Annotated in this window: 43 protein-coding genes, 4 tRNA genes and 1 pseudogene (2 of these 48 cut by a window edge); 43 read left to right on the forward strand and 5 right to left on the reverse strand. The window is 35.8% G+C overall.

Annotation, left to right across the window (positions count from 1 at the left end):
- From EKM01_RS03395 to EKM01_RS03475, 17 genes and pseudogenes are all read left to right on the forward strand, one after another.
- Window positions 1–988, forward strand: partial view of a hypothetical protein gene (locus EKM01_RS03395; RefSeq protein WP_126563328.1) — the 3' portion only. The gene continues 416 nt to the left of window position 1, outside the view; only the last 988 of its 1,404 coding nucleotides appear in the window; its start codon lies beyond the left edge, outside the window; it ends in the stop codon at window positions 986–988.
- On the forward strand, window positions 975–2,066 hold the full coding sequence (locus EKM01_RS03400) for a glycosyltransferase family 4 protein (protein WP_233589288.1): 1,092 nt from the start codon (window positions 975–977) through the stop codon (window positions 2,064–2,066). The genes EKM01_RS03395 and EKM01_RS03400 overlap by 14 nt, the downstream gene beginning before the upstream one ends.
- A 30-nt stretch (window positions 2,067–2,096) precedes the next feature.
- The gene (locus EKM01_RS03405) at window positions 2,097–3,530 is read left to right on the forward strand and encodes an MBOAT family protein (RefSeq protein WP_126766821.1); all 1,434 of its coding nucleotides are present in this window, start codon (window positions 2,097–2,099) and stop codon (window positions 3,528–3,530) included.
- A gap of 223 nt (window positions 3,531–3,753) precedes the next feature.
- Window positions 3,754–4,113 (forward strand): annotated as a pseudogene (locus EKM01_RS14720) (endonuclease domain-containing protein).
- Between the two features lie 191 nt (window positions 4,114–4,304).
- Window positions 4,305–5,144 carry a hypothetical protein gene (locus tag EKM01_RS03415; RefSeq protein WP_370274162.1) on the forward strand — a complete coding sequence of 280 codons (840 nt, stop codon included), beginning with the start codon at window positions 4,305–4,307 and terminating at the stop codon, window positions 5,142–5,144.
- A gap of 1 nt (window position 5,145) precedes the next feature.
- Window positions 5,146–6,363, forward strand: a complete 1,218-nt coding sequence (locus EKM01_RS03420; protein WP_126766825.1) for a glycosyltransferase family 4 protein — start codon at window positions 5,146–5,148, stop codon at window positions 6,361–6,363.
- Window positions 6,364–6,555: 192 nt separating this feature from the next.
- A complete protein-coding gene (locus tag EKM01_RS03425; RefSeq protein WP_197037220.1) occupies window positions 6,556–8,103 on the forward strand; it encodes a glycosyltransferase family 2 protein in 1,548 nt (515 codons plus the stop codon).
- A 2-nt stretch (window positions 8,104–8,105) separates the two neighbouring features.
- The gene (locus tag EKM01_RS03430) at window positions 8,106–9,098 is read left to right on the forward strand and encodes a glycosyltransferase family 2 protein (RefSeq protein ID WP_126766827.1); all 993 of its coding nucleotides are present in this window, start codon (window positions 8,106–8,108) and stop codon (window positions 9,096–9,098) included.
- A gap of 21 nt (window positions 9,099–9,119) precedes the next feature.
- Window positions 9,120–10,238 (forward strand): glycosyltransferase, encoded by a 1,119-nt coding sequence (locus EKM01_RS03435; protein ID WP_126766829.1) that lies wholly within the window; start codon window positions 9,120–9,122, stop codon window positions 10,236–10,238.
- An 81-nt stretch (window positions 10,239–10,319) separates the two neighbouring features.
- Window positions 10,320–11,405, forward strand: coding sequence for a glycosyltransferase (locus EKM01_RS03440; RefSeq protein ID WP_126766831.1), 1,086 nt, complete (start codon window positions 10,320–10,322; stop codon window positions 11,403–11,405).
- Between the two features lie 6 nt (window positions 11,406–11,411).
- Window positions 11,412–12,764 (forward strand): O-antigen ligase, encoded by a 1,353-nt coding sequence (locus EKM01_RS03445; protein ID WP_126463112.1) that lies wholly within the window; start codon window positions 11,412–11,414, stop codon window positions 12,762–12,764.
- Window positions 12,765–12,948: 184 nt separating this feature from the next.
- Complete coding sequence (locus EKM01_RS03450; protein WP_126766834.1) at window positions 12,949–14,343, forward strand: exopolysaccharide biosynthesis polyprenyl glycosylphosphotransferase; 1,395 nt, start codon at window positions 12,949–12,951, stop codon at window positions 14,341–14,343.
- Between the two features lie 258 nt (window positions 14,344–14,601).
- Window positions 14,602–16,560, forward strand: a complete 1,959-nt coding sequence (locus EKM01_RS03455; RefSeq protein ID WP_126766836.1) for a putative porin — start codon at window positions 14,602–14,604, stop codon at window positions 16,558–16,560.
- Between the two features lie 208 nt (window positions 16,561–16,768).
- Window positions 16,769–18,130, forward strand: coding sequence for a pyridoxal-phosphate dependent enzyme (locus EKM01_RS03460; RefSeq protein WP_126451890.1), 1,362 nt, complete (start codon window positions 16,769–16,771; stop codon window positions 18,128–18,130).
- Between the two features lie 218 nt (window positions 18,131–18,348).
- Complete coding sequence (locus tag EKM01_RS03465; protein WP_126451891.1) at window positions 18,349–18,831, forward strand: 3'-5' exonuclease; 483 nt, start codon at window positions 18,349–18,351, stop codon at window positions 18,829–18,831.
- Between the two features lie 118 nt (window positions 18,832–18,949).
- Window positions 18,950–20,221: a DUF2851 family protein gene (locus EKM01_RS03470; protein WP_126766838.1), complete on the forward strand. Its 1,272-nt coding sequence runs from the start codon at window positions 18,950–18,952 to the stop codon at window positions 20,219–20,221.
- An 89-nt stretch (window positions 20,222–20,310) separates the two neighbouring features.
- Window positions 20,311–20,538 carry a PspC domain-containing protein gene (locus EKM01_RS03475; protein WP_126451893.1) on the forward strand — a complete coding sequence of 76 codons (228 nt, stop codon included), beginning with the start codon at window positions 20,311–20,313 and terminating at the stop codon, window positions 20,536–20,538.
- 73 nt (window positions 20,539–20,611) lie between these two features.
- Here EKM01_RS03475 and EKM01_RS03480 read toward each other — a convergent pair whose 3' ends face one another.
- Window positions 20,612–22,090, reverse strand: a complete 1,479-nt coding sequence (locus EKM01_RS03480; RefSeq protein WP_126451894.1) for an amino acid permease — start codon at window positions 22,088–22,090, stop codon at window positions 20,612–20,614.
- Window positions 22,091–22,349: 259 nt separating this feature from the next.
- On the opposite strand from EKM01_RS03480, the gene EKM01_RS03485 reads away from it, so the two are divergent.
- The 20 genes from EKM01_RS03485 to EKM01_RS03580 all read left to right on the forward strand — a co-directional run bounded on the left by EKM01_RS03485 (window position 22,350) and on the right by EKM01_RS03580 (window position 40,848).
- Window positions 22,350–23,246: a helix-hairpin-helix domain-containing protein gene (locus EKM01_RS03485; protein WP_126767055.1), complete on the forward strand. Its 897-nt coding sequence runs from the start codon at window positions 22,350–22,352 to the stop codon at window positions 23,244–23,246.
- Window positions 23,247–23,411: 165 nt separating this feature from the next.
- Window positions 23,412–24,581 (forward strand): acyl-CoA dehydrogenase family protein, encoded by a 1,170-nt coding sequence (locus tag EKM01_RS03490; RefSeq protein ID WP_126463122.1) that lies wholly within the window; start codon window positions 23,412–23,414, stop codon window positions 24,579–24,581.
- 322 nt (window positions 24,582–24,903) lie between these two features.
- Window positions 24,904–25,098 (forward strand): 30S ribosomal protein S21, encoded by a 195-nt coding sequence (rpsU, locus tag EKM01_RS03495; RefSeq protein ID WP_035670421.1) that lies wholly within the window; start codon window positions 24,904–24,906, stop codon window positions 25,096–25,098.
- A gap of 68 nt (window positions 25,099–25,166) precedes the next feature.
- A complete protein-coding gene (locus tag EKM01_RS03500; protein ID WP_126568618.1) occupies window positions 25,167–26,063 on the forward strand; it encodes a tyrosine-type recombinase/integrase in 897 nt (298 codons plus the stop codon).
- Between the two features lie 31 nt (window positions 26,064–26,094).
- Window positions 26,095–26,397, forward strand: a complete 303-nt coding sequence (gene hpf, locus EKM01_RS03505) for a ribosome hibernation-promoting factor, HPF/YfiA family (RefSeq protein WP_126455885.1) — start codon at window positions 26,095–26,097, stop codon at window positions 26,395–26,397.
- Window positions 26,398–26,487: 90 nt separating this feature from the next.
- Window positions 26,488–26,561, forward strand: a tRNA-Thr gene (locus tag EKM01_RS03510).
- A 33-nt stretch (window positions 26,562–26,594) separates the two neighbouring features.
- Window positions 26,595–26,675 (forward strand) — tRNA-Tyr (locus tag EKM01_RS03515).
- Between the two features lie 51 nt (window positions 26,676–26,726).
- A tRNA-Thr gene (locus EKM01_RS03520) sits at window positions 26,727–26,798 on the forward strand.
- Between the two features lie 53 nt (window positions 26,799–26,851).
- A complete protein-coding gene (gene tuf / locus EKM01_RS03525) occupies window positions 26,852–28,039 on the forward strand; it encodes an elongation factor Tu (protein WP_126455883.1) in 1,188 nt (395 codons plus the stop codon).
- A gap of 66 nt (window positions 28,040–28,105) precedes the next feature.
- A tRNA-Trp gene (locus EKM01_RS03530) sits at window positions 28,106–28,176 on the forward strand.
- A gap of 17 nt (window positions 28,177–28,193) precedes the next feature.
- On the forward strand, window positions 28,194–28,391 hold the full coding sequence (secE, locus tag EKM01_RS03535; RefSeq protein ID WP_126455881.1) for a preprotein translocase subunit SecE: 198 nt from the start codon (window positions 28,194–28,196) through the stop codon (window positions 28,389–28,391).
- A gap of 10 nt (window positions 28,392–28,401) precedes the next feature.
- The gene (nusG, locus tag EKM01_RS03540) at window positions 28,402–28,953 is read left to right on the forward strand and encodes a transcription termination/antitermination protein NusG (protein WP_126455879.1); all 552 of its coding nucleotides are present in this window, start codon (window positions 28,402–28,404) and stop codon (window positions 28,951–28,953) included.
- Between the two features lie 65 nt (window positions 28,954–29,018).
- Complete coding sequence (rplK, locus tag EKM01_RS03545) at window positions 29,019–29,465, forward strand: 50S ribosomal protein L11 (protein ID WP_126455877.1); 447 nt, start codon at window positions 29,019–29,021, stop codon at window positions 29,463–29,465.
- Between the two features lie 3 nt (window positions 29,466–29,468).
- Complete coding sequence (gene rplA / locus EKM01_RS03550; RefSeq protein WP_126455876.1) at window positions 29,469–30,158, forward strand: 50S ribosomal protein L1; 690 nt, start codon at window positions 29,469–29,471, stop codon at window positions 30,156–30,158.
- Between the two features lie 22 nt (window positions 30,159–30,180).
- On the forward strand, window positions 30,181–30,693 hold the full coding sequence (rplJ, locus tag EKM01_RS03555; RefSeq protein WP_126455874.1) for a 50S ribosomal protein L10: 513 nt from the start codon (window positions 30,181–30,183) through the stop codon (window positions 30,691–30,693).
- 92 nt (window positions 30,694–30,785) lie between these two features.
- Window positions 30,786–31,154, forward strand: coding sequence for a 50S ribosomal protein L7/L12 (rplL, locus tag EKM01_RS03560; protein ID WP_126455872.1), 369 nt, complete (start codon window positions 30,786–30,788; stop codon window positions 31,152–31,154).
- 271 nt (window positions 31,155–31,425) lie between these two features.
- Window positions 31,426–35,238: a DNA-directed RNA polymerase subunit beta gene (rpoB, locus tag EKM01_RS03565; RefSeq protein ID WP_126455870.1), complete on the forward strand. Its 3,813-nt coding sequence runs from the start codon at window positions 31,426–31,428 to the stop codon at window positions 35,236–35,238.
- A gap of 325 nt (window positions 35,239–35,563) precedes the next feature.
- Window positions 35,564–39,877 carry a DNA-directed RNA polymerase subunit beta' gene (gene rpoC / locus EKM01_RS03570; RefSeq protein WP_126561660.1) on the forward strand — a complete coding sequence of 1,438 codons (4,314 nt, stop codon included), beginning with the start codon at window positions 35,564–35,566 and terminating at the stop codon, window positions 39,875–39,877.
- A 2-nt stretch (window positions 39,878–39,879) separates the two neighbouring features.
- Complete coding sequence (locus EKM01_RS03575; RefSeq protein ID WP_126455867.1) at window positions 39,880–40,191, forward strand: DUF3467 domain-containing protein; 312 nt, start codon at window positions 39,880–39,882, stop codon at window positions 40,189–40,191.
- A 291-nt stretch (window positions 40,192–40,482) separates the two neighbouring features.
- Window positions 40,483–40,848 (forward strand): hypothetical protein, encoded by a 366-nt coding sequence (locus EKM01_RS03580; protein ID WP_126766840.1) that lies wholly within the window; start codon window positions 40,483–40,485, stop codon window positions 40,846–40,848.
- Between the two features lie 134 nt (window positions 40,849–40,982).
- On the opposite strand, the gene EKM01_RS03585 is transcribed toward EKM01_RS03580, so the two are convergent.
- Window positions 40,983–42,572: a peptide chain release factor 3 gene (locus EKM01_RS03585; protein WP_126766842.1), complete on the reverse strand. Its 1,590-nt coding sequence runs from the start codon at window positions 42,570–42,572 to the stop codon at window positions 40,983–40,985.
- 186 nt (window positions 42,573–42,758) lie between these two features.
- Window positions 42,759–44,201 carry an alpha-amylase gene (locus EKM01_RS03590; protein WP_126766844.1) on the reverse strand — a complete coding sequence of 481 codons (1,443 nt, stop codon included), beginning with the start codon at window positions 44,199–44,201 and terminating at the stop codon, window positions 42,759–42,761.
- A gap of 772 nt (window positions 44,202–44,973) precedes the next feature.
- Here EKM01_RS03590 and EKM01_RS03595 point away from each other — a divergent pair.
- The 5 genes from EKM01_RS03595 to EKM01_RS03615 all read left to right on the forward strand — a co-directional run bounded on the left by EKM01_RS03595 (window position 44,974) and on the right by EKM01_RS03615 (window position 55,224).
- Complete coding sequence (locus tag EKM01_RS03595; protein ID WP_126463134.1) at window positions 44,974–46,401, forward strand: peptidylprolyl isomerase; 1,428 nt, start codon at window positions 44,974–44,976, stop codon at window positions 46,399–46,401.
- 250 nt (window positions 46,402–46,651) lie between these two features.
- The gene (locus EKM01_RS03600) at window positions 46,652–47,605 is read left to right on the forward strand and encodes a MoxR family ATPase (protein ID WP_126463136.1); all 954 of its coding nucleotides are present in this window, start codon (window positions 46,652–46,654) and stop codon (window positions 47,603–47,605) included.
- Between the two features lie 328 nt (window positions 47,606–47,933).
- Window positions 47,934–50,705, forward strand: a complete 2,772-nt coding sequence (locus EKM01_RS03605; RefSeq protein WP_126555933.1) for a bifunctional aconitate hydratase 2/2-methylisocitrate dehydratase — start codon at window positions 47,934–47,936, stop codon at window positions 50,703–50,705.
- Window positions 50,706–50,835: 130 nt separating this feature from the next.
- Window positions 50,836–53,103: an aconitate hydratase gene (locus EKM01_RS03610; protein WP_126555930.1), complete on the forward strand. Its 2,268-nt coding sequence runs from the start codon at window positions 50,836–50,838 to the stop codon at window positions 53,101–53,103.
- A gap of 660 nt (window positions 53,104–53,763) precedes the next feature.
- A complete protein-coding gene (locus EKM01_RS03615; protein WP_126766847.1) occupies window positions 53,764–55,224 on the forward strand; it encodes a peptidoglycan endopeptidase in 1,461 nt (486 codons plus the stop codon).
- A 78-nt stretch (window positions 55,225–55,302) separates the two neighbouring features.
- Here the strand turns inward: EKM01_RS03615 and EKM01_RS03620 are convergent, their stop codons facing one another.
- Both EKM01_RS03620 and EKM01_RS03625 read right to left on the reverse strand, forming a co-directional pair.
- Complete coding sequence (locus EKM01_RS03620) at window positions 55,303–55,770, reverse strand: VOC family protein (protein WP_126766849.1); 468 nt, start codon at window positions 55,768–55,770, stop codon at window positions 55,303–55,305.
- 135 nt (window positions 55,771–55,905) lie between these two features.
- On the reverse strand, window positions 55,906–56,982 hold the full coding sequence (locus EKM01_RS03625) for a glycosyltransferase family 9 protein (RefSeq protein ID WP_126766851.1): 1,077 nt from the start codon (window positions 56,980–56,982) through the stop codon (window positions 55,906–55,908).
- A gap of 686 nt (window positions 56,983–57,668) precedes the next feature.
- Between EKM01_RS03625 and EKM01_RS03630 the strand changes: the two genes are divergently transcribed.
- Window positions 57,669–57,671 carry the start of a carbon starvation protein A gene (locus EKM01_RS03630; protein ID WP_126563313.1) on the forward strand. 1,410 nt of this gene lie beyond the right edge of the window, so only the first 3 of its 1,413 coding nucleotides appear in the window; its start codon is at window positions 57,669–57,671; its stop codon lies off the right edge, out of view.

The following is a 57,671-nucleotide window of genomic DNA, read 5'->3' on the forward strand; positions in this document are numbered from 1 at the left end:
AAAAGGGTATCTTCGATTATTGCAAGAAGACCAACCGACTCATGTTTTTTTCACCCATCAAAGACCCTCGTATTTAGCCCCTTTTTTATATGCAGCTATCCAATCTCAAATACCAGTCAGCAGTTTTATTTTCAGTTGGGATAATTTAGCCTCCAAAGGAAGAATGTTAGGGACTTTTGATTATTTTTTGGTTTGGAGTGATTTAATGAAAAAGGAACTGTTGTATTTTTATCCGAATGTAAAAGAGGAACAGGTAAGAGTGGTGGGAACACCTCAATTTGAGCCTTATGTGATGGACAAATACAAAACAGAAAAACAAGATTTTTATGCTAAATTTAATTTAAAGGAGAGTCAGAAAATAATTTGTTTCAGTTGTGCTGATGCCAGTATCGGAGCGAATGATCCTGTTGTGATTCGGACTATTGCCAATGCCATGCGAGAAAATAAAATAGGAATTCCATGTCAACTTGTTGTACGGACTTCTCCAGCAGAAGAACCAGAGCGTTTTGCTGCGATACAAAAAGAGTTTCCTGAAATTATCTGGAATACGCCCAAATGGATTTTGACTCGGGAGAATCATGCTGAAAGCTGGTCGCAACGCATTCCTAGTGAGGAGGATATCATGGATTTACGTTCTTTGTTGGAATATGTTGATTTGAATATTAACATGTGCTCTACAATGAGTTTAGATTTTATGTTATTTGACAAAGCGGTAATTAATACTGTTTTTGGAAATCCTGAAAATGGTTTGTATGATGACCAACGTTTTTTAGGATATGATCATTTCAAAAAAGTAGTCGAGAGCCAATCCGTGACCATCGCCCAAAATCCAACCGAATTAATTGACCAAATCAAGGAGGCTTTAATCAATCCTTTGGCACGAACTAAAGAAAGAAAGGCTATGATTGACTTACAAATAAGCAAAAAATTAAACGGAACCAGTCAGCGTATTGCTACAACTTTATCACAATGGAATGACCGAAAATAAAAAAATAGCAGTGCTTTGTAATTATGAACTATTACCCGAAAGAGTAGGCGGAATGGATTACTTTTTTTGGGCGTTTGACAAGAAATGTGCAGCAAATAATATTCAGGTGGATTGGTTTTTTCCGAATCAGTCCGATCATGGCGAATATGTTACTTTAACGATTTTTGAGAGTGGGTTTCAATCCGTAGAAAATCATTTTCTTAGTTTTTGTACCACCAATGCAACAGCGTACACGCATATCATTACCCATTTTGTCGAATTATGTACTCCTTTTTTTTATAAAATAAAGCAGTTCAGCGGCGCTAAAATAATTGCCGTGGATCATAATCCAAGACCTCTTTCCGGCTATCCTTTAAAAAAGAGAATCGAGAAAAAAATCAAAGGAATTTTATTTTCCAGATATATTGCTGTTTTTGTAGGGGTTTCTGATTATACCGTCAAAGAAATTATTCATGATTTTGGTTCTCATTTGAAAAAGAAGACATTGACTATTTATAACGGGGTTGTGCTAGAAAATATTTTACAAAGAATGAATCGAAACACATTGCATCCGATCTTTTTGACAGCATCTCACCTACGTGAATCTAAAGGGATTCAGGATTTAATTGCTGCTGTCGCACTGCTTCCTACATCGATACAGAAGGAAATTAAAATTGATCTTTACGGAGATGGGCCTTATAAAAGTATTTTGGTTGAAAAGATGAAATACTATGATGTAGCCCATTGTTTTGCTTTTATGGGCAGCATTTCTAACCTGAAAGCGTTATTTTCGGAATATGATTATATGCTGCAACCTACCCACATGGAGTGTTTCAGTTTATCGATATTAGAGAGTTTAGCTGCCAATGTTCCTGTAATCACAACAAATGTTGGTGGTAATGAGGAGGTTATTGTTTCCGGGGAAAATGGGTTTATTTATAAAGCAAAAGATGTTATGGCTCTAAAGAATATTCTTGAAGCCGTTTATTTGGGTCATAAAAGAATTGAAACGAATACCAGAACCCTCATTGAAAACCGTTTTTCACTGGCAAGAATGGTCGAGTACCATTTAGCATTGGTATTAGAGAATAAATCTTAATTTTACACCGTCAAATCCGTTCCCGTACGTATGTTTTTTAATTCCTTATCCTTTGCCGTTTTCCTGCCAATCGTATTTGTGTTGTATTGGTTTGTTTGTAATAAAACCAAAAGCACTCAAAATGCAGTGCTCATTATAGCCAGCTATTATTTTTACTCCTGTTGGGATTGGCGTTTTCTGTTCCTGTTGGTGTTCTCGACGTTTTTAGATTATTATACCGGTATTCGGATAGAAAAGGCCAAGACGGTACGGAGTCGAAAATTTTGGTTTTGGCTGAGTATCAGTGTAAATCTGGGCTTCCTGGGAATTTTTAAATACTATAATTTTTTTGCAGATTCTTTCTCGGAGTTGTTGAATGGGTTTGGGTTACAAACGAGTCCTTTACTACTCAACGTGATCTTGCCGGTGGGTATTTCCTTCTATACGTTTCACGGATTATCATACGTCATTGATATTTATTTAAAAAGAATTAAGGCAGAATATAATTTTGTCGATTACTCGTTGTTTGTCAGTTATTTTCCATTGCTTGTGGCGGGACCCATTGAAAGAGCCACACATTTATTACCACAAGTGAAAGTGAAACGCAGTTTTGACTATCAAAAAGCCAAAGAAGGAATCTTTCAGTTTGCCTGGGGATTGGTCAAAAAAGTGGTAATTGCGGATACCTGCGCTACATACGCCAATGCGATTTTTGATAATTATGAATCCATGAATTCTTTGTCGTTGGTTCTTGGTGCCGTTTATTTTGCTTTCCAGATTTATGGGGATTTTTCGGGTTATTCCGACATGGCGTTGGGAATGTCAAAATTGTTTGGAATCGATTTGCTGCGCAATTTTAACTACCCCTATTTTTCTCGTGATATCGCCGAGTTCTGGCGGCGCTGGCACATTTCTCTTTCGTCGTGGTTTCGGGATTACGTATATATTCCTTTGGGAGGCAGCAGTGGAGGTATGGGAATGAAAATCCGCAATACCTTTATTATTTTTTTAATCAGTGGTTTTTGGCATGGTGCCAATTGGACTTTTATTGCCTGGGGTTTTATTAATGCCCTGTATTTTTTGCCATTGTTGCTCTTGAAGCGGAATCGATCTAATATTGAAACAGTGTCCTTGCATCGGGATTTTGCCTCCGTCACAGTTTTCTTTAGCATTATCAGTACATTCGCATTAACTTGCCTGGCATGGATTTTCTTCCGGGTAAAATCGATAGGAGATGCTTTTGAATATATTGGGCGTATTTTTACCAATGGAAATTTTGCATCACAGTATTTGGATAACGAGCGATACAATTATGAAATCATCATTTTAATACTTGCTTTTATTGTTGTGGAATGGAATAGCCGAACGCAAGTGGAACCTATTTCTGGGCGCTACAGTTATTTAAAGTTGGGATTATGCCTTGCAGCAATTGTGGCATTAGGAACGTATTCCGATTATAAAGAATTTATTTATTTTCAGTTTTAGTGTGGTATTTCCGTTTTACCCCAACCCTAAAGGGAGCCGAAAATTTAGGACGTTCTTGATTAGTAGGTCGTAGTCTTTCTTTTTCCCACCCTTTAGGGATGGGGAAGGAAAAAGGAATAGGAGAGGTTGATTTTCGTTTTACCCCAACCCTAAAGGAATCTTGAGTTTTTGAAATAAAAATATAGTTTGAGTTATGGATAAAAAAACGCTTCAGTCTGAGAATATGTGGAAAGGTGCATCTCCGAAAATTTTTTCAAATGCAAAGAAATTAAGAGATAATGCAACAGAAGCGGAAGAAAAACTTTGGTTAGCAGTTAAAAACTATCAAATAGAGGGATTTAAATTTAGGAGGCAGCATCCTCTTAGTTTTTACGTTGCCGATTTTTATTGTCATGCCTTAAAGTTAGTAATTGAAATTGATGGAGGATATCATCTGACTGAAGAATAACAGCTATTAGATGAAGAAAGAACAAAGCATATTGAATTTCAAGGATTAAAAGTAATCCGATTTACAAATGAGGAAGTACTAGCGCAGTTGCCGGAAGTTATAGATAAAATAAAAGCGTTTATTGCTGCGGGATAAATTTCCGGTTTACCGTGACCCTAAAGGGAACCGGAAATTTAGAATGCTCTTGATTAGTAGGTCGTAGTCTTTCTTTTTCCCACCCTTTAGGGATGGGGACGGAAAAAGAAATTATTTAGAATAAAACTATAAATACAATACAGAACAAAACAACAATGAAGCAGTTTTTAATTTTTACAGTCAAAACCCTCGTGCTACTATTTTTACTGTTAGTAGTATTGGATTTTCTATACACAACAGTTTATGTACAGTCGTCGAATAGAGGGAAAATTGATTATGTTTACAATTCAGCAGCGCGCGAGTATGATGTGGTAATTTTAGGATCTTCCAGAGCCAACAATCATTTTGTGGCTCCCATGTTTGAAGAAAAAGGATTGAAAACATTTAATTTTGGGATGAGCGGAGGACATTTGTTTGAAGCATCCCTACTGTTAAAATTAATGGTGGAACGAAAGTATACTATAAAAAATGTGATACTCGAGGCCGATTTGAATTTATCAAATGAAAAGCGAGATGAGGGTGTTTCTTCTCGTTTTCTTCCCTTTATCCATGATTCTAAAACAATCAGAAATCATTTTTTAAAAGAGGCCGATTTTAAAGAATTGTATTACATTCCTTTTTACAGGTATGTTGCATTTGATTCCAAGATTGGGTTTAGAGAACTCTATAAAACGGTATCGAAAGAGCCTACTACAAATTTGGCTCATTTAGGATATTATCCGTTAGTCAAAAAAAAGGGTAACATGAAAAACAATCTGACTAATTTAAAACCGTTACGGAACAAATATTATGAAGAAATTAAACAGCTTTGCAAGGACAACAACATCAATTTGATAGCTGTCATGACCCCGATGTGCACCAATACTAAAGGATTAAATTATTTTGAAAAAGTGCAACAATGCTATCCTGAAATTTACAATTATGAAAAAGCGGTAGAAGGAGATCAGTATTTTTCGTCTTGCGGGCATCTGAATGATACCGGAGCACGACGGTTTACCAGTGTAATTATAAAAGATTTTTTTAATAGATAAGATGGGAAACGAATATTCAGCAGTGGCTCCCTTTATTTTGGAGAAGGTTGAGGTGAGGAAAATAGCTTTTTTAAGCCCGGAATATCCACACCCAAAAACAGGAAGCTCCGGCGGGATAGGTACCAGTATTAAAAATCTGGCAATGGGACTTTTGGCAGAAGGCTGTTCCGTACGCGTTTTAGTGTATGCCCAAAAAGAAGAAGCTGTTTTTTATGACAATGGTATTTGTATTCAGCAAATCAGGAATGTCAAATTTAAGGGATTGTCGTGGTATTTGACCCGGAAAAAACTGCAGAATATTATTGATACTTTATACGAGGATAAAAAAATTGATGTGCTAGAAGCTCCGGATTGGACGGGAATCACCTCTTTTATCTCTCCTAAAAAATGTCCGGTTGTGATTCGGTTGCATGGCTCGGATACTTATTTTTGTCACTTGGATCAGCGGCCTGTAAAGTGGATTAATAAATTTCATGAAAAAAGAGCATTGAAAAAGGCAGATGGCTTGCTTTCCGTAAGTCAGTTTACGGCCGATACTACGAATGCGGTCTTTGGTTTAAACAAGCAATTTACGATTATTCCGAATGGTATTGATCTTGATGCGTTTAGTCCGGATGATAAAAACAAAGAAAATACGAACACGATTCTATATTTTGGTAGTTTAATTCGTAAAAAAGGATTGTTAGAGTTGCCGTTTATTTTTAATGCAGTGGTCGCTAAAAATCCAAATGCTAAATTGATTTTATTAGGGAAAGATGTTCCCGATATTATTTCAGGCGATTCTTCCACTTGGCAGATGATGCAAGGAATATTTTCTCCGGCTGCGCTGCTCAATGTGACTTATTATGGGGCTGTGCCATATCAGGACATGAAGCAGCATATTAGTACGGCAACAATTTGCGTGTTTCCTGCTTTTGCAGAGGCTTTGCCCGTGTCTTGGATTGAGGCCATGGCGCTGCAAAAACCTATTGTAGCCTCAAATATTGGCTGGGCACAAGAAGTGATTGATGCCGGTGTCAATGGGTTTTTAGTACATCCCAAAAATCATTTGGAATACGCAACAAAAATTACTCAACTGTTAGATGATGCTGTTTTGCAAAAAGCGTTTGGTTTAGCGGCAGAAAAGAAAGTGAAAGAAAAATTTAGTAAGGAGAAAGTGGCGCAACAGAGTGTAGTGTTTTATAAAAAAGTTTGTGTTAGGTTAGAATCAGACAGTTAAGTTAAAAAAGCATGACTTCGACTACAATTCGTCTACGCTCAATATGTACTTCCGACCTGATAGAAAGGATTATTAAAACGTAGGATGCTAACAGAGATTAACGGGTGAAAGTGTGGTTCAATTTTTTTATTTAAGATTAATTGAAATTTTTATTAATTACACCCAACGGGTAGATTTAAGTTTAAACGATAAATGGGAAGAATACAATTAAAAGAATATACAACGACGTCAGGTGAAGTACTATTGTATGCCGGTACTCCTGATTTTTCACAATTGGAGCTATTGTCTACTGGAGCAGGCGATATTTGGCATAGTTCTTTTGAGCAGGGCTATAAAAATGCTTTCCCTGAATTGGTCTATCAGACTGCTGTATTCTTTTGGTATTTGAATGATTTTGATGGATTAGATCAATGTGTCAGTTGGAGGATTAATCCCAATGCTTTTGCAGTTCGTAAATCAGTTTGGGACCTCACAAAAGGTTTTGATACCGATTTTGAAAATATTCAAATGCAGGCTTTAGATTTTGGATTTCGATGCAACCGTTTTTTGGGAGGAGTTCCATTATATGTAAAAAATTTATTTACAAATGCGGCTATAGAAAAGGTGATAGTTTCAAGAAGAGATCGTCATCTTTTTTTTAGGAAAAATTATAAAATAAGCCATGCCATTTTTATGATTTACAGATTAGGTTTCTTGAAAATTTCAGAATGGATTACTTTGTTCAGAGTCAAGAATACCTATAAAAAAAGGGACATAACGGCTAGAATTCCTTCTCGGGTGCTTCTTGCTATTCAAGGTAATCCTACAGTAAGTTATATTATACCTACGATGTTCCGTCAAGAATACACTTTACAACTGTTAGATGATTTGTCTAATCAAAACTATAAACCGACCCAGGTTATTGTTGTAGATGCCACTCCCTTGAGCGACAGAGATGAAACGGCCTACGAACAAAAGCAGTATCCCTTTGAATTAAAAGTGATTTGGCAACAGACAAAGGGTAGTTGTAGGGCCAGAAATGAGGGGATTGCTCTATGCACGGGGGATTATATTGTTTTTGGGGATGATGATATTCGGATCCCTGCGGATTTCATCGAAAACCACATTCGGTTCTTACAAACCTATTCGGTTGGAGCCTGCAACGGACTGGATATCCGTGCGGATCACCACCAACAGAATTTAGAGGATTTGGCTCTTAAGTTGGAACAATTGAGTCGACCCCCATTTATTGCGGGCTGTACTCAAATGTTTAGCAATGCGAATTCTTGTGTCAAACGGGAGTTTGTAAATCAGTTGGTCGGTAATGATGTCAATTTTGATGGCGGTTATGGCGAAGACAGTGATTTTGGAATGTCGTTAAGTAAAATCGGAGTAACTGTTTTAGCTAATCCATTTGCTGCTAATTTACATTTAAAACCACCCAGCGGAGGCTATCGTTTTTGGGGAACTCAAGCTAAGATTGTTGGAAAAAAAAGGAAAGCACAGCCCTGGGAACTGGATGCTCCTGTGAAAAACATAAAACCGGTTCCTAGTCCAACAATTATGTATGGGATAATGAAGCATTACAGTCCTAAACAATTGAGAGAGTATAAGTATAAACATTTTACCTATTATCTATTTACGGGTTCTAAAGTTGCTTTTTTGTATCGTTTATTTCGATTTCCTTACAAGAATATTCAATTTAAGAAGTCGGTTTTTTATGCACAAAAATTGCAGAATTTAGGAATTAGACACCAATAACAATGAAATTTTCATTACTAATTTGTACGTACATGCGTGCCGAAGCTTTATTACAGCTATTAGAGTCTGTGAAAGAGCAAACAAAGTATCCAGATGAAATTATGATCATCGATGGGTCAACTAATCAGGATACATCGGTAATGATAGAGAATAATCGATTTGATAATTTAAAATATTTCGTCGTTCCACCACAACATCGTGGTCTGACTAAGCAACGCAACTACGGAATTGAAAGAGTAGCAGTTGATATAGAAATAATCTGTTTTTTAGACGATGACATTGTTTTGACGGCTACCTATTTTGAAGAACTGTTACAAACGTATAAGGTTTATCCGCAGGCTTTAGGTGTTGGCGGGTACATTATTGATGAAACTAAAACGGAATTTGTTGGTGAAAAGTATCACTCCAAAAGTGATGAATTTTATTTTGATGGATGGAAAAGAAAAGATGGCAGCCGATTCGTGTTAAGAAAAAAATTAGGATTAGACAGTGATTGTCCACCGGGTTATTCTTCCTTATATTCACACGGTCGTAGTGTGGGATTTTTGCCTCCGAGTGGTAAAACGTATGAAGTTGAAATGTTGATGGGAGGTGTTTCCTCTTTCAGAAAAAAGGTGTTTGATACGTTGCGGTTTTCTACTTATTTTGAAGGTTATGGCTTGTATGAGGATGCCGATTTTTCTTTACGAGTGTCTAAGATAGGGGCATTGTACTTGAACACTGCTGCAAGATTGTATCATTATCACGATACCGCAGGAAGACCCAATCAATATCAATATGGTAAAATGGTCGTGCGAAATGGTTGGTATGTCTGGAGAACGAAAAATCCTAAGCCAACATTAGAACATCAATTAAAATGGCACACAATTACATTACTTTTGACTGGTATTCGGTTTAGCAATACCTTTACCAGCAGTAGTAAAAAAGAAGCTTTTACAGAGGCAGTAGGCAGAACCGTTGGTTGGTGGAGTTTGTGGATAAGAAAACCAAAATAAGATATAAACAGTATTTTAAATATGAAGTTCGTAATCATTACCCACGTGCCGCATTCGAAAGTGAATAATTTATATTATGCGTACGCTCCATACGTAAGAGAAATGAATGTTTGGGGCAACCATGTAACACAAGTAGTGATTGTGGCTCCTTTTTTTTTAGGTAAGGCGACAGCCATTGACAGTTCTTACCAGCATCAAAACATACACTTTATTCCTGTTCCAAGTTTTGATTTATTATCGATACAAGCTATTTTATTTACTTTATTTAAACTTCCCGGATTGCTTTGGGTTTTATTTAAAGCCATGAAATCTGCTGATCACATTCATTTACGGTGTCCCGGAAATATTGGATTATTGGGTTGTTTTGTTCAAATTTTATTTCCGAATACTCCAAAAACAGCTAAATATGCCGGAAATTGGGATCCTGAATCCAAGCACCCTTGGACCTACGAACTGCAACGATGGATTTTAAGCAACACTTTTTTGACCCGAAACATGCAGGTTTTAGTGTATGGCGAGTGGAAGGGCAGTTCTGGAAATATTAAACCTTTTTTTACGGCTACCTATTCTGAAAAAGATAAATTGGCAGTGGTTCCAAAAGTGTTACAGGGTGTGGTCGATTTTGTTTTTGCAGGTACATTAGTCCATGGGAAGCATCCGCTGTATGCTGTTCAATTGATCGAAAATTTGCATCAAAAAGGGTATTTAGTGCGTTTGCGGCTGTATGGAGAAGGAGTACAACGTAAAGTCTTAGAGGAGTATGTTGTAGGGCATCAGCTCGAGTCCATTGTTTTTTTGAAAGGAAATCAATCCAAAGAAACCCTGCAAAAAGCCTATCAGGGCAGTCATTTTATAGTGTTGCCTTCAGAGAGTGAAGGGTGGCCAAAAGTGATTGCCGAGGGTCTGTTTTGGGGTTGTGTTCCTCTGGCAACAGCTGTTTCATGTGTGCCTTTTATGCTGGATTATGGGGACAGAGGGATTTTGCTGGAAATGGATCTTGAAAAAGATATTTTGCAAATCGAATCGGTTTTGAGTAACCAAAGCCTTTTTGATTACAAACAAACCAGAGGAGCAGAATGGTCCAGGGGCTATACGATGGATTTTTTCGAAGCGGAAATCAAAAAATTACTGGCACGTTGATGCTGAGTTTAACTCGTCTCTTTGAGTGGGTTTGCTACTATTGGGCGTAGATTAATATGTAACATAAGTGATAACAACAACATGAGAATCATTCAAATTATAGATTCACTCGAGGCAGGTGGAGCGGAGCGTATGGCGATCAGTTATGCCAATGCGCTAGCGAAAAAAATTGAATTTGCAGGTTTGATCGTCACCCGAAATGAAGGGTCACTGCTCCATCAAATTGATGCGGATGTTTCTTATTTGTATTTAAATAAAAAACACACTTTCGACTTAAGGTCAGTTTTAAAGTTGAAATCATTTGTAAAACAGAATAAAATTACAATCGCACATGCACACGGGACATCATTTTTTACTGCGGTATTACTTAAATTGACGTATCCTAAGATTAAGTTAATTTGGCACGATCATTATGGAGCAAGGGCAAATGAATCAATATGGAATAATTTGATATTATCTTTTTGTTCCTGTTTTTTCTCTTGCACATTTGTAGTAAATCATCAATTAGAAGTTTGGGCTAATAAAAATCTATTAACTAAAAAAAAATATTTTTTACCAAATTTCGCTACGTTTGATGACAACGTTTTAAAAGAAACTATTCTGAAAAGTGAAGAAGGAAAGCGAATAGTATGTATCGCAAATTTAAAACAACCTAAAAATCACATAACAATATTGCGTGCTTTTGCGGAAATGAATTTAATGGAATTGGGTTGGAGTTTGCATTTAATCGGAAAAGATTACAAGGACGACTATTCAGCTATTTTAAAGGAATTTATAAGTAAAAATAATTTAGAAAATTATGTTTTTATTTATGGTTCTAAGACTGACATCAAATACATACTATCTCAAGCAACAATTGGTGTTTTAGCCTCTACAGCAGAGGGGTTTCCTGTAACATTATTAGAATATGGTTTGGCAAAATTATCAGTAATATCAACAAATACCGGGCATTGTCCAATGATTATCCAAGATAATTTTAGCGGTTTGTTGTTTACTCCACTAGATAGTTTTCAGCTTCAAGTTCAATTAGACAAAATGATTTCTAAGGAATCTTTAAGAATTAGTTTTGCACTACATTTGCATCAATTAGTTGTAGATAATTATTCAAAAGAAAAAGTGATCGATATTTTAATTAAGAACTATGAAAAACTATCCGATTCTAAATAGTTACAAATGAAAAACGAAGATCGATCCTATCTCTATTTAATTCTTTTCCATGTGGTGGTGGGTGCATTGGGGTATTTGTTGCCTTTTACAGCAAAAATATACGGCTATTCTATTTTTATTTTTGGAATTTATTATATCGTAAAAAAACAAAACAGAAATAACGAAGCACTGATTGCTGCGGCTTATGTGGTAGGGAGCGAAGTCTTTTTGCGAATGACCGGTGGAAATCCACTCTATGAAATTTCCAAATACGGGGTTGTACTCTTTGTTCTTATCGGGATGTATTACAGCGGTTTTTCTAAAGGAGCCATTCCGTATTGGATCTTTCTATTGTTACTAATCCCCGGTGTTATTATTTCGACTTTTGTATTGAATTTTGACACGAATATTCGCAAAGCGATTGCCTTTAATCTTTCTGGTCCCGTTTGTTTGGGACTGGCTTCTTTGTACACCTTTCGGCGAAAGATTGGATTGGATCAGATGAATACAATCCTGCTGAGCATGGGTCTTCCTATTATTAGTTGTGTGGCATATCTGATTTTTTATACACCAGATTTACAGGAAGTCATAACGGGAACCGAATCTAATTTTCAAACTTCTGGAGGGTATGGCCCCAATCAGGTGGCTACGGTTTTAGGACTGGGGATGTTTATTTTTTTTTCCAGAGTAATATTGGATTCTAAAACAAAATTCCAAATTATAATCAACCTGATCCTTGCGTTAAATATCACTTATCGAGGAATCATTACTTTCTCCCGAGGAGGAATGATTACCGGATTCTTGATGATTGTTTTGTTGCTGGCGTTCTTGTATTTTAAATCTAATTTTGGCGGAAGGGCAAAATTGAATTATATTATCGTATTCTTAGTGTTTGCAATGTTTGTCACTTGGACCTTCACCTCCTTTCAGACGGGCGGCCTTATTGACAAGCGCTATGCCAATCAAGATGCCGCAGGAAGGGCTAAAGAGAGCCAGTTTACCGGCAGGGAGGATGTGGCACTAAATGAGATCAATACGTTTTTGAAGAACCCTATTTTTGGAGTAGGGGTTGGGAAAGGGGTGGAAGTCCGGGAGGATGAAACGGGGATCAAAGTGTTGTCCCACGACGAAATTACCCGGATGCTGGCCGAGCATGGGTCTTTAGGGATAATAGCATTGCTGATTTTGTTTTTTACACCCTTGGTTTTGTACTTGGAAAACAAGTTCAATATGTTTTTATTGTGTTTTGTTGCCTTCTGGTTTTTAACCATTAATCATGCCGCCATGCGTACCGCCGCACCGGCCTTTGTATACTCGTTGTCCTTACTCAATGTGCAGTTGGGATCGCCCAGAAGAACGAGTGTTGTAAAAGAAGAGTAGAGAAGAACCATAAAGAAAGTGGTGCGTATTCGTTTCAATATTTTTCATGGTTTTTTTAGGGAATTCGCAGCTCTTAAAAAAATCACTTTGTTAAAAGTGGATGTTCTTAAAAAAAAGAGGTGCTACTATAAGTTTAATTTGGAACAAAAAAATTAAATTTGCACCCGTACCATAAATACCTATCATGTTTTCAGTTGACAAAATGCATTTTGAAATATCAGAACGAAAGATGATTCTTCGACTTTTTGATGTTCTCTTTGTTTTGACGGCTTTATATGCAACTGGAAAGGTATTTGCTTTTGATTATTTTGAAGTTTCAGCTACTAATTATTACTGGACAATCGTCTTGGCAGTTTACCTAAATGTATTTGGAGCTATTTTTGAAATGTATAATCTTCAGGTGGCTAGCAACGAGTTTCAGGTGTTAAAAAGTACTCTTATTACCGTTTCAACAACTGTTTTAGTCTATTTACTGACGCCGTTTTTTTCTCCGGAACTGCCCTCAAACCGCCTTCAAATTCTATTGTTTTTTCTGGTCGTATTCTTATCGTTGTTTTTCTGGAGGATGTTGTATGTAACCTTTTTGGCCTCTAATCGATTTTTTCAGAAAGCAATCTTGATTTGTGATCAGGAGCAGGTACAGGAGTTGATTTTAGGACTTGAAAATATTGATCCGCATTATAAAATAATTGGGTTTGTTAATCTAGATTCCAGTGAACAACAAATGGAAGAATACCATTATGTGCAGCACATCAAAAGAGAGGATTTGTTCTCTTTTGTGAATGAAAACGGAGTTTCTGAAATTGTGATTGCTTCCCAAAAAACGGGAGGTATTACAGCAGATTTGTACCAACAATTGCTTCATTTATTAGAGGCTGGGAATATTATACGGGAATATACACAGGTATATGAAAGTAAAACCCAGCGCATACCAGTGCAGTACATGTCACGGGATTTTTATCGTTTTTTTCCTTTTAGCCGAAGCAATCAGAATAAATTGTATTTGATTGTTATGCGAATATTTGAAATAACCGTTTCCTTGTCTGGACTTGTTGTAGGCGTGTTCTTGTGTCCGCTTATTTTGTTTGGAAATGCAATAGGAAATAAAGGGTCGTTGTTTTATTCACAAGAACGGATAGGCAAAGATGGGGCGGTATTTAAAATTTTAAAGTTCCGGACAATGGTTAAAAATGCCGAATCGAACGGTGCCGTTTTTACCGCTACGAATGACTCCCGAGTGACGCTTTTTGGGAAATTTCTGCGTAAAACCAGAATCGATGAGTTTCCTCAGGTTATCAATATACTAAAAGGAGATATGGCTTTTATAGGTCCGCGTCCCGAGCGTCCTATTTTTGTAAAAGAAATTGCAGAAATAATGCCTTTTTATGAAACCAGACACATCATCAAGCCGGGGCTTACTGGCTGGGCACAGGTCAATTATACGTATGGGGAAACCATTGATGATAGTCTGATCAAGCTGCAGTATGACTTGTATTATATCAAGCACCGCAGCATTTACCTAGATTTGAACATTGCTTTCAAGACCATCACTACGGTGTTGTTTTATAGAGGACAGTAGCTATTATTATTATTATTATTATTAGACAGTTGTTTAATGTATCGTTTTGTAGTGCAAAATGCTACGAAAAAGGAGTGTTTCCTGAAAATTTGTTGCTTGCAGGTCCCTTTAAAACTGTCCCGAAAGAGTAAATTGACAGCGAGTAATTTTCTTGTATAACACATACTTCCGTCAGATGTTTTTTTATTTATAGGTTTTTATCATTTATCTTTGCCGAGTTAAAACTGTATACGTAACCGACTAATTAGATCCTGTCAAATGAGAATATTATTTTTATTTTGTTTTTTAGCAGTGCCCATGCTGCTGTTTTCTCAAAAAAATATTACTAATACAGATACTGCCAGTAAATACCAAAGTGCGTCAGATACGGTCAATAAACAAAAAGAACAAAAAGTGGCTACTGTTGATATGTATCGGTTCATCACTTTAGAACGGGATACCACTTACATTGACACGTCTCTCAATATTCAAAAAGAATACAGCCACAACTATTTGCGAAAAGACATTTTTGGACTTTTACCTTTTGCAAATGATGGACAAACATACAATACCTTACAATACGGTTTGACGGATGTAGTTGTATTTCCGGAATTTGGTTTTAAAGCAAAGCATTTTAATTTTTTGGAGGCAAACCAAATCCGTTACAGCTCTGTAGCAACTCCTGTTACCGAATTATATTTTAAAACAACCGTACAAAAGGGGCAGTCAGTAGATGCCTTTATTACCCTGAACACCTCAAAAAATTTAAATTTTTCGATCGCCTACAGAGGACTACGTTCAGAAGGAGAATACATCAATCAGCTCTCAAGTACAGGAAATTTCAGGTTTACCACCAGTTACAACACTAAAAATAAACGGTATTTTGCTAATGCACATTATACCTATCAAGATATTTTAAATGAAGAAAACGGTGGAATTACGACTATTAATGATTTTGAAAGTGGTGATCCAAACTACGATAACAGACAAAGATTTGAAGTGTATCTTAATGACGCCAAATCATTTCTGAAAGGAAAAAGAATTTTTGTGGATCACAATTTTAGAATTAACACAAAAAAAGGAGACAATAACGCGTATCTCGCGCATCAGTTTAATTACGAAAATAAGTTCTTTGAATACAATCAGGCCACAGTAGCATCTGCCGTAGGAGGGGCAATAGTTGACCGGTTTGGGGACTCTTTTGCAAACAGCGGGATCAATGATCAAACGCGTTACAACAAGATGTACAATAGAATTGGTTTGATTTATGAAAATACAACATTGGGTAAATTTCAATTTTTTGCTGACGATTTCAGATCTAATTATTATTACAATCAGATCCTAATATTTGATGCGAAAACAGTCCCAAGTTTCTTGAGCCAGAACATTAATAGTGCCGGAGGTCAATATGAATACCGAAAAAACAATTGGAACGGTATTTTTTCTTATTCCAGATCTATTACCAACCAGTCGCTTTCAAATTTAGATGCTAAATTGAAGTATGAGCTCACTGATGAAATTCAATTTGCATTTCAGTATCAAAACATAAACAAACTACCCAATAACAATTACAATCTGCACCAGAGCAGTTACGTGCAGTACAACTGGTCTAATGATTTTAAGAATGAAAAAATAAACAAAATAAAAGCTAATGCCATTTCTCCTTGGCTAGATGCAGAATTGCAGTTTTCAGTGTTGAATGATCATTTGTATTTTACCGAAGCATCAACTGCGCAGCAAAAAACAGATAACACACAAATTGTTGCGCCGGCACAATACAATAGCACAATAAATTATGTATCGATCAAAATCAGCAGAGAATTAAAATTTGGAAAATTTGCGTTAGATAATACAGTTTTATATCAAAAAACAGAACAACAAGATGCCATCTTGAACGTGCCTGAAATTGTAACGCGAAATACGTTTTACTACTCGAATTTTTTGTTTAAAAAAGCCTTATTTCTGCAAACAGGGATTTCACTCAATTACTTTTCCAGTTATTATGCCAATGAATACAATCCGGTCATAGGAGAATTTTTTGTGCAAAAAGACAAACAAATCGGCAATCATCCTAACCTTGATTTTTTTATCAATGCAAAAATTCAAAGAACAAGGATCTATTTGAAAGCGGAACATTTTAATTCGGCACTCACTGGCAATGATTTTTATGCCTCCCCCAATAATCCATCGCGTGATTTCACGATCCGATTTGGTTTAATTTGGAACTTCTTTAATTAATAGCTCTTTAAAATTTCAATTTTTTAAGTCATTTTTTTTGGGCGTTTTATCGCGCTATCCGCTATATCTTTCCTTGCTTGGCAGCAAACAAGGAAAGGATGTCGCTATTATCACGAACGCAAAATTCCGTAAACAAGATTAATTTATAACAAAATACTATCTTTGTAGCAGTATTTACAACAAATTACAATCTTAAATTTATTATACAATGCGCTACGCAGAAAATATATTAGGTACCATAGGCAACACCCCATTAGTGAAACTCAATAAAGTAACTGCCGAAGTAGAGGCCTTAGTACTTGCTAAGGTGGAAACGTTCAATCCAGGAAATTCCGTAAAAGACAGAATGGCTGTAAAAATGATTGCAGATGCGGAGGCTGATGGCCGTTTACAGCCAGGCGGAACTATTATTGAAGGAACTTCCGGGAATACAGGAATGGGATTGGCATTAGTCGCCATTATAAAAGGATACAAACTAATTTGTGTAATTTCAGACAAACAGTCCAAAGAAAAAATGGATATTCTTCGTGCCGTAGGCGCTAAAGTTGTGGTGTGTCCTACGGATGTAGAACCTACGGATCCAAGGTCGTATTATTCGGTTTCTAAACGATTGGCCAAAGAAACGCCTAATTCCTGGTATGTGAATCAATACGACAACCCTTCAAACGCTATCGCGCATTACGAGCAAACGGGACCGGAAATTTGGGAGCAAACAAGTGGTAAAATTACTCATTTTGTATCGGGGGTAGGCACTGGAGGAACTATTTCCGGAGTTGGGAAATATTTGAAAGAGAAAAATCCAACCATTAAAATTTGGGGAATCGATACCTATGGTTCTGTATTTAAAAAATACCATGAAACAGGAATTTTTGATGAAAATGAAATCTATTCGTATATCACAGAAGGGATTGGTGAGGACATATTGCCCATGAATGTAGACTTTTCTTTGATTGACGGATTTACAAAAGTAACGGATAAAGATGCGGCGGTTTATACCCGTAAAATTGCACTTGAAGAAGGAATATTTGTAGGGAATTCTGCTGGTGCGGCGATCAAAGGATTGTTGCAACTCAAAGAACATTTTAAACCGGAAGATGTAGTTGTGGTTCTTTTTCATGATTCAGGAAGCCGTTATGTAGGTAAAATGTTCAATGACGACTGGATGCGGGAACGCGGTTTTCTAGAAGAAGAAATCACAAAGGCGGAGGATGTAATCAAAGATCATATCGACAAACCATTGATTGTGGTGCGTACCGAAGAATTAGTTTCGCACGCCATAGAAAGAATGCGTAAATACAAAATATCTCAAATTCCTGTCATTGATACCACCGGATTTGTAGGTTCTGTTGATGAAAGTGATTTGTTTCAAAGTTACGTAGCCGACAAAAATGTAGCTGATAAACCGATTAAAGATGTAATGGGAAAACCTTTTCCAATAGTGAAACACGGAACTCCTATTGAAGAAGTTTCTCGATTATTCACGAAAGAGAATGAAGCCGTTTTGATTGAATTAGAGAATGGAAATCACCATATTATAACTAAATATGATATTATTGGGTCGATAAAATAAGATTAAAACTGGATTTTATTTCCTAATTATACTCCAACAAGAATCAAAAAACCTGCAAGGTTTTTTGGTTTAATTACTTTGTTGCTGTAAAATTTTTGGAATCTAAAAGTTTGCAAGAACATCTAAAAAAAAGGTAACAAATACATTGAACTTCTATAATTGACAGTATTTTTGTAAATCTGAAATCAAATATCGTTAACCCTAAATCTGAAATCAAATTGACCTTCACCGCTATAGACTTTGAAACAGCAACCGCATACCATCCGTGTTCTGTAGGAATTGTAACCGTAGAAAATGGAATAATTACAGATGAGTTTGTTAGTTTAATCAAACCACCAAATAATTTATATTCTCCTTTTACCATTCAAGTGCATGGGATTTATCCGCGGGATACCATGAATGCTAAGTCATTTGCTCAGGTATATCCTGAAATTAAAAAACGGTTGCAAAACAGGATGGTTGTAGCTCACAATGAAAGTTTTGACCGGAATGTTTTGGCAAAATCAATGGCGCTTTATAATTTAGAGTATGCGGATTTGAATATTGCCTCTCGTTGGGAATGTACCGTAAAAATATACAAAGCCAAAGGATTAAAACCAACTAAATTGAGCGATTGTTGCCGGGAAATGAATATCGCTTTGAATCATCACGAAGCGTTATCTGATGCTCGGGCTTGTGCCAAATTGTATTTGTTGAAATAAAAACATCCTATTTTACTAAAATAGCATTCGGTATTTTAGGGAAATTTCTGATTTTTTTTATTTTAGATAATTTGCTATTTTTTTTTACTACATTAGTCTTCAATCTAATATTTTCAATATGAAAGAAGATTTCCTCCATTACCTTTGGAAATTCAAGAAATTTGATACTTTGAATTTGAAAACTTTCAATGGAGAGGAAATCACAATTGTTACTGTGGGCCAATATCTTGAACTGGCCGGTCCTGATTTTTTTAATGCACAAATAACGATTGCAAATCAAAAATGGGCAGGAAATGTCGAAATTCATCTTAAATCGTCAGACTGGTATGTGCATCATCATGAACAGGATTCAGGATATGAAAACGTTATTTTACATGTGGTTTGGGAGCATGATACGGAAGTGTTTAGAAGCAATAACAGCGAAATTCCGGTTTTGGAACTCAAAAAATATGTAGATAAGGCCACCCTTGAAAATTACCAATCTTTAATGGCACCCAAATCATGGATTTTTTGCGAAAAGCAAATTAATAAAATTGATGGATTTGTCTTTAAAAATTGGCAGGAACGTCTGTTTTTTGAACGTCTGGAAAGAAAAGCAAAATCTATATTTGATTTGTTAGAACAAACTAATCACGATTGGGAAGCAGTGTTGTTTTGCCTTTTGGCTAAAAATTTTGGATTAAATACCAATGGAGAACTCTTTTTTAAAATGGCACAAAACATTCCTTTTTCGGTGCTTAGAAAGGAAAGTTTTGAAATTGAGAATCTGGAAGCATTAATTTTTGGAACCGCAGGGTTATTGGATTGTGATAAGGAGGATACTTATTTCAAAGATTTAAAATTTAGGTATTTTTACTTGATACATAAATACCAATTGGAGCAAGGTGGCCAGGCACCAGTCCAGTTTTTTAAGCATCGCCCGGATAATTTTCCTACGATACGTCTTTCTCAATTGGCGAATTTATACCACAGTCAGGTACATTTATTTTCAAAAATAAGTGTTTTGAATTCATTAAAAAGTAGTTACGACCTGTTTCAGGTTTCGACTTCTGAATATTGGTTGAATCATTACCAATTTGATAAAGAAAGTCCAAAGAAAAGGAAATCGCTTTCAAAATCTTTCATTGACTTGATCGTCATAAATACCATAATTCCGCTACAATTTGCTTTTGCTAAAAGTCAGGGAAAAGAAATTTCAGAGGATTTAATTCATCTGTTAGAAGAAGTTTCTCCGGAGAAAAATGCCATTATAGATAAATTCAAGTCTTTTGGGGTTCTCGCTGCAAGTGCTTTTGATACCCAATCATTACTGCAATTAAAAATGGAGTATTGCAACGCAGGTAAATGCTTAGAATGTGCCGTAGGAATGGAATTGTTGAAAAAAAATTAATTCAATTATTTTTGGATTTGTTTACTGGAGAATGTTGTAAATTTGTTTTTTAAATATGTGATTGACGAATTTAATACACTAACTGAAAAATGTCAGCAGTAATTAAGCTTAAGTTCTTTTTTGAGAAACACGGTTTTCATGTTTCCTCCCGCTTAGCAGATACCTTAGGAATGCGTGCCAGTAGCGTCCGACTATTTTTTATTTACTTGTCATTTGTTACAGCTGGCTTGTGGTTTGCCGTGTATTTAACTTTGGCTTTTTGGATGCGGTTGAAAGATTTAATTCGTGCAAAACGCACTTCGGTTTTTGATTTGTAAAAAGAGTTAAATAAAAAAAGGGATTCTAAAATAGTTAAACTATTCTAGAATCCCTTTTTTGTATGCTGTAAATTTATTTATCCGGATTGTTTAGTTTACTTTTTTTCTTACCGTAGGCAAAATAGATAGCAACTCCAATAATCATCCAAATGGCAAGTCTTTCCCAACTTTCAATAGGTAATCCAGCCATCAAGATTAGACAGATGATAACTCCTAGAATTGGAAATACTGGTACAAATGGCACTCTAAAACCTCTTACTGCATCGGGATTAGTTTTTCTCATTACAACAACTCCAATACATACAAGAGCAAACGCAAATAATGTTCCTATACTTACCATATGACCTAAGTCTGACACAGGAACAAATCCTGCAAACATGCTAACAAAAACCATGAAAAGTAGGTTTGTTTTGTATGGTGTTCTATTTGTTGCGTGTAATGTACTAAAAAATTTAGGTAATAATCCGTCAATACTCATACTGTAGAAAACCCTACTTTGCCCCATCAACATCACTAACATTACAGAGGTATATCCTGCAATAATCGCAATTGTTAATGCTGAGTTTAAGAATGTATAACCTGTCTTAGCAAACGCTGTAGTGACAGGGCTTGCGTCACCTTTAAAGTTAAGGTAGTTTTCTAAACCAGTTAAAACAAAAGCAAATAGAACATATAAAACGGTACAAATTATGAGCGACCCTAATATACCAATTGGCATACCTTTCTGTGGATCTTTTGCCTCTTGTGCAGCTGTAGAAACAGCGTCAAATCCTATAAATGCAAAAAACACAACTCCTGCACCTCTTAGAATACCACTCCAACCGTAATGACCAAAGTAATCGCTACTAAAGAAATTTAAAAATGTCATCTTTCCTGAGCTTAAAAGGGCTTCGCCTTCATTTACAGGGATAAATGGAGTATGATTCGCTCCGTCAATAAAACCCCATCCGATACCTATGAATACAATAACAACAGTTACTTTTAAAATAACCAAAATATTGTTTAATAAAGCTGATTCTTTTGTGCCTCTAATCAATAGTAGAGAAAGGGCACAGATAATTAATATGGCGGGTAAATTAATGAATCCTGGTTTCTGATCCCATGGTCCATGGAGTATCTCCTGGGGAATATGGAGTCCATAATTGGCGAGGAATTTATCTACATATTGAGACCAACTCACTGCTACTGTTGCGGCTCCAAGAGCATATTCAAGCACTAAATCCCATCCAATAATCCAAGCAACAAATTCTCCCATTGTGGCATAAGAATAGGTGTAAGCACTTCCTGCTACTGGGATCATAGAGGCAAATTCAGCGTAGCACAATCCAGCAAAGGCACAGCCTATCCCTGCTAAGACGAAGGATAGCGTTACTGCGGGTCCTGCATTATCTGCGGCTGCGATTCCTGTTAAAGAAAATAATCCTGCTCCGATAATTGCTCCAACTCCTAGCGCTACTAATGAACGTGAAGACAAAGTTCTTTTTAATCCTTTTTCAGATTCTGATGCTTCATTTAGCAATACCGAAAGGGGTTTAGTTTTCCAAATTGACATGGGTTATATGGTTTTGTTTGTTATTAAGCTCCAAATGTATTGTTTTTTATAAAAAATAAAAACAATAATTGAATTTTAAGTTGTAAAAAATGATTTGTCGTCTTTTTTAATATTGATTCCCGGTGAAATTATTTTGTCAAATAGGCTTGTAGCGGGTATTAATTTGTTTTTGAAAAAAAATCTACAGAAAGCGAACGGTCTTGATTTAATTTATAAATTTAGAATTATTTTTAATGCTAGCAAATCGATACGTACCCCCATGAGTTTTAAAACGATTCTAACTTATTTTAAGTTCACTAAGGAGCAACGAACCGGTATTTTCTTTTTGTTTGTAATTAGTGTAGTCCTGCAGCTGGTTTATTTTTTTGTTGATTTTAGAGCGGTATCTAAAGTGTATCCTGAAAAACAAAAATGGCTTTCTCTTCAAACTGCAATGGATTCCCTTACTATGGAAGCTGCAAATAAAAAGCCCAATGTGTATCTTTTTAATCCCAATTTTATCACAGATTATAAAGGATATAGATTAGGAATGTCTCTTCAGGAAATTGATCGTTTGCTCGCTTTTAGAAAACAAAACAAATATGTAAATTCTCCTGAGGAGTTTCAGAACGTGACTAAAGTTTCAGACTCATTGTTAAATGTGCTAGCGCCTTATTTTAAATTCCCGGATTGGGTACTTGCTAAAAAACAGAAAACTAAATTTATTACATATAAAAAATATTCAAATCCAGCTTTCGCCAAAAAAGAAAAAATCCTAGTCATTGATATCAATAGGGCAACAAAAGAAGATTTGGTAAAAATTTATGGAATAGGTGAGGCCATTTCTATTCGCATTTTAAAACAAAAAGAAACGTTGGGCGGATTTGTTTCTATGGATCAAATGCAGGATATTTGGGGGTTGTCACCAGAAGTAATTGAGAATTTGAATATTCATTTTGAAGTTTTGGCGCTGCCTCAATTTAAAAAAATCAAGGTCAATACTGCTTCTTTAAAGGAGCTTTCTCAGTTTTATTATTTTAGGTATGCACTGGCCAGAGAAATTATAACCTATAGAAGCATGAAGGGGGATTTTAATAATATTGAGGATTTAATAAAAATTAAGGGATTTCCTGTTGATAAAGCAAAAATAATTGACTTATATTTGGACTTTAATTAGAAGTGTCAGATTTTAAGCCCCGGACAAGAGAATTGTATTGCCTTTTAAAATAGAGGTGTTACTTTTTTATTAGCGGATTATTTTTAATCGTTTAAAAACGAAATTTGAAATAGTACTGCTTTATTATGCTTCAATTAATACTATTTGTTAAGAAAAATATACTATATGAATTCAATTTATTTTACGGAAGAACACCATGCATTTAGAGAAAGTTTAAAAGATTTTCTGCAGAAAGAAGTTGTTCCGCATATCGAAAAGTGGGAAAAAACGGGTACAATAGAACGTTTTATTTGGGAAAAATTTGGCGAGATGGGGTACTTTGGTATTGCCTACCCAGAGGCTTATGGCGGTCTGAATCTCGATTTATTTTATACTGTTATTTTTCTCGAAGAATTGCAAAAAATTAAGTCATCAGGTTTTGCTGCTGCCATGTGGGCTCATGGGTATTTAGCGATGACCCATTTGAATGCTGAGGGTGACGAAAGGATAAAGCAAGATTACTTAGTGCCAAGTATCGCCGGAAAGAAAATAGGAGCTTTATGTATTTCAGAGCCTTTTGGGGGTAGTGATGTTGCGGGGATGCGCACTAATGCCGTAAAAAAAGGAGATAAATATATTATTAATGGTTCCAAAACATTTATTACAAACGGTGTTTATGCAGACTATTATATTGTTGCAGCAAAAACTAATCCTGAACTTGGAAACAAAGGGATTAGCATCTTTTTGATGGATACTGGTTTAAAAGGGATATCGGCTGTCAAACTAGATAAATTAGGTTGGAGAGCATCTGATACTGCTGAAATTGCCTTTGACAACGTAGAGATCCCAGCAGAAAACTTAATGGGTGAAGAGGGGAAAGGATTTCCTTACATCATGCAGCATTTTGCTTTGGAGCGTTTAATCATGGCGATAAATGCACATGCTAGAGCTGAATATGCAATAGATTATACAATAGATTATATGTCGCATAGAGAGGCATTTGGAAAAAAAATAAGTAAGTTTCAAGCACTAAGACATACGCTTGTTGAGCATGCAACAGAGGTAGAACACTGTAAGGTGTTTAACTATGCTGCTGTCGCTCGTTTAGACAAAGGGGAATACGTCGTAAAAGAGTCCACTATGGCTAAGCTGAAATCTACAAAAGTTGCAGATGATACTATTTATAGTTGTTTGCAAATGTTAGGTGGTTATGGGTATATGGAGGAGTATCCATTGGCACGTTTGTTTAGGGACAGTCGTTTAGGTCCAATAGGCGGAGGAACTTCAGAAATTCTTAAAGAGATTTTAGGAAAATTAATTATTGATAATCAAAATTATGTGCCAGCGGTAAAGTAGTTTAGACTTTGATTAGGTAGTTTCTGGAGCGAATAAGTTTTGCTTAACGGGATGCTTTAGATTCAATAAAGTAAGTATTTTATAAAAAAAAGAGTCAATACACAAATTGACTCTTTTTTTTATGTCAAGGATAGTACTGCGAATTTTACCCCGATACCTCGCAATGAATAAGATTATAGCGAATAGCTGGCAGCACATGATAGCCTATTCGTGAAACGGAATTGATATTTTGCAAACATGCTCAAATAAATTTACAATTAATGACTTCCAATTCAAAATAATGTTTACTTTTGCACACTTAAAGAAAGGGGGTGTCTATATTATGTTAATTATACCAATTAAAGACGGAGAAAATATCGATAGAGCATTAAAACGCTACAAAAGAAAATTTGATAAAACAGGAACTGTTCGTCAACTAAGAGCACGTACTGCTTTTATTAAGCCTTCAGTTACAAATAGAATCAAAATTCAAAAAGCGGCTTATATCCAAAATATGAGAGATAACTTAGAGAGTTAGTCAATATCTATTAAATAAAATACCGTTAGTCATCAAAATTGTATAACTTTGATGCTAACGGTTTTTTTATGACTACTAATAAAGATGCTTTTCGGGATTATCTACAGTTGGAGAAAAAATATTCTCCTCATACCTTAACGGCATATTGTGCGGATATTGCTTCTTTTGAATCATTCAACAAAATTCACTTTGAGGAGCAAGGCATAGAGCAGGCAGGGTATAGTCAAATCAGGAGTTGGATTATAGTACTTGTGGATGATGGGGTCTCGAATGGTTCTGTTAATAGAAAAATAGCGTCTTTAAAAGCATTTTACAAATTCCTGTTGAAAACAAAGCAAATTCGGGTTAGTCCATTGTCAGGGCATAAAGCATTGAAGGCTTCGAGGGTTTTGCAGGTTCCTTTTTCTGAAAAGGAAGTTTTGAATGTTTTAGATCAAATGCAAAATACAATTGGATTTGAAGAAGTGAGGAATAAACTCATAATCGATTTGTTGTATACTACCGGAATGCGACGCGCAGAGCTGATTCAGCTTCAAATAGCAAATATTGACTTATCCAATAGTACAATTAAAGTATTGGGCAAGCGAAGTAAAGAACGAATCCTTCCTGTTTTGCCGGTACTGGCGGCTCAGTTTTGTTTGTACCTAAAGGAAAGAGCTTTGTTGGTAATAGTCGCTGATAATGCTTATTTTTTTCTCACAAAAAAAGGATTAAAATTAAATGATTCTTTTGTGTATCGGCTAATAAATTCTTACTTTAGTGGTGTGTCTGAGAAAGTAAAAAAAAGTCCACATATCCTGCGGCATACTTTTGCAACACATCTATTAAATAATGGTGCGGATTTAAATTCAGTAAAGGAATTGTTAGGGCATTCTAGTTTGGCTTCAACTCAAATTTATACCCATAGCAGTTTGTCAGAAATTAAAAATATTTATAAAGAGGCGCATCCTCGAGGACGTAAATGATTCGTAAAATGTTTAACTAAAAAAAATGATTATGAAGGTAAGTGTTCATGCAGTTAACTTTACTGTTGACAAAAAGCTAGTAGATTTTGTTCAAGAAAGAATGGACAAGTTAGAAAAATATTATGACAAGGTGGTGTCCGCCGATGTTTTTTTGAAAGTGGAGAAGACTAGTGATAAAGAAAATAAAATTGCTGAGGTAAAAATGAATGTTCCTGGGGATGATTTTTTAGTTAAAAAGCAATGTAAAACTTTTGAAGAAGCCTTAGAACTTTCTGCTGAATCTTTAGAACGATTATTGGTAAAAAGGAAAGAAAAAATAAGTTCGCATATTTAATATGATTTTTTTTTAAAAAAAGTTTTGATTGAGAGATAAAATCTATACATTTGCAGTCCGTTAGAAATAGCGGACTTTTTTTATTGATTCGCCAGCGTAGCTCAGTTGGCTAGAGCAGCTGATTTGTAATCAGCAGGTCGTGGGTTCGAGTCCCTCCGCCGGCTCAAGACTGTAAAGGTCTGGCAATATAAAAAGTAGGGGAGATACTCAAGCGGCCAACGAGGGCAGACTGTAAATCTGCTGTGTAAACTTCGCAGGTTCGAATCCTGCTCTCCCCACGATGAAAGTTTTAAATTAATTTAAAATGCAACATTTAAAATTAATTCTCTGCCGGTGTAGCTCAGGGGTAGAGTGCTTCCTTGGTAAGGAAGAGGTCTCGGGTTCAATTCCCGACATTGGCTCAAGTAAGTAGGAAATAGAAATTAATATATAACAAGATTTAAAATTAAGTAAAATGGCAAAGGAAAATTTTAACCGTAACAAGCCCCATTTAAACATTGGAACAATTGGGCATGTGGATCACGGAAAAACGACATTAACTGCGGCAATTACAAAAGTATTGTCTGATGCAGGGTATTGTCAAGCAAAATCATTTGATCAAATTGATAATGCTCCAGAAGAAAAAGAAAGAGGTATTACAATTAATACATCTCACGTTGAGTATGAAACTGCTAATCGTCACTACGCTCACGTTGACTGTCCAGGTCACGCGGATTACGTAAAGAACATGGTTACAGGTGCTGCTCAAATGGATGGTGCTATTCTTGTTGTAGCTGCTACTGATGGGCCAATGCCACAAACACGTGAGCATATCCTTTTAGGTCGCCAGGTAGGTATTCCTAGAATGGTTGTATTCATGAATAAAGTGGATATGGTTGATGATGAGGAATTACTTGAATTAGTTGAGATGGAAATCAGAGACTTGTTATCTTTCTATGAATATGATGGAGATAATGGTCCTGTTGTTCAGGGTTCAGCTTTAGGTGGATTGAATAATGATCCAGCTTGGGTACCAAAAATTCTTGAATTGATGGCAGCTGTAGATTCTTGGATCGAAGAGCCGGTAAGAGATGTTGCAAAACCTTTCTTGATGCCTGTTGAAGATGTGTTCTCAATCACTGGTCGTGGAACTGTTGCTACAGGTCGTATCGAAACAGGTGTTGCTAATACAGGAGATCCAGTTGAAATCATTGGTATGGGAGCTGAAAAATTGACTTCTACTATTACGGGAGTTGAGATGTTCCGTAAAATCCTTGATAGAGGTGAAGCTGGAGACAACGTAGGTATTCTTTTAAGAGGTATTCAAAAAGAAGACATCAAAAGAGGAATGGTTATCTGTAAGCCAGGTTCAGTTAAACCACATGCTACTTTTAAAGCTGAGGTTTATATCTTGAAAAAAGAAGAAGGTGGTCGTCACACACCATTTCACAATAACTACCGTCCACAGTTTTATGTACGTACAACGGATGTAACAGGGATCATTACTTTGCCTACAGGTGTAGAAATGGTTATGCCTGGGGATAACTTAACTATTGATGTTGTGTTGCTTAGTGCAATTGCATTAAGTGTTGGTTTACGTTTTGCTATCCGTGAAGGTGGTAGAACTGTAGGTGCAGGTCAGGTAACTGAAATTGTAGCATAATCCAAATAGGATAAAAAAGTATAAAGCCAGTAACTCCGTAAAGTTGTTACTGGCTTTTATTAACGAACGGGCGTAGTTCAAGGGTAGAATAGCGGTCTCCAAAACCGTTGATGGGGGTTCGAATCCCTCCGCCCGTGCAAAAAAATAAATCATAATGACAAAAGTTGTTAATTACATATCAGAGGCATTTGAGGAATTAAAGTCAAATGTAACTTGGCCGGTTTGGGCTGAGGTTCAGCGTCTAACGATTGTTGTGGCTGTTTTTTCAGTATTATTCGCTTTGGCAACTTGGGGAGTAGATGAAATTTTCGCAAAAGCTTTGGCTGGTTTTTTTAACTGGATAAAAGCATAATTTTTTTGTTATGGCAGATAATAATATTAAAAAGTGGTATGTCGTTAGGGCGGTAAGTGGTCAAGAAAATAAAGTGAAAGCTTATATCGAAACCGAAATCGCACGACTTGGGATGGGTGATTATGTGTCACAGGTTTTGGTTCCTACTGAAAAAGTAGTTACTGTAAAAGAAGGAAAAAAGATAATTAAAGATAAGGTTTATTTTCCAGGATACGTCATGATTGAGGCTAATCTGATTGGTGAAATACCTCATATTATTAAATCAATAACAAGTGTTATTGGTTTTTTAGGAGAGATTAAAGGGGGGGAGCCTGTTCCTTTGAGAATTTCCGAAGTGAATCGAATGTTAGGTAAAGTAGATGAATTAGCGGTTAATACCGATACACGTTCTATTCCTTTCAATATTGGTGAGACGATTAAGGTTGTTGATGGTCCTTTTAATGGTTTTAACGGAACTGTGGAAAAAATTAATGAAGAAAAGCGTAAACTGGAAGTAATGGTAAAAATTTTCGGAAGAAAAACACCATTAGAATTGAGTTTTATGCAAGTTGAAAAAGTATAATTTTGTTACATCTATAATATCCATTGCAATCGCTTCCAAAGATTGTAGTGTTAAATTTTTAAAAAATGGCTAAAGAAATTAGTAAAGTAGTTAAACTACAAGTTAAGGGAGGTGCTGCGAATCCATCGCCACCGGTTGGACCTGCTTTAGGTGCTGCTGGTGTTAATATCATGGAGTTCTGTAAGCAATTTAATGCAAGAACTCAAGATAAAGCCGGCAAAGTTTGCCCTGTGCAAATTACAGTGTATAAAGACAAATCTTTTGATTTTGTTGTAAAAACACCACCTGCTGCTGTCCAATTATTGGAAGCTGCAAAGCTAAAATCTGGTTCAGGTGAACCTAATCGTAAAAAAGTAGCTAACGTTACTTGGGACGTAATTAGAACAATCGCCGAAGATAAAATGGTGGATTTGAATGCATTTACTATCGAATCTGCTATGAGCATGATCGCAGGAACGGCTAGATCTATGGGTATAACTGTAACTGGAGATTCTCCTCTAAAACAAGGGTAAGACATGGCAAAATTGACAAAAAAGCAAAAAGAGGCTGCTTCAAAAATTGAAAAGAACAAATTATATTCTCTTAAAGATGCTGCGGCATTAATAAAAGTTGTTGCTTCTGCAAAATTTGATGAGTCTATTGATATCGCAGTTCGTTTGGGTGTAGATCCAAGAAAAGCGAATCAAATGGTAAGAGGTGTAGTAACATTGCCTCATGGTACTGGTAAAGATGTTAAAGTATTAGCATTGGTTACTCCGGACAAAGAAGCGGAAGCTTTGGCAGCTGGTGCTGACTATGTAGGTCTTGATGACTATTTACAAAAGATAAAAGACGGTTGGACAGATGTTGATGTAATTATCACAATGCCTTCTGTTATGGGTAAATTAGGTCCATTAGGTCGTATTTTAGGACCTAGAGGTTTAATGCCTAACCCTAAAACAGGTACTGTAACTATGGATGTTGCAAAAGCTGTTCAAGAGGTGAAAGCTGGTAAAATTGACTTTAAAGTTGACAAAACTGGTATAGTGCATGCAGGAATTGGTAAAGTCTCTTTTGGAGCTGAACAAATTGTTGACAATGCTCACGAAATTATTCAAACATTAATCAAACTTAAACCAACTGCGGCTAAAGGAACTTACATCAAAAGTATTTACCTAACTAGCACTATGAGTCCTGCAATTGCATTGGATCCTAAGGCAGTATAATTGGTAGTTAAAAATTTTTAGTATGACTAGAGAAGAAAAATCAATCGCGATTGAAGTTTTAACTGCACAGTTAGCTGGTACAAATATTATTTATGTATCTGATATTTCTGGAATGAATGCAGAAGCAACTACGAACTTAAGAAGAGCTTGTTATAAAGCAGGTATAAAATTAGAAGTAGTTAAAAATACATTGCTTGCAAAAGCAATGGAAGCATCAGCTAATGATTATGGAGATTTACCTTCAGTTTTGACTGGTAATAGTGCTATATTCATTTCTGAGATAGCAAACGCTCCGGGTAAGATAATAAAAGATTTCAGAAAAAAATCAGCTAAACCGGTATTAAAGGGAGCTTATATCAACTCTGAAATTTATATTGGAGACGATCAATTAGATGCATTAGCAACTATTAAATCTAAAGAAGAGCTTATCGGCGAACTTATTGGATTATTGCAGTCACCAGCACAAAGAGTTATTTCTGCTCTTCAAAACCAATTTGCCAAAAGCGAAGAGGCTACAGAGGAAGTGGAGGCATAATGAAAGAAGAGTTTTACTCTAATTTTATTACATAAAACGCGCACAATAAATAAATTATATTTTTTACAAATCATTTTAAAACGATAGAAAAAATGGCAGATTTGAAACAATTCGCAGAACAATTGGTTAACCTAACGGTAAAAGAAGTTAACGAATTAGCAACAATATTAAAAGATGAGTACGGAATCGAACCAGCTGCTGCAGCTGTAGTAGTTTCAGGTGGTGGCGAAGCTGCTGCTGAAGATGTTCAAACAGAATTTACAGTGGTTTTGAAAGCAGCAGGTGCTTCTAAATTAGCAGTTGTAAAATTAGTTAAAGAACTTACTGGTTTAGGTTTGAAAGAAGCTAAAGATGTAGTAGACAGCGCACCAAGCAATGTTAAAGAAGGTGTAACTAAAGATGAAGCAGAAGCGCTTAAAAAATCTTTGGAAGAAGCTGGAGCTGAGGTTGAACTTAAATAGTTCACTCTAGTTTTGAAAATAAGGTTTAGGTCTTGGAGTCATCCAAAGACCTAAACCATTTTTCGTATAACAAAAGGCTACGTTGTATTAGTACATACTAGTCTTTTAAAATAGATTCATTTTATCCATTACGAGGAAAAAAAATTAACAGATAATAAGAAAGTAGTTATCTTAAATTGGTTTTTAAAGATGTAATGGTTAAAAAAAAAGGTATAAATAAATTACTATTTATACAAAAAAATTACTTTTCTAATCAAAATTTTGTCCATTGATGATAACAAATCAAACTGAAAGATTGAATTTTGCCTCTACAAAAAATATTCCTGATTATCCAGATTTTCTAGATGTTCAGGTTAAATCGTTTAAGGATTTTTTTCAATTAGAAACTAAATCTGACGAAAGAGGCGACGAAGGGCTTTACAATACCTTCATGGAAAACTTCCCAATTACTGATACAAGAAATAACTTTGTATTAGAATTCCTTGATTATTTTGTAGATCCGCCACGTTACACAATTCAAGAATGTATAGAAAGAGGTCTTACGCATAGTGTACCCCTAAAAGCTAGGTTAAAACTATATTGTACAGATCCAGAACATGAAGATTTTGAGACTATTGTTCAGGATGTTTATCTTGGGACAATTCCATATATGACGCCAAGCGGTACTTTTGTTATTAATGGTGCTGAGCGTGTAGTTGTTTCTCAATTACACCGTTCTCCTGGTGTTTTCTTCGGGCAGTCATTTCATGCAAATGGAACAAAATTGTACTCTGCCAGAGTAATTCCTTTTAAGGGTTCTTGGATAGAATTTTCTACAGATATAAACAGCGTAATGTATGCTTATATTGACAGAAAGAAAAAATTACCTGTAACGACTTTATTCCGTGCAATTGGATTCGAAAGAGATAAGGATATCCTAGAGATTTTCGATCTTGCTGAGGAAATTAAAGTTTCTAAAACAGGACTTAAAAAATATATCGGTAGAAAATTAGCTGCTCGTGTATTGAATACATGGCATGAGGATTTTGTAGATGAGGATACTGGTGAAGTAGTTTCTATTGAACGTAACGAAATAATTCTTGATAGAGACACTATTATCGACAAAGATAATGTGGAAGAAATCATTGATTCTAACGTTAAATCTATTTTGCTTCACAAAGAAGATGCTAATCAAGGAGATTACGCAATCATTCATAATACGTTGCAAAAGGATCCAACAAACTCTGAAAAAGAGGCTGTTGAGCATATCTACAGACAATTGCGTAATGCTGAACCGCCTGATGAAGAAACGGCTCGTGGTATTATCGATAAATTATTCTTTTCTGATCAACGGTACAACTTAGGTGAAGTAGGTCGTTATAGAATAAATAAAAAATTAGGGTTGGATACTCCAATGGAAAAGCAAGTCTTGACCAAAGAAGATATCATAACGATTGTTAAATATTTGATTGAATTAATTAACTCTAAAGCAGAGATTGATGATATTGATCACTTATCAAACCGTCGTGTACGAACAGTTGGAGAACAAATGTCACAACAGTTTGGTGTTGGTTTGGCGCGTATGGCCAGAACCATTAGAGAGCGAATGAACGTTAGGGATAACGAGGTGTTTACACCGATAGATTTGATTAATGCTAAAACATTATCCTCTGTTATCAACTCTTTCTTTGGTACAAACCAGTTGTCTCAGTTTATGGATCAAACGAATCCATTAGCCGAGATTACGCACAAAAGAAGATTATCTGCACTTGGACCAGGTGGACTTTCGAGAGAAAGAGCCGGATTTGAGGTACGTGATGTTCACTATACGCATTATGGACGTTTATGTCCAATTGAAACTCCTGAGGGACCAAACATTGGTTTGATATCTTCTCTTGGTGTTTATGCTAAAGTAAACGGAATGGGTTTCATTGAGACTCCATACCGTAAAGTAACTAACGGAGTCGTAGATCTAGTGTCTACTCCTGTTTACTTGAGTGCAGAAGAAGAAGAAGGAATGATGATTGCTCAGGCAAACATAGAAATGGATGCAGTAGGTAAGATTATCGCTGAAAATGTAATTGCCCGTCAGGAAGGTGATTTTCCAGTAATTGAGCCTTCAAAAGTGGATTATACGGATGTTGCTCCAAATCAAATTGCTTCTATTTCAGCCTCTTTGATTCCTTTCTTAGAACATGATGATGCGAATAGAGCCTTGATGGGATCTAACATGATGCGTCAGGCCGTACCATTAATTCGTCCTGAAGCTCCTATTGTTGGAACTGGTTTAGAGCGTCAGGTTGCTTCGGATTCCAGAGTTTTAATTAACGCTGAAGGAGATGGAACTGTTGAATATGTGGATGCTAATATTATCACAATCAAATACGATCGTTCTGAAGAAGAAAGAATGGTGAGTTTTGAGTCAGATGAGAAAACATACAATCTAATTAAATTTAGAAAAACCAATCAAGGTACTAGTATCAACTTGAAACCTATCGTAAGAAGAGGCGACAGAGTTGTTCTTGGTCAAGTATTGTCAGAAGGTTATGCCACTCAAAATGGAGAACTTGCTTTAGGTCGTAACCTAAAAGTAGCGTTTATGCCATGGAAAGGGTACAACTTTGAGGATGCGATTGTAATTTCTGAAAAAGTAGTTCGTGACGATATTTTCACCTCTATTCACGTGGATGATTATTCATTAGAAGTTAGAGATACTAAATTAGGTAACGAAGAATTGACGAACGATATACCGAACGTTTCTGAAGAAGCTACTAAAGATTTAGATGAAAATGGTATGATCAGAATTGGAGCCGAGGTTAAACCTGGTGACATTCTTATCGGAAAAATTACTCCAAAAGGGGAATCAGATCCTACTCCGGAAGAGAAATTGCTTCGTGCAATCTTCGGGGACAAAGCAGGGGATGTAAAAGATGCTTCATTAAAAGCCTCTCCTTCTTTACATGGTGTTGTTTTAGACAAAAAACTGTTTGCAAGAGCAGTAAAAGATAAACGTAAACGTACGCAAGATAAAGATGCTTTAGGAGCACTTGAAATGGAGTTTGAAGTTAAATTTGTTGAATTAAAAGACAAATTGGTCGAAAAACTTTTCTTGATCGTAAACGGAAAAACATCTCAAGGGGTAATGAATGATTTGGGTGAAGAAGTTTTACCAAAAGGTAAAAAATACACTCAAAAGATGCTTTATGCTGTTGAAGATTTTGCTCACTTAAGTAAAGGTCAATGGGTTGCTGATGATGCAACTAATAAAATGGTAAATGATTTAATTCATAACTATAAAATTAAATTGAACGATTTACAAGGGGCTTTGCGTAGAGAGAAATTCACTATCACTGTTGGAGATGAATTGCCAGCAGGAATCTTGAAACTAGCAAAAGTATATATTGCCAAAAAACGTAAGTTAAAAGTTGGGGATAAAATGGCGGGACGTCACGGTAACAAAGGTATTGTTGCTCGTATCGTTCGTCATGAAGATATGCCTTTCCTTGAAGACGGAACGCCTGTTGATATCGTGTTGAACCCACTTGGTGTACCTTCACGTATGAACATTGGTCAAATTTATGAAACGGTTCTTGGTTGGGCGGGACAAAACTTGGGTAGAAAATTTGCTACACCAATTTTTGATGGAGCAACTCTGGATCAAATCAATGAATTGACTGATGAAGCTGGAATACCACGTTTTGGACATACACATTTATATGATGGTGGTACAGGAGAACGTTTCCATCAAGCTGCAACAGTAGGAGTTATCTACATGTTGAAACTTGGACACATGGTTGACGATAAAATGCACGCACGTTCTATAGGTCCGTACTCATTGATTACGCAACAACCACTTGGAGGTAAAGCTCAATTTGGAGGACAGCGTTTTGGAGAGATGGAGGTTTGGGCACTTGAAGCTTATGGAGCATCAAGTACACTTAGAGAAATCTTGACTGTGAAGTCTGATGATGTTATCGGTAGAGCAAAAACGTATGAAGCAATCGTAAAAGGTGAATCTATGCCAGAACCAGGATTACCAGAATCATTTAATGTATTGATGCATGAATTGAAAGGTCTTGGACTTGACATTCGTCTTGAAGAATAGAAGTTTAGTATTCAGTGTTCAGTATTTAGTAATCAGTGATAAACTGAACACTAAATTCTGAATACTGAACACTTTTTTAAAAGAGTTTTTAGGATTTATACCCGTAACCCGTTCCGATTTTTTATTTAAACCCAATTGGTTTTATAAATAGCACTTCAAAATTTTTATTTGAAGTTTAGAGAAGTAATTCGAGGTAATGTTTAAGTCTAAAGTTTGAAAGTCTAAAGTCTAAAGTCATCCGTGGCTTTAAAAACTTTATGACATTTGACTTTAAGACTGAAATAAAATTAATTTTTTAATTGCAAATAAATCAATAGTAAAAACTATGATGAATAATAGAAATAATAACAATAAAGATAAAAACCCTGTAAAAAGGTTTAATAAAATCTCCATAGGACTTGCTTCTCCTGAATCGATCTTGAAAGAATCAAGAGGTGAAGTATTGAAACCTGAAACTATCAATTATAGAACGCACAAACCGGAGCGTGATGGTCTTTTCTGTGAACGTATTTTTGGACCAGTAAAAGATTTTGAATGTGCTTGTGGTAAGTATAAAAGAATTCGCTACAAAGGAATCATCTGTGACCGTTGTGGTGTAGAAGTAACGGAGAAAAAAGTACGAAGAGACAGAGTAGGTCACATCAATCTTGTTGTGCCTATTGCTCATATCTGGTATTTCCGTTCTCTTCCAAACAAAATTGGTTATATCCTTGGACTTCCATCTAAGAAATTAGATATGATTATTTACTACGAAAGATACGTAGTAATCCAAGCTGGTATCGCTAAAAATGCAGAAGGTGAATCAGTACAAAGATTAGACTTTTTGACGGAAGAAGAATATTTAAATATTTTAGATACGCTTCCTGCTGACAACCAATATCTTGATGATTTTGATCCTAATAAATTTGTTGCCAAAATGGGAGCAGAATGTATTATGGACTTATTGGCAAGAATTGATTTAGATCAATTGTCTTACCAATTAAGACACAATGCTAACAATGAAACGTCTAAACAACGTAAAACGGAAGCATTAAAAAGATTACAAGTTGTGGAATCTTTCCGTGAGTCTAACTTGAACCGTGAAAACCGTCCGGAATGGATGATTATGAAAGTGGTACCCGTTATTCCGCCAGAATTACGTCCGCTTGTGCCACTTGATGGAGGTCGTTTTGCAACTTCAGATTTGAATGATTTATACCGTCGTGTAATTATACGTAACAACCGTTTGAAAAGATTAATGGAGATTAAAGCTCCGGAAGTTATTTTAAGAAACGAGAAACGTATGTTGCAGGAATCGGTAGATTCACTTTTTGACAATACGCGTAAAGCATCTGCAGTAAAAACAGAATCAAACCGTCCATTGAAATCACTTTCGGATTCCCTAAAAGGAAAACAAGGTCGTTTCCGTCAAAACTTACTAGGTAAACGTGTGGATTATTCTGCTCGTTCGGTAATTGTTGTTGGACCAGAATTGAAATTGTCTGAATGTGGTATCCCTAAAGATATGGCAGCTGAATTATACAAACCTTTCGTTATCCGTAAATTGATAGAAAGAGGAATTGTAAAAACGGTTAAATCCGCTAAAAAAATAATAGATAAGAAAGAGCCTGTAGTTTGGGATATCCTTGAAAATGTAATCAAAGGTCACCCAATATTACTGAATCGTGCTCCTACTTTGCACCGTTTAGGTATCCAAGCATTCCAACCAAAATTAATTGAAGGAAAAGCAATCCAATTGCACCCTTTAGTATGTACTGCATTTAATGCGGATTTTGATGGGGATCAAATGGCAGTTCATTTGCCATTAGGACCTGAAGCTATTTTGGAAGCGCAACTATTAATGTTGGGTTCTCACAATATCTTGAATCCTGCAAATGGTGCTCCAATTACGGTACCTTCTCAGGATATGGTTTTGGGTCTGTATTATATGACCAAAGAACGTTTATCTACTCCTGAGCTTAAAATTTTAGGTGAAGGGATCACTTTTTATTCTGCGGAAGAAGTAAATATTGCTTTGAATGAAGGTAGATTAGAATTGAATGCTTCAGTGAAAATTAGAGCAAAACATTTTAATGAAGCAGGAGAATTAGTTTTCCAAATTATTAAAACTACTGCAGGCCGTGTATTATTTAATGAAGTAGTACCAGAAGCTGCAGGATATATCAATGATGTATTGACTAAGAAAAACCTTAGAGATATTATCGGACACGTTTTAAGCGCTACCGATGTACCTACAACTGCGGTCTTCTTAGATAATATGAAAGACATGGGATACAAATTTGCCTTCAAAGGTGGTTTGTCATTCTCTCTTGGGGATATTAGAATTCCGGATCAAAAACCTAAATTAATTGCAGATGCCAGAGAACAAGTTCAAGGTATTTCTGCTAATTATAATATGGGTTTGATTACTAATAACGAACGGTACAACCAAGTTATTGATGTATGGACTTCTGCGAATGCACAATTGACAGAGCTTGCAATGAAAAACATTAGAGAAGACCAACAAGGTTTCAACTCGGTGTATATGATGCTTGATTCTGGAGCAAGGGGTTCCAAAGAACAAATTCGTCAGTTAACTGGTATGCGTGGTTTGATGGCTAAGCCAAAAAAATCTACTGCTGGTGGTGGTGAAATTATTGAAAACCCTATTCTTTCTAACTTTAAAGAAGGTCTTTCGATCCTTGAGTATTTTATTTCTACTCACGGTGCGCGTAAAGGTCTTGCGGATACGGCTTTGAAAACAGCCGATGCAGGATATTTAACAAGAAGATTGCATGATGTATCCCAAGATGTTATTGTAAACATCGAAGACTGTGGTACATTAAGAGGTGTTGAAGTTTCAGCATTGAAGAAAAATGAAGAAATTGTAGAATCACTTGGAGAAAGAATTTTAGGGCGTGTCGCTTTACAAGACTTAATCAACCCTTTGACCAGTGAGATTTTAGTTCATTCTGGGGAGCAAATCACAGAGGTTATCATGAAAGCAATTGATGCTTCTCCTATCGAGAAAGTAGAAGTGCGTTCTCCGTTAACTTGTGAAGCGCTAAAAGGTATTTGTGCCAAATGTTACGGTAGAAATCTTGCTACCGGAAAAATGACACAAAGAGGGGAAGCTGTTGGTGTAATTGCAGCACAATCTATTGGAGAACCTGGAACACAGTTAACATTACGTACTTTCCACGTTGGAGGGGTTGCGGGTGGTATTTCTGAAGAGTCTAGTATCGTTACTAAATTTAACGGTAAACTGGAAATTGAAGATTTAAAAACTGTTAAAGGAGAAGATAGTGAAGGTAATGCAGTGGATATTGTAGTATCTCGTTCTTCTGAATTGAAATTAATCGATGAAAGAACAGGTATTTTATTAAGTACAAATAATATTCCTTACGGTTCAAGTATTTTCGTTAAAGACGGCCAGTCTGTTGTTAAAGGAGATGTGATCTGTAAATGGGATCCTTATAATGGGGTTATCGTATCTGAGTTTACCGGTAAGATTGCTTATGAAGAATTAGAGCAAGGTCAATCATTCATGGTTGAAATTGATGAGCAAACTGGTTTCCAAGAAAAGGTAATTTCTGAATCCAGAGCTAAAAAATTAATTCCTACTTTATTGGTTTACGGTAAAGACAATGAATTGATTCGTTCGTATAACTTACCTGTTGGAGCCCACTTGATGGTTGAAAATGGTGAAAAAATTAAAGCCGGTAAAGTGTTGGTGAAAATTCCGCGTCGTTCTTCTAAATCAGGAGATATTACAGGAGGTTTGCCTAGAATTACTGAGTTGTTAGAAGCTCGTAATCCTTCAAACCCAGCAGTTGTTTCTGAAATTGATGGTGTTGTTTCTTTTGGAAAAATCAAAAGAGGAAACCGTGAGGTTGTTATCGAATCTAAATTTGGTGACATTAGAAAATACTTGGTTAAATTATCAAGCCAAATTCTAGTTCAGGAAAATGACTTTGTAAGAGCAGGTGTACCGTTGTCAGATGGTGCTATTACTCCGGATGATATTTTAAGAATCCAAGGGCCAGCCGCTGTTCAACAGTATTTGGTTAACGAAATTCAAGAAGTATACCGTTTGCAAGGGGTGAAAATTAACGACAAGCACTTTGAAGTAGTAATACGTCAGATGATGCGTAAGGTAAGAGTGCAAGATCCAGGTGACACGTTGTTCTTAGAAGATCAATTAATTCATACAAAAGACTTTATCTTTCAAAATGATAAATTATATGGTATGAAAGTCGTGGAAGATGCTGGCGATTCTGGCGCTTTGAAAGAAGGACAAATTATTACGCCTCGTGAGTTGCGCGATGAAAATTCTCTTTTGAAACGTACCGATAAAAATCTTGTTGTGGCTCGTGATGTCGTTACTGCAACTGCAACACCAGTCTTACAAGGTATTACAAGAGCCTCTCTTCAAACCAAATCATTTATATCAGCGGCTTCTTTCCAAGAAACGACTAAAGTATTGAACGAAGCTGCTGTTGCAGGTAAAATCGATTACTTAGAAGGATTGAAAGAAAATGTAATTGTTGGACATAGAATCCCTGCCGGAACGGGTATGAGAGAATATGACAATACAATTGTAGGTTCAAAAGAAGATTACAACGATATGATGGCTAATAAAGAAGAATATATTTATTAAGTATGAGTAATTCAAATCAACAACAAGAACAAATCAACATTGAGTTGGATGAGAAAATTGCCGAAGGAATTTATTCCAATTTGGCTATAATCAATCATTCGTCTTCTGAATTTGTTTTAGATTTTGTAAGCATCATGCCCGGCATACCTAAGGCTAAGGTAAAAGCAAGAATTGTCTTGACACCACAGCATGCTAAAAGATTGTTGAAAGCAATCGGAGAAAATATTCATCGTTTTGAAGTCGCTCATGGCGAAATAAAAGATACTGAACAAGCCCCGATTCCGCTTAATTTTGGTCCTGCGGGACAAGCATAATATCTTTAAAGGCTCCAGAAATGGAGCCTTTTTTATTTAAGGCTATTTTCTCAGTCTAGAATTATTGATTTCATTTCTGATTCGTGGTGTTAATTAGCTGTTTTTGTATGTAGGTTTTATGAATAAATTAGTACATCCAACCATCAAATCTGTATTTTACAGAACCTATTTGTACTTTGAACGGGTATAATGGCACTTCATCGAAAATATTTCCGACTCATTTATAAATGATATACTTTCGTGTTCGAGATAGAAAAAACACATTCTGTCTATTGTAAAATTGTAAGAGATATGAACTATTTATCTTTAAAAACAACTAAAAATGCAGGAAGTAATCGTTTCCTTTTGCTTGTTTTTATTCTAGTAACAAATATTTCTGTTTTTGCACAAACTGAGAAAAATTTAGTTGATGTGAATACAGTAGCAGTTGGTACAACTACAAAACAAGCGAATGTTTCAACAGTTTCTGCTTCAAATTCTAACAGTATGCATTTTATATTGTGGTTTATGGGTTCAAAACAAGATCCTAATAGCACAATTTCTATAGAAGGAATAAACGCTAAAAAACAAATAATCACATCAGGAGTTGCTCCAAATAGGCTGCTAATCAAGGCTTTCTTGAAAAAAGCGGTAAATTTAGAAAACATGATTGCTTGAGTATAATGCGATTTTAAAACATAAAAAAACGCTAATTTTAGAAATTAGCGTTTTTTTATGCCTTTATTTTTTATGTCTGTGCTATTCAAGACCACCATTTAATTCCATTAGGCAGGTTTACTTTATATTAAGAATTACTCAAATTCAGAAGTAAAGAATAACTTAACATTTGGATATTTATTTTGTGTCATTTGAATTGTGAAATCAGAATCAGCCAGAAATACTAATTGTCCGTATTTATCATATGCCAAGAATTTTTGTTTGATTCTTCTGAATTCTTTGAACTCTTCGCTTTTTGGATCGTTTGGTTTTACCCAACATGCTTTGTGTACGGGGAAATTTTCATAGGTACATTTTGCTCCATATTCGTGTTCTAAACGGTATTGGATCACCTCGTATTGTAGGGCTCCAACCGTTCCAATGATTTTTCTGTTGTTCATTTCCAAAGTAAATAACTGCGCCACACCTTCATCCATTAACTGATCGATTCCTTTGTCCAGTTGTTTGGCTTTCATAGGATCAGCATTATTAATATATCGGAAATGTTCCGGGGAGAAACTCGGTATTCCTTTGAAACTCATAATTTCTCCTTCGGTCAATGTATCTCCAATTTTGAAATTTCCTGTATCATGTAAGCCAACAATATCACCTGGATAGGAAATGTCTACAATTTCTTTCTTTTCGGCAAAAAAAGCATTTGGACTCGAAAATTTTAAGTTTTTCTTCTGACGCACGTGGTAATACGGTTTGTTTCTTTCGAAAGTTCCGGATACTATTTTTATAAAGGCCAGACGATCTCTGTGTTTTGGATCCATATTGGCATGGATTTTAAACACAAATCCTGTCATTTTTTCCTCTTTGGGATCTACTAATCGGGTTTCCGAATCTTTTGGTCTTGGTGATGGGGCAATTTGAACAAAACAGTCCAATAATTCTCTAACTCCAAAATTATTCAATGCTGAACCAAAAAAAACTGGTTGTAATTTTCCGTCCAAATAATCCTGACGATCAAATTTAGGATAAACTTCATCAATCAACTCTAGTTCTTCCCGCAAGCTGTCAGCTGGTTTTTGACCGATAATTTTCTCTAATTCCGGATTTTTAACATCGGAAAAAGCAATTGTTTCTTCAATATTTTTACGGCTGTCACCGCTAAATAAGTTGATGTTTTGTTCCCAAAGGTTGTAGATTCCTTGAAAATCATAGCCCATTCCTATTGGGAAACTTAATGGCGTAACTGTTAAACCTAGCTTTTGTTCCACTTCATCCATCAAGTCAAAAGCGTCTTTTCCTTCTCGGTCTAATTTATTGATGAATACGATAATTGGAATTTTTCGCATTCTACAAACGGCCACTAATTTCTCTGTTTGTTCTTCAACACCTTTGGCAACATCAATTACAACAATAACGCTGTCAACAGCTGTTAAGGTTCTAAAAGTGTCCTCCGCAAAATCCTTGTGACCTGGCGTATCGAGAATGTTTATCTTTTTGTCTTTATAATTGAAAGCCAAAACCGAAGTAGAAACCGAAATTCCTCTCTGGCGTTCAATTTCCATAAAGTCACTGGTAGCGCCTTTTTTGATTTTATTGTTTTTTACAGCACCTGCCTCTTGAATCGCACCACCAAAAAGGAGGAGTTTTTCTGTAAGTGTTGTTTTTCCGGCATCAGGATGTGAGATAATCCCAAAAGTTCTTCTGCGTTGTATTTCTTCTAAAAAGCCCATATTTATATCAATAGTGTGCAAAAGTACTATTTATAAATGCCAATTAAAAAAATGTATCCTCTTAATTAATGATGTGGGTTTTGAAAATGGATTTCAGTCGATTTTTTTAAATTTTATTAGATAGCTTATGACGCTATTAGGTATAAAAAAGGCTGTCAAAATAGACAGCCTTTAAAATAGTTTGGGTTACATGTTTATCGACCAGATGGAATATCCATTTGGGGGACACTGTATTTTGACCCATTTGTCTGCTTGTGTAGTCGGCTGCCAAGTTGAATTACCTGTAAAATCTTTGATTTGAGCATTAGTCCAGTTGGTCTGAATCCATCGTTCTTGCCAAGTGGATGAATTATTGATGTAAACCACTAATCCGGGATTGCCGTTATATCCGTTTCTACGGGCGATGTATTCATCAGTATCAGTATATAAAATAGAGGTGTTACCAGTAGCTTTGTTGTTATGAATCCAAATTAAGTTATTCATTTTCGTTTTATTAAGCCATTCTTCGTAATCTCGGTAAAAAATAGTTGGGTATCCTTCATGCGTTAAGATGTAGGCATACGCTAGCTCTTTTTTCCAAATTTCATCAGTGTCATGGTTGGTGACAAAAGTAACCGCTTTGTGCGGGTTTCTTTTCCACATCATGTCGTCATTCAAAATATTTAGGTTGTTTCCGTCGAAAGCATCGTTCATTTTATAATAGCACGCAAAATCAAAAACGGAACTGTTGGCATTATTCGCCCAATCATTCAGTATGTTTACGTTAGAATCCCATAATTCACCAACGGAGAAACCACCAACGTTTGCATTCCAATCTTTTATGACCCACGGAGCAAAACCTTTTACGTAATCAAATCTCCATCCATCAAATTTCATTGTGTTTTTATAGTATTTCCCTACTCCGTCTGCTCTTTTCCAAAGCCAGTCTTGTACATTTGGTACTACATGGGCTAAATCTGGAAATCCCCCAAAGGAACCTTCGTCATTATTACCGTACGCATTTTTATAGAAATCAGCACTGGTTCTTGGAAATTTTCCAGAAGCAACACCGGTAAAGTTTGTGTAGGTTTGTGTTCCTGTAAAAGGGTTGTTTTCTAATTGTCCGCCACTGTTGTGATTCAGTACCATATCCGCATAAACCTGCATGTTTTCAGAATGCACTTTAGTAATCAGGCTTTCTAATTCAGCACGGGAACCAAATCTGGTTTCTACCGTGCCATTTTGATTGTAATTCCCAAAATCAAAATAGTCAGTAGGATCGTAGCCCATAGAAAACGGTCCGTTTTGAGCTTTTGATACCGGAGGAAGCCAGATAGAGCCAATGCCGGCATTTGACCAATCTGTTATTTTTGTATTTACAGTATTCCACCAGTTTCCACCGGCAGGTACATCCCAGTAGAAAGCTTGCATCATTACACCACCTCCGGGATTTGCAACATATCTTCCAGTTGGTATATTAGTTGATGCTCCAGTGCTGAATGGCCGTCCGTCGTGATTAGTGACATTAACCACTTTGAATTGTGTTGCCGTTTCAGTTGGATTGTCTGCCAGATCATCATTTGAATTACAGGAGTACAAGCCAGCAAGTAAAGCGGTCAATAAATAAATTTTGAAATTTGGTTTTTTCATAAAACGATAAATTAAGGTAGTTAATAAATTTGGGACATTTTAATTAAAATCGATTAGGATGCGTATTAAGTCTATAAGATTCATTATGAAAGAATAGATTGCGATTTAAATCATAATTTTATTTAAATCAAAACAAAAAGCATTAAATAATAGTGATAATATATTTTTTAAGTTTATTTTTTAAATAAATATCATTTTTAGCTAATTTATAAAAATTATCAAAGGACTCGTAAAGCAGTGCTTTTAATTTGTAGCGATAACGTTGTAGTGTTGAGAACTTTTTAAATAAGGATCCTTATAATGAGGTTTTTAAAGCTGGATTTTTGTTTTTGAAGTAAAAAGGTTAAAGTTTTATCTTTTAGATTGTTTGAACGGAACAGCAGATGCGCGAGTAAAGAGGTTTCATAATTAGTAAGCGCTGGGAAAAAGAAGAAAATAATTGATTGCCGTTTCGATAGCATAAATGAAGGAATAGGGAGTCCTTTATTTAGGTCTTTAAAAGTCTCTTTTTTAGGATTTAGAAGCGGAAACAAACAGGGAATAATTGGGTGTATAAATTTTTGTTAATAGTAGTACGGAAACTTGTATTATATAATTGAATTGTTATTTTTGTCTCTTTTAAATTTAAAAAAAAGGAAGTAATTTGGAATGCAAATGCAATTCATTTCCTGAAGCTTAAAAGTGTATATTTGGCAAAAATTAATATTGCTTTTACAAGCCATACTTTAAAGTCGGGAATATAAATCCTTCATTATAAAAATAAACTAGAAAAATGCCAATAAAACACATACAAATGAAAATTATTAATAAAATTGTTCTTCCTTTTTTTCTTTTGCTATTTTCCAGTGGCCTTTTACAGGCACAAGAAATCATTAAGGATACTGTAATCGTTCCTATTAAAAAAACGCAATCTACTGGGAAGCAAAAAATTGATGGGGTTATTGGTACCGTAGGAGATTATATTATATTAGATTCGGATATTGACAAGTCATATCTTGAAATTTCTAGTCAGGGAGGTTCTGTAAAAGACATTACAAGATGCCAAATGTTAGGGAAGTTATTAGAAGATAAATTGTATGCGCACCAAGCCATTCAGGATAGTATCGTAGTGACTGATGCCGAAGTAAAAGGTATGATGGAAGAACGATTGAGCTATATGACAGAGCAAATCGGGTCGCTGGAAAAAGTGGTGGAGTATTATAAAAAAGATTCGGAAGAAGAATTCAGAACCTATTTCTCAGATATTCTAAAAGAGAATAAGCTCACGTCAGAAATGCAGAAGAAAATTATTGAAGCAGTAGAAATTACACCGGAAGAAGTTCGTAATTTCTTTAAAAAGATACCTGCCGCTGATCTTCCTTTTTTTGGAGCAGAAATGGAAGTGTCACAAATTATAATTACTCCCAAAGTTTCAGCTGCCGATAAACAAAAGGTAATTGATCGATTGAATTTGTTTAAAAAAGAAATATTAGAAGGATCTAGCTTTTCAACTAAAGCCGTATTGTATTCTCAAGATCCCGGTTCAAGAGCAAATGGAGGCTATTATAAAATGAACAGGAAGACCCCTTTTGTAAAAGAGTTTAAAGAAGTAGCTTTCAGTCTGGCTGAGGGAGAGATATCCGCTCCTTTTGAAACTGATTTTGGGTTTCACATTATTTACATAGAAAAGATAAAAGGACAAGAAGTAGAATTGCGTCACATATTATTGAGTCCAACTGTAACAGAGGAAGCTTTGAATGAAGCTAAAGAAAAAATCACTTTGATCAGAAAAAGAATCGAAGATAAAGAAATTACTTTTGAGGAAGCAGCAAGGACTTTATCTGACGAGAAAGAAACAAGAGCCAATGGAGGCGCATTGATTAATCCAAAAACGCAGGATACCCGTTTTGAATTGACGAAAATGGACCCCGCTTTTTACAGTCAAGTGTCAAATTTGAAAGAAGGCGAGATTTCACTTCCCATTTTAGACCAAGGTGAAGAAGGTAAAAAGAAATTCAAATTGATTACCGTGACCAATAGAATAGAAGAGCATACTGCTGATTACGCAAATGATTACATCAAAATTAAAGATTTAGCTTTGAAAGACAAGCAAATTACAGCTATTGGGAAATGGTTTGGAGATAAAATTAAAGAAACGTATATCAAAATCATTGGAGAATACAGAGATTGTGCTTTTACAAACAACTGGATAAAGAAATAATTTACCACAAGAACACATTAAGTAATAACCATGGTATAATGTCGTATTTTAAAATCAGGATAAAATCATGTAAAAATCTGATTTAAAGCTGTTTTGCTTAAAGTTAATTCTTTTGACTTTACGACTTTTAAACTTTCGACTTACTTATGTGAGAGGAATCGCAAATATTTTTTTTTCAATAAAATAAATAAAAAGAGTTAGTTTTATGATTTCATAACGCTAACTCTTTTTTAATTTTAAATTTTTATAAATGTCAGACGTAGCAGCAATACACAACCTAGTTCAAAAAAGGAATGAGCTGAAAAAGGAAATCGCAAAAATCATAGTTGGACAGGATGCTGTAGTAGATCAAATTTTGCTTTGTATTTTTTCTGGGGGACATGCTTTGTTAGTAGGAGTGCCTGGATTAGCTAAAACATTAATGGTAAATACGCTGGCGCAAGCATTAGGTCTTGATTTTAAAAGAATTCAGTTTACACCGGATTTGATGCCCTCTGATATTTTGGGCAGTGAAATATTAGAGGAGAACCGTCAATTTAAATTTATAAAAGGGCCTATTTTTTCTAATATTGTTCTGGCAGATGAGATAAACCGAACACCACCCAAAACACAGGCAGCCTTGCTGGAGGCCATGCAGGAGCGCGCTGTGACTATTGCGGGTGAAAACTACAAGTTAGCCTTGCCTTATTTTGTTTTGGCCACGCAAAACCCAATAGAACAAGAAGGAACATATCCTTTGCCTGAAGCTCAATTGGATCGGTTTATGTTTGCTATAAAGCTGGAATATCCTTCTTTTGCAGAGGAAGTTCAAGTAGTAAAACGCACGACATCAGACATCAAAAACACGATCAATCCATTGTTTACTGCACAAGAAATTATTGATTTTCAACATTTGATTCGCAGAATTCCCGTGGCTGATAATGTAATTGAATATGCCGTGACATTAGTGAGTAAAACTCGTCCTGAAAATCCATTATCAAATGAGTTTGTAAAAAACTATCTCGATTGGGGAGCGGGGCCCCGAGCATCTCAAAATTTGATTTTGGCAGCCAAAGCCAACGCTGCTTTCAATGGAAAATTTTCGCCGGATATTGAAGATGTGAAAGCGGTAGCCACCGGGATTTTACGCCATCGAATTATTAAAAATTACAAAGCAGATGCCGAAGGAATTACCGAAGAAATGATAATTGCTAAGTTGGTTTGACTTTTTTTTGGTACTCGGTTCTTATTTTTAGACAGGAACTACAACGTTTTCTTAGTTATAATGGTTTTTATGATCTGATACTAGTTAGAATGTAATTAATTCTTTAGGGATTAATCAGTTTATAGTTAAATTTTTTAAAATTATTTAATTATAAAGGGTAAAAATCAGTATTTAGTAATAATATCATTTGAAAAAACCACATCTATTAATTTTTTTTAAATATCATCTTAAAGAGCTAAATTTGCGACGTGAATAAAAACTACGCATCATGGCTTTTAATTTTGAGTACATTAAAATAAATAGCTTTTAACATTGAAAACAATTTACTATGAACATTTATAACGATTATCTGAAAGAAATCGAAGACAGAAAAACTCAGGGACTTAATCCAAAGCCAATTGATAGCGCTGATTTAGTAAGCGAAATCATTATGCAAATTAAAGATTCAAATAACGCAAATCGCAAGGATTCAATTTCGTTTTTTATTTATAATACGGTTCCTGGGACAACACCTGCAGCTGGCGTAAAAGCGTCTTTTTTGAAGGAGATTGTTCTTGGTGAATCAGTAGTGGATGAAATAACACCAGCTTTTGCATTAGAGTTATTATCACAGATGAAAGGTGGTCCTTCAATCAAAGTTTTGCTTGACTTAGCTTTAGGAAATGAAATCACAATTGCAAAAGTGGCGGCAGAAGTTCTAAAGACACAAGTATTTCTTTATGAAGCTGATACCGATCGCTTAGAGGCGGCATTTAAAAACGGTAGTGCGTTTGCAAAGGAAATTTTAGTGAGTTACGCTAAGGCGGAATTCTTTACGAAGCTGCCAGAGGTGGTTGAGGAAATTCAGGTTGTTACCTATGTTGCTGGTGAAGGAGATATTTCGACAGATTTACTTTCTCCGGGTAACCAAGCACATTCACGCTCTGATCGTGAGCTACATGGAAAATGTTTGATTTCGCCTGAAGCTCAAGGTGAAATTAAAGCGCTTCAAGCGCAACACCCAGACAAAAGTGTTATGTTGATTGCCGAAAAAGGAACTATGGGTGTAGGCTCTTCAAGGATGTCAGGAGTGAATAATGTGGCTCTTTGGACAGGTAAAAAAGCAAGTCCTTATGTCCCATTCATAAACATAGCTCCAATTGTTGCTGGAACTAACGGTATTTCCCCAATTTTCCTTACTACTGTTGATGTGACGGGTGGTATTGGTCTGGATCTTCAAAACTGGGTTAAGAAAACAGATGCAAATGGAACGGTAGTCCGCAATGAAAATGGTGAGCCTATTTTGGAAGAAGTTTATTCTGTTGCAACAGGAACAGTGCTGACCATAAATACAAAAACTAAGAAGCTCTATAACGGCGATAAAGAATTAATTGATATTTCTAAGGCATTTACGCCTCAGAAAATGGAATTTATTAAAGCGGGTGGATCTTACGCTATTGTATTTGGAAAAAAACTACAAACTTTTGCATCAAAGACTTTAGGAATTGATATCGTATCGGTATTTGCTCCGTCAAAAGAAATTTCTATTGAAGGACAAGGTCTTACCGCAGTAGAAAAAATATTTAATAAAAATGCAGTTGGTTCAACCCCAGGGAAAGTTTTACATGCAGGTTCTGATGTGCGCGTTACAGTAAACATAGTAGGTTCGCAAGATACTACAGGCTTAATGACTTCTCAGGAATTAGAGTCTATGGCTGCTACTGTGATTTCTCCAATTGTTGATGGTGCATACCAATCCGGTTGTCATACAGCATCAGTTTGGGATAATAAATCCAAAGCAAACATTCCAAGATTGATGAAGTTTATGAATGATTTTGGTTTGATTACAGCTCGTGACCCTAAAGGGAACTATCACGCAATGACTGATGTGATTCACAAGGTTCTTAATGACATTACTGTTGATGAGTGGGCGATTATTATTGGGGGTGACTCTCATACGAGAATGTCTAAAGGGGTTGCCTTTGGAGCTGATTCAGGAACAGTTGCACTCGCGCTAGCTACGGGTGAGGCTTCAATGCCAATTCCGGAATCAGTAAAAGTTACCTTTAAAGGGGATATGAAAGAATATATGGATTTCCGTGATGTTGTTCATGCTACCCAATCTCAAATGCTGAAGCAATTTGGTGGAGAGAATGTATTTCAAGGACGAATTATTGAGGTTCATTTAGGAACACTCACTGCCGATCAGGCCTTTACTTTTACAGATTGGACTGCAGAAATGAAGGCGAAAGCTTCTATTTGTATTTCTGAGGATGATACTTTGATCGAATCATTAGAGATTGCCAAAGGCAGAATCCAGATCATGATTGACAAAGGAATGGATAACGAGAACCAAGTTCTTAAAGGATTAATTGCTATCGCTAATAATAGAATCGCAGCCATCAGATCAGGTGATAAACCAGCTTTGATACCGGATGCTAATGCAAAATATTTTGCGGAAGTTGTAATCGATTTAGATATCGTTGCTGAGCCTATGATTGCAGATCCAGACGTAAATAACGCGGATGTTTCTAAGCGTTATACGCACGATACCATTAGGCCACTTTCTTTTTACGGTGGTGTAAAAAAAGTAGATCTTGGTTTTGTAGGATCTTGTATGGTACACAAAGGCGATTTGAAGATTCTTTCTCAAATGCTAAAAAATATAGATGAGCAACACGGTAAAGTAGAGTTTAAAGCACCGCTTGTTGTTGCGCCTCCTACTTATAATATTGTAGATGAACTTAAAGCTGAAGGAGACTGGGAAGTTTTACAAAAGTATTCTGGTTTTGAATTTGATGATAATGCTCCTAAAGGCGAGGCACGTACAGGATATGAAAATATTCTATACCTAGAGCGTCCAGGCTGTAATTTATGTATGGGTAACCAAGAAAAAGCAGCAAAAGGAGATACTGTAATGGCAACATCTACTCGCCTTTTCCAAGGAAGAGTTGTTGAAGATACGGAAGGTAAAAAAGGAGAATCGTTACTTTCATCAACACCGGTTGTTGTGTTGTCTACAATTTTAGGCAGAACCCCAACTCTTGAGGAATACAAAGCTGCAGTAAAAGGTATAAATCTAACGCAGTTTGCACCATCTCATAAGTTATTGGTTAGGTAATAATTAATTTTTGTTAATACTATTAAAAAGCTTGGGTCTTTCGACAGACTCAGGCTTTTTTTATTTTAATAGGTCTTCATTTTTTTTGTACCTTGTGGTTCTAAAATATAATAACAGAAAATAATTAGATATGGCTTTTGATATTGAAATGATTAAAAAAGTGTATGACAACATGACTACTCGTGTTGATAAAGCACGCGAAATAGTTGGCCATCCGCTTACATTAACGGAGAAAATATTGTACAATCACCTTTGGGATGGAATGCCTTCACAAGCTTTTACCCGAGGTGCTGATTATGTTGATTTTGCTCCAGACAGAGTGGCTTGTCAGGATGCAACCGCTCAAATGGCATTATTGCAGTTCATGCATGCCGGTAAAACTAAAGTAGCGGTTCCTACAACAGTGCATTGTGATCACTTGATCCAGGCAAAAGTGGATGCAGTAACTGATTTGGCCAGAGCAAAAACACAAAGTAATGAAGTGTTTGAATTCCTTTCTTCAGTATCTAATAAATACGGAATTGGTTTCTGGAAACCAGGAGCCGGAATTATTCACCAGGTAGTGCTTGAAAATTATGCATTTCCAGGCGGAATGATGATCGGTACTGATTCTCATACTGTTAATGCAGGAGGTTTAGGAATGGTAGCCATTGGTGTTGGTGGTGCTGATGCGGTTGATGTGATGTCAGGAATGGCTTGGGAATTAAAATTTCCTAAATTAATTGGAGTAAAATTAACTGGAAAACTTTCCGGTTGGACAGCGCCAAAAGACGTAATCCTTAAAGTAGCCGGTATTCTTACTGTAAAAGGTGGGACAGGTGCTATCGTGGAGTATTTTGGCGAAGGAGCAACTTCCATGTCTTGTACTGGAAAAGGAACGATCTGTAATATGGGTGCCGAAATTGGTGCTACTACTTCTACATTTGGTTATGACGCTTCCATGGGGCGTTATTTGCGTTCTACTAATAGAGCTGATGTAGCAGATGCAGCGGATAAAATTGCACCGTATTTAACAGGTGATCCAGCAGTATATGCAAATCCAGAATTGTATTTTGACCAAGTAATCGAAATCAACTTAGACGAATTAGAACCCCATTTAAACGGTCCTTATACCCCTGATTTAGCTACTCCAATTTCTAAAATGAAAGAAGAAGCAATCAAAAATAACTGGCCTTTGAAAATTGAAGTAGGTTTGATAGGTTCTTGTACCAACTCTTCCTACGAAGATATCGCTCGTGCTGCTTCATTGGCAAAACAAGTTACAGATAAAAATTTAAAAATAAAATCTGAATTTACCATTACTCCAGGATCTGAAGTAGTTCGTTATACCATAGAACGTGACGGATTTATCGATATTTTCGATAAAATGGGAGCAACAGTTTTTGCGAACGCTTGCGGACCGTGTATCGGAATGTGGGATAGAGAAGGGGCTGAAAAAGAAGAGCGCAACACTATCGTTCACTCTTTCAATCGTAACTTCTCCAAACGTGCCGATGGAAATCCAAACACTTTGGCATTTGTAGGCTCTCCTGAATTGGTAACCGCTTTGGCTATTGCCGGAGATCTGGGTTTCAACCCATTGACGGATACCTTAATTAATGAAAATGGGGAAGAAGTAATGCTGGATGCGCCAACAGGAAATGAATTACCTCCAAAAGGATTTGATGCCGAAGATCCAGGTTTTCAAGCGCCAGCTGTTGATGGTTCAAGAGTTCAGGTTTCTGTGAGTGAAACTTCAGAGCGCTTGCAATTGTTAGCTCCGTTTTTGCCTTGGGATGGAAAAAATATTACAGGGGCTAAATTATTGATCAAAGCTTTTGGAAAATGTACTACAGATCACATTTCTATGGCTGGGCCATGGTTGCGTTTCCGTGGGCATTTAGATAACATCTCTAATAATATGTTGATTGGTGCCATCAATGCATTCAACCAAAAACCCAATACCGTTAAAAATCAGTTGACTGGTACTTACGATGCAGTTCCGGCTGTAGCGCGTGCTTACAAAGCAGCTGGTGTTCCTTCAATTGTTGTGGGCGATCACAACTACGGAGAAGGATCTTCTCGTGAACATGCAGCCATGGAACCGCGTTTCTTAGGTGTGAAAGCTGTATTGGTAAAATCATTTGCTCGTATCCATGAAACAAACCTTAAAAAACAAGGCCTTTTAGGATTGACATTTGCTACTGAATCGGATTACGATAAAATCCAGGAAGATGACACCATCAACTTCACAGACTTAATTGATTTTGCTCCAGGAAAACCATTAACATTAGAATTTGTTCACGCTGATGGAACTAAGGATATTATCTTAGCAAACCACACGTACAACGCAGGACAAATTGGTTGGTTCATCGCAGGTTCAGCATTAAACTTGATTGCTGCTGCCGGAAAAGCATAAGCATTTAAATAATTTATTTCAAAACTCTCAAGGAAACTTGGGAGTTTTTTTTGGAGCTATTTCCTGCTCTCCGTTTCAAGCTTTTTCGTGAAATTTCTTTTTTTTAACGATAAAAAGGAGCTTCCTTTGGTCGCTCTTTTTATCTAAAAAAAATGTAATTTCACTTCAAAAGGCTTTCCACTTCCATCAGGGCTATGACAAACTAACAGTGTTATTATTTTGAATAAAGAATAGATTTTACTCAAAAAAACATTAAAAAATTACAAAAAAGGTATGAAATGTTCTTTTTGGACGTTAAAAGTTAAAAAAAAGAGAAGTCCTTAAGTTATAAGACTTATATTAGCTTTTTTGTGAAATAAAATTCATCGATTTTTTTCGGCTAGTAATACTGATTCGCACTCCATTAAGTGGCTTGTTTTTTAGATCAGTAGTACCATAGTATTGTAAGATTCCTTTTTGAGTTCTTGCGATGAATTAGAATAAGATCATTCAAAATTTTACAAACACAGAATCAGGTTTTTTTTATAAAAAAGGTGTTTTTCCACCCTTTTTTTATAAATAGAAAAAATACAAGTAAATAAACCAAAGCGAAATTTAATAATTATATCCCGAAATCGCTTCTGAGGAATACATAGGATAAGTAATTTGAAAGAGAAGAGTATGAGTGTAAGAGTAATTGTAGCGTTTTTTTTATTTAATAGTATAGTTCTTTTTTCACAGGAAAAAATTATAAAACATACCATCGTAAAAGGGGAAACAATATCGAGTATTGCTGAGCGCTATGAAGTGAAACAAAGCGCCATTTACAAACTAAATCCTAAAGCCAAAAATCTTTTAAAGCTTAATTCAGTATTGTTAATTCCAATTATAGGTCTGAAAAAAACCACTACAAAAACGAATACTCCCTTAAAATATGCTACTAAAGAGCACGAAGTACTCGCTAAACAAACTCCATACGGAATTGCAAAGGAATACGGAATATCTCTGGCAGAATTAAACCAATCCAATCCTGAACTAGAAGCTAAAGGACTCCAAATAGGACAAAAAATCACCATTCCGGGAACCGCAGTTACAACCTCAAAAGTGGTTGTTTCTCCATCTAAAAAAGCAACTTTTACACCAGAAATAGTCCTAGACACTGAAGCAACTAATAAACAAATTTCTGAAATTTTGATACGGGAAGTTTTATCAAAAGAAACCAAATATTCCATTGCAAAACAGTACGGAATCACCATTGGAGAATTAGACAAAGCCAATCCTGCAATAGGAGTTAAACCACTTCGGGTAGGACAAAAAATCAATATTCCCTGGACTCAGTTACCCGTTACTCAAATAGCTGTAGTATTGCAGGAAGAGATTAAGGTACAAACAGCAGTACCTAAAGCCAGTTTATCTGTTGATCCTGTTGGGCCGGAAATCACAACAACCGTAGTTTTGCAGTCAAAAAATGATGTACCCGTACTATCAACGGAGGGCGAAGAAAAGGATGATTTACAAATTATTGTGCGGGAAGTGATGCCTAAAGAAACTAAATATTCTATTGCAAAACAGTATGGGATTACGGTTAAGGAATTAGAAAAACAAAATCCAGATGTGAAAAGAAAACTTCCCATAGGGTACAAGTTAATGATTCAGTCTCCTCGTGTACTATTAGAGAATAATAATGCTGAAGGTAATGGTATTATTGCGCAAACTAAACCGGAATTACACCCGTTTACCAAGCCTGTTTTTAATCATGATTTTCTGGATCAATTGATTGAGCATGCCTCCGAAAATATAGGAACCAGATACCGCATGGGCGGAACCACAAAATCTGGGTTTGACTGTTCTGGCTTGATGTGTACTACTTTTGAGGCATTTGATATTAAGTTGCCAAGAACATCAATAGCTCAATCCAGTTTTGGAACAAAGATTAATACGGAAGAAGCTAAAAAAGGGGATTTGATTTTCTTTAAGACAAATGGAAGGCGCCAAATTAATCATGTAGGGATGGTTGTAGAAGTTTGTGAAGGAGAGATAAAATTCATTCATGCCTCAGTGAGCAGTGGTGTTATCATTTCCTCTACAAAAGAAAAATATTATGAAAAAAACTTTACGCAAATAAATCGAGTGTTGCAGTAAAGCGCTTTTTAAAATAAATTATAAAATAGCAAAGCCTTTTCAACTACCTGAAAAGGCTTTGCTATTTTCACGGCTTAATTATTTAGGAGGTGCTTCACTATTTATTTCAATCCAATATCCATCAGGATCCTGAATGTAGATTTGTTTGATACCATCAGCTCGAACAGTAATTTTATCAAGTGTGCCCGGCCAATCTGAATAGGTAATGTTTAGGGTTTTTAATGCCGAAATCAATGCGTCAAAGTTGGCTGATTTAAAGGCTAAGTGGACTGCTTTATTGATTTTTACAGGTTCTTTAATCGTAGATACGAGATGTAATTCTTTTCCGTCACCTAAAGAAACCCAACGAATGCCTTCTTTTTTTGTAAGGTTTGTGATTTCTGAAAGATGTAAAATATTCTTGTAGAAATCAACCGATCGGTCTAGGTCTTTTACGGAAAGGGCAATATGATCTAATTTCAGGGAAAAGGAATTAGTGTTTTGCGCATAAATACTTGATGTACAGGTAATAGCGAATAATAGTGTGGCTAAAAATGTGGTTTTCATAGTGTTAAATAGAATTAAGCGGTTTTAGTTTTAGGTGACTGTCCACAAAGTAGACTAAGTTTACTGCCTGCGATGGCTTCAAAATAGGGAATCAGGCCGTTTTACATTCAATTGATGCCTCTTGAAGTAATTATTTTATAATTTTGATTCTGCGGAATAATTAGGTTTAAGCAAGATACTATTTATCACGTTGATTAATTCCTGCGTGCTGCTGGTATTCGTATTTACTGCACTACTGTTAGTACCATAAGGCGCATATATGTTTTGATTTTCTCGTGAAAAAAGTCCAATTGTTGGTGTTAGGGCTGAACTGGCTAAATGCATGATCCCACTATCAGCTCCAATAAAAAGTTTAGTATTTGCAATTACGGAGGCAATTTCTCGAATGTCTTTACTGTAAAATGTAGTTGCTTTAAAACCTATTTGGGAAATATTCTCAACGGGTAAAACCTCAATGATGTTATACTCTTGGTATTCTGTTTTTAACCTTTCATAGCATTCTTCCCACCAGATTTCTGAATAGCATTTGTCATCTGTTGCATAGGTAAAGATGCAAATCGTCTCTTTGTCATTTTTGACTAGTTCTTGGACTATTTTTTGACCTTCAGCATGTTCAGCAAGACTCAATTTAAGATCTAGCGGTGGTACTGAATTTTTGTTTTCCGCGAATCCCAGAGTGGTCAAAAAGTTTCTGAATTCATATATCGGATATTTTGCAATATGCTCGTAATCAATATAATTTAACGATATGTCTTTGTCAAGAGCTCCAAAAAATTTATATTTGGCATCTGCAAATTGAGCGGATAATCGTCCAGAAGAGGAGTTTTTATCCACATTGATGACAATGTCATATTTTTGTTTTTTAATTCGTATCCAAACCTTAAAATATTCAACAAGATTTTTGAATGGTTTTTTGGGAAGTTCAATTACGGTATCGATATTGGTATATTTTTCAAATACAATTGGTGCTAAACCACCTTTTACAAACAAATCAATCTTGCAGTCCGGAAAAGTAGCTATTACATCTTGAACAAGTGGGGTAATGAGCAACAGATTTCCCAATCTGTGGTTGGGTCTGGAAATTAAAACTCTTTTGATCTCTACTTTTTGAGTCCAATCAATTTTTTGATTCTTTTGTGAATTACCAATATTTTTAGTTAGGCCTTGTGTTGCAATTCTTCGGAATACATTTATTTTTTTTAAGATACTCATGCGTTTAAAATAGAATTTAGAATTGAACTTTACTATTATTTATCAAAGGAATCAAGTGGTGCATAGTACGGTTCCGGAATGTAAACAATCGGAACACCTCAAAAGGTACTCGGTACGCAACAAATGTACAATTTAGATCGAAACAATGCTGTTTCTAGTCTTTATTATAATAGATTGGTTCAGTGAATTTATGAGCTATGAGCCAAGTGTATGTGTGAAGCGGTACTCAAATGAGTTTTGAATTCAAAAGTATTTTTATATATGGGTTCCAGCAGAAATACAGATTGGCCAAAGTCTGCCAGCTAAACTATATTACACACGATTTTTGTCGGGGTTCTGTTGTAATGAAGATTGTTGTAAAAATAGAACAATAAGTATCACCTCGGTATTTTATAAATTGGCACAGCACATCAATTCGTACAAAGAGGGGCAAGTGGATTTTAATTTTGTGAAATGGTAGGGATATATGTAGGATATAGAAAGGCCTTATTTCTCTTTTGAATAAAAATAATTGAGCTATTCTTAAAAAAGCGTAATAAGAGCCGTTATAATTGCATTTTTCGTAAAAAAAGCTGAATAAGTATATAAAGAGGTTTGTTTTAGTTAAAAAAATCTAAATTATTGGTGCGTTACCTTGGATACCAAGTTTGATGTCATATATTTAAAAGATCTAAACTATTTAAACTATG

The organism is Flavobacterium sp. RSP46, assembly GCF_003984825.1.
Classification (GTDB): Bacteria; Bacteroidota; Bacteroidia; order Flavobacteriales; family Flavobacteriaceae; genus Flavobacterium.

Bases quoted from the DNA above. Each gene is read 5' to 3' on its own strand.
- EKM01_RS03400 (WP_233589288.1), top strand. From the start codon at position 975: ATGACCGAAAATAAAAAAATAGCAGTGCTTTGTAATTATGAACTATTA.
- EKM01_RS03405 (WP_126766821.1), top strand. From the start codon at position 2,097: ATGTTTTTTAATTCCTTATCCTTTGCCGTTTTCCTGCCAATCGTATTT.
- EKM01_RS03420 (WP_126766825.1), top strand. From the start codon at position 5,146: ATGGGAAACGAATATTCAGCAGTGGCTCCCTTTATTTTGGAGAAGGTT.
- EKM01_RS03425 (WP_197037220.1), top strand. From the start codon at position 6,556: ATGGGAAGAATACAATTAAAAGAATATACAACGACGTCAGGTGAAGTA.
- EKM01_RS03430 (WP_126766827.1), top strand. From the start codon at position 8,106: ATGAAATTTTCATTACTAATTTGTACGTACATGCGTGCCGAAGCTTTA.
- EKM01_RS03435 (WP_126766829.1), top strand. From the start codon at position 9,120: ATGAAGTTCGTAATCATTACCCACGTGCCGCATTCGAAAGTGAATAAT.
- EKM01_RS03440 (WP_126766831.1), top strand. From the start codon at position 10,320: ATGAGAATCATTCAAATTATAGATTCACTCGAGGCAGGTGGAGCGGAG.
- EKM01_RS03445 (WP_126463112.1), top strand. From the start codon at position 11,412: ATGAAAAACGAAGATCGATCCTATCTCTATTTAATTCTTTTCCATGTG.
- EKM01_RS03450 (WP_126766834.1), top strand. From the start codon at position 12,949: ATGTTTTCAGTTGACAAAATGCATTTTGAAATATCAGAACGAAAGATG.
- EKM01_RS03455 (WP_126766836.1), top strand. From the start codon at position 14,602: ATGAGAATATTATTTTTATTTTGTTTTTTAGCAGTGCCCATGCTGCTG.
- EKM01_RS03460 (WP_126451890.1), top strand. From the start codon at position 16,769: ATGCGCTACGCAGAAAATATATTAGGTACCATAGGCAACACCCCATTA.
- EKM01_RS03470 (WP_126766838.1), top strand. From the start codon at position 18,950: ATGAAAGAAGATTTCCTCCATTACCTTTGGAAATTCAAGAAATTTGAT.
- EKM01_RS03475 (WP_126451893.1), top strand. From the start codon at position 20,311: ATGTCAGCAGTAATTAAGCTTAAGTTCTTTTTTGAGAAACACGGTTTT.
- EKM01_RS03480 (WP_126451894.1), bottom strand. From the start codon at position 22,090: ATGTCAATTTGGAAAACTAAACCCCTTTCGGTATTGCTAAATGAAGCA.
- EKM01_RS03485 (WP_126767055.1), top strand. From the start codon at position 22,350: ATGAGTTTTAAAACGATTCTAACTTATTTTAAGTTCACTAAGGAGCAA.
- EKM01_RS03490 (WP_126463122.1), top strand. From the start codon at position 23,412: ATGAATTCAATTTATTTTACGGAAGAACACCATGCATTTAGAGAAAGT.
- rpsU (WP_035670421.1), top strand. From the start codon at position 24,904: ATGTTAATTATACCAATTAAAGACGGAGAAAATATCGATAGAGCATTA.
- EKM01_RS03500 (WP_126568618.1), top strand. From the start codon at position 25,167: ATGACTACTAATAAAGATGCTTTTCGGGATTATCTACAGTTGGAGAAA.
- hpf (WP_126455885.1), top strand. From the start codon at position 26,095: ATGAAGGTAAGTGTTCATGCAGTTAACTTTACTGTTGACAAAAAGCTA.
- tuf (WP_126455883.1), top strand. From the start codon at position 26,852: ATGGCAAAGGAAAATTTTAACCGTAACAAGCCCCATTTAAACATTGGA.
- secE (WP_126455881.1), top strand. From the start codon at position 28,194: ATGACAAAAGTTGTTAATTACATATCAGAGGCATTTGAGGAATTAAAG.
- nusG (WP_126455879.1), top strand. From the start codon at position 28,402: ATGGCAGATAATAATATTAAAAAGTGGTATGTCGTTAGGGCGGTAAGT.
- rplK (WP_126455877.1), top strand. From the start codon at position 29,019: ATGGCTAAAGAAATTAGTAAAGTAGTTAAACTACAAGTTAAGGGAGGT.
- rplA (WP_126455876.1), top strand. From the start codon at position 29,469: ATGGCAAAATTGACAAAAAAGCAAAAAGAGGCTGCTTCAAAAATTGAA.
- rplJ (WP_126455874.1), top strand. From the start codon at position 30,181: ATGACTAGAGAAGAAAAATCAATCGCGATTGAAGTTTTAACTGCACAG.
- rplL (WP_126455872.1), top strand. From the start codon at position 30,786: ATGGCAGATTTGAAACAATTCGCAGAACAATTGGTTAACCTAACGGTA.
- rpoB (WP_126455870.1), top strand. From the start codon at position 31,426: ATGATAACAAATCAAACTGAAAGATTGAATTTTGCCTCTACAAAAAAT.
- rpoC (WP_126561660.1), top strand. From the start codon at position 35,564: ATGATGAATAATAGAAATAATAACAATAAAGATAAAAACCCTGTAAAA.
- EKM01_RS03575 (WP_126455867.1), top strand. From the start codon at position 39,880: ATGAGTAATTCAAATCAACAACAAGAACAAATCAACATTGAGTTGGAT.
- EKM01_RS03580 (WP_126766840.1), top strand. From the start codon at position 40,483: ATGAACTATTTATCTTTAAAAACAACTAAAAATGCAGGAAGTAATCGT.
- EKM01_RS03585 (WP_126766842.1), bottom strand. From the start codon at position 42,572: ATGGGCTTTTTAGAAGAAATACAACGCAGAAGAACTTTTGGGATTATC.
- EKM01_RS03590 (WP_126766844.1), bottom strand. From the start codon at position 44,201: ATGAAAAAACCAAATTTCAAAATTTATTTATTGACCGCTTTACTTGCT.
- EKM01_RS03595 (WP_126463134.1), top strand. From the start codon at position 44,974: ATGCCAATAAAACACATACAAATGAAAATTATTAATAAAATTGTTCTT.
- EKM01_RS03600 (WP_126463136.1), top strand. From the start codon at position 46,652: ATGTCAGACGTAGCAGCAATACACAACCTAGTTCAAAAAAGGAATGAG.
- EKM01_RS03605 (WP_126555933.1), top strand. From the start codon at position 47,934: ATGAACATTTATAACGATTATCTGAAAGAAATCGAAGACAGAAAAACT.
- EKM01_RS03610 (WP_126555930.1), top strand. From the start codon at position 50,836: ATGGCTTTTGATATTGAAATGATTAAAAAAGTGTATGACAACATGACT.
- EKM01_RS03615 (WP_126766847.1), top strand. From the start codon at position 53,764: ATGAGTGTAAGAGTAATTGTAGCGTTTTTTTTATTTAATAGTATAGTT.
- EKM01_RS03620 (WP_126766849.1), bottom strand. From the start codon at position 55,770: ATGAAAACCACATTTTTAGCCACACTATTATTCGCTATTACCTGTACA.
- EKM01_RS03625 (WP_126766851.1), bottom strand. From the start codon at position 56,982: ATGAGTATCTTAAAAAAAATAAATGTATTCCGAAGAATTGCAACACAA.